Origin of the sequence: Streptomyces sp. NPDC056734 (assembly GCF_042790455.1) — a bacterium.
Lineage (GTDB): Bacteria > Actinomycetota > Actinomycetes > Streptomycetales > Streptomycetaceae > Streptomyces.
Genome location: NZ_JBHTZD010000019.1, coordinates 112,431 through 166,716, shown reverse-complemented (window position 1 = coordinate 166,716; position 54,286 = coordinate 112,431). Strand labels below are relative to the sequence as shown.

Genomic DNA, 54,286 nt, shown 5'->3' with positions numbered 1-54,286 from the left:
GGGGGCGCCGCCCGGCAGGGGCGACGTACGGTTCGGGGCCGGACCCGGCCCTTCGTCGCGGTTGCCCGCTGGTCCGTGTCGGTCAGCGCTTCTTGTACGTGGCGGTGACCTCGACCTCCACTATCCAGCCGGTGACGGCCAGCGACGCGACCTCCATCGTGGCGCGTGCGGGACGGGCCTTGTTGGCGACCGTCGGGGCCTTGGGGGCGGAGGTGCCCATCGGGACCGGGACGACCTGGTTCGAGGTGAGGTCGATGTTGGCGAAGTACTGGCGGTACGCGCGGTTCCATCCCGCGTAGTCGGCGCTCGGGGCGCCGGGCGGTCTCATGAGGTAACACTTCATGGTGATGACGTCGGCCAGGGTCAGGCCCGCCGCTTCGAGGTTGGTCTTGATGTTGCGCAGGACGACGAGTGACTGTGCCTCGGTGACCGTGACACCCGTGGCGCCCTGGGTGAGGGACGGATCGGTGTACAGCTCGGGTGAGCCGGCCGGTGCGGACGGGTTGAGCGCGGTCGGGCCGAGGCCGCTGCTCTGGTAGATGGCCACCTCGGCGCCGGTCGCCACTCCGGTGGCGATGGACGGGTTGGACTGGCCCTCGGGCAGCATGACCCGGACCTCTTTGGTGCCGGGCGACCAGCTCTTGCCCCCGGCGAGTGCGGTGCCGCCGGTGAGGAGCGAGGCGGCCAGGGCCGTACCGATCACAACTTTCGTACGTCGCTTCATGCGGAAAGCACCCTCTCGTGGATGTCGGTCACGACCTTGCGGGCCGAGGTGAACGCGCCGTGCTGCCAGGCGATGGTGTGGCTGAGCCAGTCACCGGCGAAGTAGACGTGCCCGGCGGGCTGGTTGAGCAGCTTGTACTCGGCACCGGTCTGCGAGGGCCAGCTCACCCAGCCGGCCTCGATGTCGGGCGTGCGGTGCCAGGCCACGCTGAAGGAGTGATCGAGTTCGGTGCGGTACTTGTCTCCGTGGATCTTCACGCCCTGGCTCACCGCCCGCGCAAGGCGCTCGGTGTGCGGCAGAGCGCTGTACGCGAGGGCGTTGGCACCGAAGTTGTAGTAGCCGACGAGGGTGCCTCGGCGGCCCTGGTAGCCGTACGAGGGGTACCAGATGGTGGCCAGGTCCATGTCGGTCGGTGTGATGCCGCCGTAGATCTGCTCGTCCGTCTCCCACCACCGGCTGCGATATTCGAGCCCGATCTTGCCGACGGGGGTCGGGACGGCGTACTTCAGCGCCGCGGTGATGTCGGTCCCGAGGTTGTGCTTGAGGCGGGCCATGATCATCGGTGGTACGGCCGACACGACGAAGTCGGCGCGCTGGGTGCGGGTACGGCCGGCGGCGTCCTTGTAGGTGACCTCGGCACCGTCCGCCAGGTCCTTGACCTCCAGCGCCTTGGCGCCGTAGGTGATACGGCTCTGGCCGATCGCCTTGGCCAGGGCGTTCGGGATCGCGTCCATGCCGCCCACCGGCTGGAACATCATCATGGCCTGGTCGTAGCCGAGTTCGAAGGAGAAGCGCTGTCCCACGCCGCTGGCGATGACGTCCGACAGTGTCGGCACCGGGCCGAGGACGGTGCCGTCCTCGAAGGCCGCGCCCGGCTCGACGGAGTAGCCTCGCCGGTTGGTACCGGCGTAGGCGTAGCCGTCGGCCTTGCCCTTGATGGCGCCGAAGCTCTGGAGGAACGGGATCAGGCGTTCCTTGTCCTGCGCGGTGAGCCGGGTGTCCAGGGCGCCTTGGTCGGTGGCCTTGGCGAGCAGTTCGGAGACATAGCCGTAGACGTCGGCCTTCGCCGTGCGCCAGCGCATGGGTTCGTTCGCGAGGGCGGCGCTGTTCTCCTGGTAGATGTACGCGTTGGCGTTCTGGTTGGTGAAAACCTGGAGTTCGACGCCGAGTTCGCGGCAGTAGTCGAGCGTGACATGGGACTGCGGCAGCCGGGCCGGGCCCGCGTTGATGTACTGGCCCTTGGTGAAGGACGCCGTCTGTCTGCGCCCGTCGAGGTCGGTGAGCGTGGTGCCGCCGCGGACCGTCCAGTTACGGCCCCCGGGGCGGTCCTTCGCCTCCAGGATCCGGCAGTCGTAACCCGCTTTGCCCAGCTCGTACGCCGTCGCCAGCCCGGCTATGCCGCCGCCGAGCACGAGCACCGTCTTGCCGCCACCGCGCCCGGTGAGCGTGAAGTCGCTCTGCTGGGGCGCCCGGTACGCGTCCGCCCGAACTTCCGGAACCGGGGCGAGCCCGAGCGCGCCCATCGCGGAGTACATCACTCCGGCGCCACCCGCGACGCCGACGGATTTCAGGAAGTTACGGCGGGATGCCGGGGATTGCTCTGCAACCATCATTTCCTCCTCATCCGCTCCCCGGGGCATGTGCCACCCAGGGAACGGTCGTTCGATGAACCCGGTCACGTGGGGGGTACGTGTCTGAGGAGACCGGAGGTGCGCCATGAGTCTTCGTCAGGACTGTTACAGCGCTATGGCATGGGCGTAACCGGTGCGAGCGGCGCAAACCAGGAGGAAGGAGCTTGCGCCGTCCCGACATGGGCCGGCCCACCCGCCCCGGCGACGGTGGATCAGCGGCCGGTCGTGCCGTCGATGAGTTCGCGGAGGATGTCCGCGTGGCCCGCGTGCCGCGGGAGCGGTCCGGCCTCGCCGGGGAACCGGTGCGGCCTGGAACGTCGCCTGCCCGTCGGCGACATCGTCCCCGGGGAACAGTGAGCGCTCGACGAGGGTCAGATGGGTGAGCAGACCGAGCAGGTTCGTGCCCGACCGCACGGCGGCCGTCCGCACCTGCGGTTCGGGGGCGCCGACCGCCGTGGCAGGTGGTGTGGCGGACGCGATCGGCGGGCTCTGCCGTGCGCCCGTGGAGGCGCTCTGTGACGGTGTGCGCTCAGTGTGGCCAGGCGGCCCACGACGCGGCACGCAATGTTGCCGTTCCGGCAAGATGGCCTGGTGGGACGCGGGGCCGGAGACCGGCCGGGATCACAGCCGGCGCCACCGTTCCGGATCCGTTCGGCTCAGACGTTCGGGACCTCGTCACCGGCTGATCCCCTGCATTGTTGTAGGTACCGCTTTCCGCCCCCCTGGGCCACCGTCGAGCAGACATGTGCGCGCCGCGAGAAGCGGCAGGCTCGCCGTCGGTAGCCGCTGGGTGGCAGCGACGCCAGCCTGGGCGCCCGGCAGGGACAGAGGAAGGTCGGCATCGGGGGATGGCCATGGAACACACAGGGTTGCGGCTGAGACTGCTCGGGCCGGTCGAACTGCTCGGCGCGAAGGGGACCGTGCCGCTGGGCACGCCGAAGCAGCGGTGCCTGCTCGCCGCGCTGGCGCTGGCTCCCGGCAAGCCGGTGCCGATGGACACGCTGGTCACACGGCTGTGGGGCGAGTCCGCGCCGGTCAACGCCCGGAGCATCGTCTATACCTATGTGTCCCGGCTCAGGCACCCGTTGCGGCAGGCGGGCGGGGGTGCCGTGATCCAGCGCGGCGCGGACGGCTACCGGCTCGACATCCCCGCGTACACGATCGACCTGCACCAGATGCGCCGCCTCGGAGATCTGGCCAGGCGGTCCACCAGCCCGGAGACCGCCGCCCGTCTCCTCGGCGAGGCCGAAGCGCTGTGGTGGGGGCCGCCACTGACCGGGCTGCGCGGGCCGTGGGCGGACAGTGTCCGGCAGGGGCTGCGCCGCGAGCGGCGGGAGCTACGGCGGGAACGCTTCGCCATCGAGGTGCGGCGCGGACGCCACGAGGAGGTGATCCGCCCGCTGTCCGGCGCGGTCGCGGACAATCCGCTGGACGGACCGCTGGTCGGCCTGCTGATGCTGGCCCTCTACCGCTCGGGCAGCCAGGTGGACGCCCTGGAACTGCACCGCCGGACCTACGAGCGGTATCGGGATGACCTGGGCATGAACCTCGACAGCGCGCTCCAGCGGCTGCACCGACTGATCCTCACGCAGGACCAGGTGCTGGAGCGCCGCGAGTTCCTGCCACACGAGTGACGCGTCTTCGGCCCGTCTGCGAGGGAGGTGACGACGGGACAGGAGCCTGTCACGGGAACGGATGCGGATGGGGGTTGACTGCGGCCGGGGGCAGCTCGTCGGCCCGGTGGCCGAGGAGGCGCGGCACCGTCCGTAGACGCGGCAGGCCCTCGACGCGGCGGTGACGGTGGCCGAACGTCATGGGCAGCGTCCCCGGGATGAGGACCTTGACGCAGGCCAGGCCGCCGGCCTCGTGTTCCGGCGTGGTCTGGTCGACGACGATGACGTCCAGCCCCGCGTCGAGAAAGCGGCCGACGGCCTCCAGCGCGTGGTCCCGCAGGTCGTCACCGGCGAACGCCCCCGGCATGCCCATGGCGTCCAGTTCGCGTTCGTACGGGGAGTCGATGAGGAAGGCGAGCCGCTGGGCGGCGAGCGGATCGGCGTACAGCAGGGCGTGGTCGTCCATCTCCATCACCAGCTCGGGATCGTGGACCATCGTCCGGGCCCGGTCGGCGTTTCGCGGGTAGCGCTCGATGAGGTCGCCGAGGAGGGGCACGAGTTCCGCCAGGGCTCCGCGGGCGGCGCCCTCGGGGGTCGGGTGCGAGGCCGCGGCACAGACCGTCGCGGGCCGGCCGTCGTGCCCTGCGGCCGGGTTGACCGCCATCGCCCAGACACAGGGCAGCCGCTGCTCGGTGCTGATGTCGAACAGCAGCAGTCGGTAGCCGGTCTCCACTTCGGCGGCGGCCAGTTCGGCGGCCAGACGCGGGGTGGTGTCGCCCACCTGAAGGCGGGGGGCGGGCAGTTGCGCGTACCAGGTCATCAGGAAGGCGTCACGTTCGGCCACTTCCAGCACGCCGTACAGGATGGCCTCCTCCAGCGAGCCGCCCAGGGCGCAGCCGCTGGAGATCTCGTAGACGAAGGCGGGGTGGGTCCGGCCCGAAACGGAGCTGCTGTTGTAGAAGGCGCAGGAGACGGGGACCAGGATGGGTTCGGCGCGGGCGAAGGAGTGGCCCCAGACCCAGGTGTACGGCGTGTGCTCGTCGAAGGGCGGGTACGTGAAGTGCGGCTTCCGGTGCTGCTCCGGGGGGTGGAGACCGAGGTCACGGGGGTTCAGCGCACGGTCCTTGATGTCGGCGTAGGCCGCGGTGACCACGGCGTCCCCGCGCGCGCCGGGTGCTCGGGGCACGCTGCCGTACCGCTCCAGGGCCTCCAGCAGGGCGCTCCGGCGGCTCGCCGGGAAACTGGCGCTGTGGCCGTAGCCGGCCTCGTACGTGCCGCCGACGAGGCCGACCGGTGCGGCGGTGACGACCAGGCCGGCCGCGTACGAGCGTGTGACCGGTGTGCGGATGAGTCCGGCCTCGTCGTCCACGTACAGCGCTTCGAGCCGGTTCAGTTCGGCGTCGATGTCCCGGGTCCGGTAGCTGCCGGGGGCGTGGGCGGGCCGGGAGACCAGGGTGAGTGGCTCGGGAACGCCCGCGGTGGCGGGTGGCTCCCCGCACACCGCGCACAGCGGATCGGGGAGGAACGGATGGCGGCCCAGGGACAGGGTCTCCAGGTCGAGCCGCAGCAGCGCTCCCCGGGTGCGGGCGGCGGCGCCGTTGGGCAGTGCCTCGATCTCCTCCGCCACCAGTTCGGCGGCCACGTCGGCGGCCAGCGAGGTCAGCCAGGCCGAGGGCGTGTCCCGCAGCCGTTCACGGTGGGCGCGCAGCACGGCACGCCGGGCGGGGTCGTCCGGGTCGATGCGGCGGCGGCGTGACTCCGCGCAGCGGACACAGCCGGGTCGGCCCGGGATCTCCAGCGGGCCGATCACGATGCTGTCGAGTTCGGTACGGATACGCAGCCACGGGATGCCGAGGCGGGCGGCGGTGGCGCGGGCGTGCTGGGAGCGACCTGGATTCCAGCCGTCGTCGGCGGTGATGAGGCCGCGTGGGGTGGCCGGCGGCTGGTCCGGTCGGGGCGGCGGCTGATCTGGCCCGGTCGGCGGCTGATCCGACCCGGATGGCGGCTCGGCGGATACGGCCGTGGCTCGTCTCGCCAGCGCCGTGGTGATCGCCTGGGCGAGCAGGCCGGTGCCGTGCAGGAGGACCACCGGGGCGGGGGTGGGAGTGAGGGTGGGAGTGGGGTCAGGCATTGAGCAGCACCACCGTGACCAGGTAGGGAAGGACCGCCACGACCGCGGGATCGTGGTCGAGGGGGACGGCGACCGCCACCGTGCCGCGCTGCCGCAATCGGGCGGCGACGGTCCGGGGGTCGACCGGGGCGGGTGCGGCGGCGACGGTCCAGGGGTCCGCCGGGGCGGGTGCGGCTGTCGGCAGGGCTTGTGGGCGGTGCGCCGCGCCGCTCCCCCGGCGGACGGCGGGCAGCCTGGGAAGCCGTGCGGGGTCAGGGCTTGAGCGGCCCTCGGCGCGGAGTTGCCGCCGGAGCAGGACACGCAGCAGGCCGGTGCCGAGGGCCGTGCCGACATCGGGGCCCGCCGCGTGGGCGACCGTCTCGGTGCCCTCGCAGAACGCCAGCACGGTCAGCCCCATGTCGCCGTTCAGGTCGTACACCTCGGGCAGGCCGGTGCGGCGGGCGAGGTGCTCCCGGCAGGCGGCGCCCGCCGGGTCCAGATCGATCGACTCCGGGTCGATGCGGTCGAAGGGGCCCGCGTCGAAGGGGCCCGCGTCGGAGTGGGTCGTGGCGGCGGCGGTGGCCCGGTGGCAGGCGTGGACGGCGAGAGCGGTGCCGAGCGCCTCGGCCCAGTCGTAACCGGCCGCGCGGGCGGGCGCGCTGTGCACGGTGGCGGCGGGGACCAGGCGGTGGCGGTCCGGGGCGTCCAGTTCGTAGCCGCGCAGGTTTCCGGCGCTCAGGGCCGCTGCCGCGCGCCGCGGGTCGGCGTCCAGGGCATCGTCCGGGCGCAGCAAGGGGGTGCCGTCGGCGGCGAGCAGCCTGCGTGGGTCCAGGGTGTGGGCGGCGTGGTCGGCCAGCGCGGCGAGGGCGGCGGCGCACCGGGCCCGTTCGAGGCCGAAGCCCGCCCCGAGCCGTCGGTACGGTTCGGCGGCGACGGCCGGCGGCCCGGGGGCCCGGCGTGCCTGGGCCCGGCAGACGTTGAGCGGCATCTGGCCCAGGTCGGCCTCGTCGAGTGCGAGGGGTCCGAACCAGGGATCGATGAGGGGTGCGGCACGCCGCGAGAAGGCGGCGTCGTCGAGGCGCTCGCCGTGGGTGAGTTGGGCGAGACGGTTCCGGAAGGAGGCTTCCGTCTCCGGGGCGGACGGCCGGGTGAAGGGGTGCGGCAGGCAGCGGGCCGGATGTGAGGCGAGGGTGGCGCGGTCGATCCGGATCGCGTCGTGGGTGACGGTGCCGGGAGTGGCTCCGGTCAGCGCGCGGAAGGCGCTGTGGACCAGCTTCGACGCCAGCAGGGTGGCGGTCGCCGTGTCGCCGGGGGCATCGGGGCGCTGCCCGGCGCTCGGGGTGACGGGCTCGACCAAGGGAACCGGGGCGGTGGGCGGGGGCGTCGCCGCCAGACGGCGCCGGAGGTCGCGCCAGCCCGGTGCGTCGGTGTCAGCCGGGCTCGGGGGCAGTAGCCAGGCGTGGGTGTCGTCGAGAACGAGCAGTGCCAGTGGGGTGCCGGCCGCCCGGCAGGCGAACTCCAGTTGGCCGGCGCGGGCCGGGTCGTCGGCGAGGGCCAGGACGGCACCGGCGGCGCCGGCGAGCGCGGTGAGGTCGGTGGCGATGGGCGGGCCGTCGTACGGATGCAGCCGCTGGGCCGGGTCGCGGCGCCAGCTGTGCCAGCCGTGCCAGTCGGGGCCGGTGAGTTCCGGTGGCGGGCCGTCACCGGTCAGCGCCACGGCGGTCACGTCGCGCAGCCCGGAGCGCAGCGCCGCGCGCACGAGGGCCGGCAGCAGTTCGGCGGGGGCGACGGCGTGGACTGCGGTGTTCCGGTAGGCGGTGAATGCTCCGTGCGGGAGGCCACCGGCGTGCGTGAGGAATTGCGTCTCCGGGCCGTATTCCGGGCCGCACTCCGGACCACAGTCCGGGCCGTACTCCCGTCCGGAGTAAGGCCCGGCGCCGGGTCCTTGGACCGTATCGTCGTCCGCTCCGGCGCCCCGGCCCGGTAGCTCGGTGACCGCGCCGTGGTCCCGGAGGGCGGCGATGATCCGTGTCACCGCCTGGCGCCGGTCCGGTGGGACGGCGGCGGTGAGATCGGCCTCGGTGCGGGTGCCGTCCAGGTGCGGCAGCAGACGTGCCGTCCACGCGGCGGACGCGCCACTGAGGCTCAGCAGCCCGCGGTGGGTGAGCAACGACAGCCCGTCGTCGGTGGCCACGTGATAGGCGTCGTCGCGCAGTCGCAGTCCATAGCGCCGGGTCACGCGGGCACCGCCGGGTTCCGGGCGGGTCGGCCCAGGGCGAACTCACCGACACTGCCCTCGGCCAGGGGGTCGCGGCCTGTGATCCGTTCGAACTGCGCGGTGTCGCCGACGCCCAGGGCACAGGCGGCCAGGCCCATGGCGACGGCCACGCTGTGCATCGTCTGGTAGAGGGCGCCGAGGTTCTTGAGGATCAGCGCGTAGCACAGGTTCTCGTAGCGCCACATGACCCGTCCGAAGCGGGCGGCGATGACGAACAGCACCTGCGGTTCGCTCGTGGATCCGGCCATCGCCCAGGCCGCGCCGCGGATCAGGCGGCGGACCGCCGGTGTGTAGGGGCTGACCAGCACCAGGCGGTGGTCCACGGGGTCGTAGTGGTACATCCCCGGATCAGCTCCGCGCAGGTGCCGGACGACCGGGTACAGCTCCAGGTCGCCGCCGCCGCTGCCGCCCGTGATGGAGGGGCGCCGCACCCTCTCCACGTCGCCCGAGGTCTCCGTCGCCACGGTCCGCGCGGACCGGTAGAGGAACTCCCCGAGCGTGCGCAGGTCGAGGGGGTTGGCGTCGTCGTGCTCGCGGATCGCTCGCCGATGCTCGATCACCCAGGTCAGGGTGCGGTCTTCGGTGAGGAGTTCTCGCAGGTCGGGGCGGAACAGCTCGACGCCTGGGCCCGGGTACGGTTCGGGGCGGGCCGGAACCGGGGCGAAGCGGGCGCGGCCCCACTCGCTCCGGCCCATCTTCTGGCCCGGTCGGACGAGCCATCGGGTGCTGGTGTGGAACCACAGATCGTGGGCGGACCACTGCGCCCCGGCGAGTTCGGCGTCCTCCTCCGGCCCGGCGAGCAGCCCGGCGTGACGGAGGTCGTGCCGAAGGCGTTCCGCCGCCTCCCGCTCCGCCGCGTCGTCCGGTTCGCGGAGTCGGCCGTCCGGATCGGCCAGGTGGCGCAGCATGGCCGGGTCCTTGATGTCGATGCGGGCTCGCCCCTGGGGTGACTCCGCGACCAGTTCCGCGCCGCGCCGCTGGATGACGGTGAACCGGGACAGCTTTGCCGGTCCCTCCGGGGGTGTGGGCGGCGGGGAGCCGGTGATCCGCGTCGGCACCACCGCGTACAGCTCGCGGTCACCGCGGCAGACGGTGACCACCAGCCAGCCGCGGTTCCGGAGCCGGTCCAGCAGCTCGTGGCGGGCCGCCGCTGAGGCATCGGCGGACTCGATGGCTTCGGCGGCATCGGTGGCATCGGCGGCATCCGTGGTATCCGTGGTATCCGTGGTATCCGTGGTATCGGCGGCATCCGTGGCGTCGGCGGCTTCGGCGGGGAGGTCGTCCGTGGTGCCCTCGGTGGACGGCACCTGCTCTGCCGCCAGTCGGCGGAGCAGCGCGTACTGGGCCGGGGTGATGCGGCCGAGCGGTTCGTGGTCCAGCCCGCACACCAGGTGGAGGTGGCCGTCGCCGTCCTTGACGCTGGTCACGCCCGGCCGCAGCCGCAGGACCTCCCGGAGCGGTTCGGCGACGACTCCGGCGCTAAGGGCGGCAGTCATACGACCCCCTCGGCCATGGTCTCCGGCAGCCGCTCCCGCGCCTGACGTCCGCGTGCGATGTCGAAGGCGGAGATTCCGTAGGCGTCCTCGATCGCGTTGGCCGCCAGGTGGCAGAGCAGGAAGCGGTCGGCCGGGCCGACCCCGAGCCGGGTCGTCTGGAGGTAGAGGTAGTTGAGGGCGAGCCGCCACGCGGACAGCCACGGCGAGTCCATGATGCGCTGCCAGTCCGGGTTCGCCCACACCACCCGGTGGTAGGGGCTGACATCGACGAGCCTCAGCCCGTCGGTGGCGTTCTGTCCGTCCTCCGCCGGGGTGGGCATGGTCATCTGTCCTGCCCGGATCAGCCCCAGGCCGTGGATCTGGGAGGTGCCGAGGAGGGTGACCCACGGCGCGACGAAGGGGATCTCGGGCACACCGGGCATGGGCTGGTCAAGACAACGCGTCACCAGATGGACCCGTTGGCTGAGGGCCTGGGCGTGCCGGGTGTGGTACCGGTCCCAGGCCGCGCGCCGGCCCTGGCCCTCCGGCCACCGGCACAGGAACGCCTCGGCGTGGGAGCGGAAGGAGCTGAGCCCGGTGATGACACCGCCGCCACTCATCCGGTGGGCGGTGGCGATCATCAGGTCGAAGGCGATCGCCAGCCGCCGGGTGCCCCCGTTCAGGACCCGCTCGGTCATGTCGAACAGCAGGGGCGTGGTGGCGCTCAGGAACTCGGCGCGGTGCTCCGCGGCGGCCACCGTCCGTACGGCCGTCAGCCGGTCGTCGTAGGGGGCGATGAGCAGCGTGTTGTCGGGCTGCCACGGTACGAGCGGGCCCTCCTCGCGCTCCAGTTCGGCGAGGCGCCGGTGGGTGTCGGCGGACGACGACGCGTCGATTCCGCCGGCGGAGGGGTGGGCGGCCAGGAAGCTGCCGAGGGTCTGCTCGGCGGCGGTCAGCACGGTTTCGCGGAAGGCGCGCTGGGTGGCCCGCACGTTCAGCCGCAGATGGGGGCCGCGCAGCCAGTGGCGGACGACATAGGCGGCGGCCACGCCGTCGACGCCCGCGATCCGCTCGGTGAAGGGGCGGACACCCTCGACGATCAGCCGGTCGAGATTCGCCTCGTGATAGTGCACGTGAATGCTGTGCCATTGCATGGTCAGTTACTCCGATCCGACGAGACCGACGAGGCCGACAGGCCGACGACCCCCGTCATCGCTGTGGCGCTCAGATGCTGTTCGAGGCGGGTGTCCACGCCGAGGCGGTTGCACGCCAGGTGGGCGCAGGCGTGGATGATGCCCAGGGCGTCGGGATCGCCGGACAGTTCGGCGGCGAGGAGGCGGGTCTCCCGAGCCCAGGCCAGCAGGGTGCCGGTCCCGTCGAGATGCGGGGCGCGCTCGGCCAGGGTCCGCATCTGAGCGGTGGTGCGGGTGAGTTCCCGGTTCGCCGGGGGCAGCCCGTCCGTACGGCGGATCGGCCCGCCGCCCCGCTGCCCGGTGCGCTGCCCTGCCCGCCGGACCGACCTGGCCAGCCGCCGTGGGTTCGGTTCCTGGCTGAACCAGGCGAGCTGGTAGAACGCCAGCGCGGCCCGCAGCCGGACGGCCATCGGAACGGCGTCGCTGATGACGGGCAGGACGATCCGGCTGGACCGGTCGAAGTGCTGTTCCACGACATGGATCGGCGTGTGGCGTGCGTACCGGTCCAGCTCCGGCCGGTAGGGGAGGTAGGCCAGCGAGTTGTTCGGCCGGAGCGCCGGGAAGGCCGGTGCGGTCCCCTCGTCACGGGCGAGGTCGGCGGCGAGCGACGCGTAGTCGGCGTCGCTCATGACATCGGGCGCCGGATGGACGGCGAAGAAGCGTTCGGCCGCCGCGTCCAGGCGGCCGGACACCTCGGGATGCCACTTCGGCTCGCACCTGATACGCAGCCGGAGGTGCGGGCCGCCGTCCCAGTAGCGCAGGAAGAAGTACTCGTACCCGAAGTCCGCCATGTCCAGCTCATGGATCAGCGGGGCGACGAGGTGGGTGAGAGGGAGGTCGAGACTGCCCTGGTAGAAGATGTGCGCGCTGAGCCACGCCGGGTCAGCCATGGCTCGACCCGCTCAGGAGGGGACCGGTCGGCTCCCCGCCCACGACGGGATCGGTCGGGTCCCCGCTCACCACGGAATCGGATACTTCGCCGTCCGGCACCGCGAGTTCCAGCAGATACTCGGTGACATGGGTGAAGCCGAGCGCGGCGCCGTCCAGGGGGTCCGGGAGCGCCTCCTCGAAGACGATCGTGTGCGGCTCGCGGCGGGTCATGGCCTCCAGGGCATCGACCAGATACACGTTGCTGAAATCGACGTAGAGCGGCTTCATGGTGCGCTTTCCGGCGAGTTCGTCGAGCGTGTTCCGCCGCCGCTTCCACTCCCAGGCAGGGATCGGCCTGGCGAAGCACCGCGCGGGCACGCCCAGCTGGTCGCGCCACTCGGCGAGCCGAAGGAGGAAACCGGCGTCGGACTCGCCGCGAGCGCGGCGCGGTACCTCCGAGTGGGCCATGGCCCACTGCTCGCGGCTCAGCACCACCCGGCCCGTCTGGAGCCGTGGCCAGTGTTCGACCGGGTTTCGGCGGAGGTAGAGCCGGCCGTTCCAGGGCAGGTCGGGGGGACGTTCACCGAACGCGGTGAGCAGCAGCCGGGCGGCCGGCGGGAGCATCGTCTCGGCCATCATGCCCAGGTGTACGGGTGTGATGTCGACGCCGAGGCGTGCGGAGGTCAGGCACAACCGCTGCGAGTCAGGGTCGTGGCGTACCGTCAGGTCACCCAGCGGCAGGCTCCGCGCGGGAGGCGGCGGCGCGGGCTGGAACGGGTAGTCGATCTCGTGGGCCACACTGGGCAGCCGGTCGTTGAGCGAGAGGCCCTGGCTGGTGGCGAGCGCCACAGGTACCGGCGGGGCACCGGCCGCCAGGGGCACGCCGTCGGTCCAGGTGCGGGGCGCGCTGTCCGGGCCGCTTCTCAGATACGTGACGCGGCTTCGGCCACGGCCGAAGCCGGTGTCGAGACGGTTCAGCACCAGGGTGGTGTCCTCCGCTCCGGGCCGGGAGACCCGCTGCGCGTAGACGCCGAGGGAGCGCAGTGGGTCCAGCCATCGGGGGGTGGCGGCGGCGAAGGCGGCCAGTTCACCCGGGTCGATCCGCACGACGCCGTCGGGGCCGACCGGCCGGTTCAGACAGGCGTGCGCCGATCGCCACAGTGCCACGGCCTCGGCGGCGGCGCCGAGGCCGCCGGACAAGCCGTCGCGCGTGCTGTCGGGCGGGCCGTCCGGGACCGCGGGCAGCGCCTGCCACAGCGTCCGCAGTTCGGCCCCGCCCGGGGTCCCTGCCTCGATCTCCGCCATCAGTTCCTGGTGGACGACGAGGAACGGCACCGCGTCGCCTTCCGCGAAGCGACGGCACCACCAGGCGTGCAGGGACCGGCGGAAGCCCCACTCGGGCACCAGCGCCGCCAGCCAGCGGCCGACGGTCCGCAGCTCGGCCAGGGCGGACTGCCAGGCGCGCGGGTCGTGCCGTGCCAAGGGGAAGTCCGTGACGGCGGTGTCGGCGACCACCACCCGGCGGGCGCCGGCCGCCGTCTGCCAACGGCCACTGTCCCCGCCTTCGGCCTCGGCCATGCCGACGGCGAGGCGGGCCGTCTCCGTGGCCAGCCGGGCCTGTTGCCGCCGGTGCCCGGCGACGTCGTCGAGGGCCGCTGGGCTGCGCAGCTCACTCGCGAGGACATCGAGTCGCGCCAGCACGTCGCGGCCGATCTCGGGCACGCCGCTCAGCCAGCGGGCCAGCGCCTCGGGAGAGGTCGGCCTGATACCGTCCGGTGGCACCGTCTCCAGCAGCCCGATGTCCCGCAACCGGTCCACGAACCTCCCGGCCTCGGCGTCGCTCGCCGATCCGGCGGCCACCGCCAGGCGTTCGCACAGCTCACGCAGGCTCATCAAGGGGTGCTCGCGGAGCAGTTGCAGGCATGTGGTGACGGCGGGCGCGGTCTCGATGGTCACCACCTGCTCGGTGGGCGGCGGGCCGAGGAAACGCAGCCGCTGCCCCACCGTCGTCAGGCTGGGATTGACGCGCACCGCCATGCTGTCGGCGACACCGGGGATACGCACCACGGCGTCGAACCAGGGGCGTACGACGGCCTCGTACAGCTCGGACACACCCCGCGCCGGGTGCCCCTGGGGACCGGCCGGCAGGCGCGGTGACTCACTGGCGGCTCCGGCCGCCCACTCCCCGGCTCCCGCGGCCCATTCCCCTGGGCCCGCCACCATGAAGCCGCTGTAGGGGCTCGTCTTGGCGGCTGCCCTGGTGGCATAGCGGGTCAGCCGGGACAGCGTCTTGCGGCGGGGGCGGCGGGTCGGGTCGGCGAGCCATCGGTCCAGGGCGTCGCTGAGCACCGGGTCGGAGTGGTACAGGCCGCGCCGGAACCATGGATCGCTCAGTAGGGCGCGGTATCGGTCACCGGCCGTAGTCAGTTCGGTGGCGAGTGTCCCGGGGAGCGCGTCGCGTTCGCCTTGCCAGGTGTCGCGCTGTTCGGCCCAGGCGTACACCCGCCCGGCGAGTTCGCCGGGTACCAGTGCGGCCAGGGCGGGGTCCCAGGCGCGGCGGGCCGGTCGGCGCAGCCCGTGCAGGGCTCGGCGCAGCGCGACCAGCCAGGACTTCGCGGGCGATCCCGGGGGCAGGGCGCCGATGACAGCGTGGAGTTCCGCGCCGAGCGCGGTCGCCTCGGCCGTCAGCCGTCTGTGCAGCTCGACCACCCGCCGCAGGTGTTCGGCTGTGTCGTCGAAGGCGAGTTCCGCGAGAGTGGCGGCGGGCAGGCCGGCCATCCGGACGACCATCGGGGGCATGGCCGGATCGCTGGTCCGATTCAGTTCGGTCACAATGCGTGCTTCCTCGGGCGGGCCGCCGACCGGCGCCGTCGGGATGGGACGACGGCACCGGCCGGCACGCGGCGATCCGGACGGGTGTTACTCCAGGTCGTCGGTGTCGTCCGTGTACGGAAGCGGGTCGGCACAGTTGCCGCAGCAGCAGGAGGAGTTCCAGCTGCACGGCATCGATCCGGTCGACGCGGCGTGCTCCTGCATGCCGTGACCGGTGGTCAGGGTCTCGATCTCCAGCCCGGTGCCGCTGAGATCGAAGACGTCCATGGGCAGATCCTGGACGTCGAGGTCGAGTCGATCACTCATCGTGGTCCCCTTGTCGATTGCTTCGCATGACTGCCTGGGTCATGCGACCAATCTCGCGGCCGGACCTTTCCGGCGACCTTGAGGAAACCTTGATGAGTGTCGGGCGGCGGGCACTTCTGTCCGTGCGGTGGCTCCCGCTTCGTCCAGGACGACAGCAGCCGTTGAAGTCCGGCTACTGCCGCCTGTGCTGCCGGTGCGAGGCTCACCGGAACATCCGCCCCGCCACCTTGCCGAGGGGCGGTCAACGCCCTCTCGGGTCAGGTCACCGGACCCTGGGCGGCGTCCCTCGCCCTATCCGCACGGCCTGTCCGACCTGCTCGGTGGCACGCTGGTTGTCGATGTCGGTGAGATAGGGGGCGGCGAAGCCGTGGTAGTCCGCTTTACGCGCGGCGGGGAGATTCTTCCAGCCGGTGATGCGGTCCCGGCAGCCCGGCGCACCGCACTGGCAGTGGGCCGCGAAGTGTTCGACCGAGTAGTTCCGCATCGCGTAGTCGAACGTGATCTCCTGACCTGCGGGGATGGACTGGCGGGCGACGAAGTTGTGAGCGCCGCCAGTGCGTGACACCTCCCGACGCTACGGTGCTCCTGAGTCCCAGCCCATCGCCGAAGACCGAATCGAGCCCGCATCCGCCGTTCATCGACCCGTTCCCCACGTGTCCGCCGGAGCCGGTGGTGGCGGAGGGTCAGGTCGCGAAGTAGTGGCCGTCGGCAAGGTCCGTGAGCAGGTCCGGGTGGCTGGGGTGCCAGTCCAGCAGCGTGCGGGTGCGGGTGCTCGACGCGGGGGCGTCCATCCCGGCGAGCACGCCGAGCCAGCCGAAGTGGTCGTGCGCCCTTTCGCCCGTTACGGAGATGGCGGGCAGCCCCAGCCCTTGGCTGATCGCCTCCGCGAGGACCCGGAAGGGCACGCCTTCCTCGTCGACGCCGTGCAGGCGGGCACCCGCGGGGGCGTTCTCCAGGGCCAGGCGGAACAGTCGTGCCGCGTCGAGCCGGTGGACGGCGGGCCAGCGGTTGGCGCCGTCGTCGATGTACCCGGCGACGCCCTTGTCGATGGCGGTGGCGATGAGAACCGGGACGAGTCCGTGGTCGCCCCGGCCGTGCACCGAGGGCGGCAGGCGTACGACGCAGGCGCGCACCCCGCGCTCGGCGAGTGCCAGGGCGCCTTGTTCGGAGGGGGCCCTGAGGGCGCCCGGCACGGTGGGGTCGGCGATGTCGTCCTCCGTGACGGTCCGGCCCAGTGCCGGGCCCGCGCTGCCGGAGGCGGCCACGAGGGGCCGGTCCGATCCCGCGAGCGCGTCGCCCATGGCCTCGACGGCACGCCGGTCGATCTGGACGGAGGTGGTGTAGGTGGCGAAGTCGTGGATGAAGGCGGTGTGGATCACGCCGTCCGCCGCGTCCGCCGCGCGCCGCAGCCCGTCGAGGTCCTCCAGCGTGCCCGGGTACGGTTCGGCGCCGGCGGCGGCCACCGCCGCGGCGGCCCGCTGCGAGCGGGCGAGCGCGACGACCGTGTGCCCCGCGGCCAGCAGTTCGGGGAGGACTGCGCTGCCGATGAATCCGGTCGCGCCGGTGAGGAAGACACGCACGGATGTTTCTCCCTGGGGGTTGGGTGACTTGCGCGGGTCGGGGATCTGCGGTGGCCCACGACCCCCGGCACGGGGCGTTTGCCCACGTCCGAGGGCCGAAGCCCGTTCAGCATTAGGCCATACGGCGACGGGCCGCACCCTGGCCCGCAGGCGATTCCACCCGATCGGGTACGGCGCTCCGAGCCGACGACCTGCCCGGCCTTCACGGCCTTCGAGGAACCGCGCGCACGCCGCCTGCGGTCGTCCTCGGTGACCGCGTTGCGGGCGATCAGGAGAAGGTGGTCGGTCTGCGGGGCGGTGGGACGGCCCGGAGCAGCTCCCACAAGGGGCGTGAGCCGGAGGCCCATACGGCGAGGGTGTGGCGGTCGACGACATGCAGGCGCTGCTGCTTCGCGAAGTCCACGGCGGGCGCGGTGACGCGGCCGTTGGTCACGATGACGGCGATGTCGGCGCCGTGGACCTGGCGGGCGGTGCCGTTGAGGATCTGGAGGTCCGGGGTACCGACCGCGGAGCCGGCGAGACCGTTGCGCCGGTGTTTGCACTGGATCACCCAACGGCGTCCGTAGGGGTCGGTGGCCTTCACGTCGGCGCCCAGGTCCCCGCCGCCCCCGACCCGGACCGCGTCCGGGCAGCCGTCACGGCGCATCAGGTCCCGTACCGCGTCCTCGAACCGGGTGTGGTGCAGGGCGTCGAGCTGGTCCAGCCCGTAGCGCAGGCCCCGGGCCCGGACCGCCGCCCATCGCGCCCGTTGCTGCCTCTGGTGGAGCCACACACCGGCCGCCACCGCCACGAGCGCGCCGGTGGCGGCCATGACCCACCAGTGGGCCAGCAGCCAGTCGACGACGGCCACCGCCAGGGCGACGGCGACGGCCGCAGCCATGAGGAGGCCGGTCAGCCGGTCGTCCGTGCGCTGCCGCCGCCTGCCGGGCCTGCGGGTGCGCCGCCGCGCCGACGGGCGCCTGGTCGTGGCCGTCCGGACCGTCCGGCTCCGGCGCGGTGCGCGGGGGCTCATCGGCCGGCCTGCGTGACGCCGCCCGCGAGCTGCCCGAGGAAGCTCAGGATTCCCTGGCCCGCCGGGGTGGGTGCGATCAGGACTCCCAGTGCCAGGACGATGACCACGGTCAGTTTCTCGTCGGAGCGGCTACGGGACTGTGTACGCCGCCGCAGCCTCAGGACCACGATGACCGCGAGCAGCACCGCCACGTTGATGGACAGCAACCGTCCAGACCTCCCCCGTCGACCGGCCGTCACCACACGGAGACACCAGCACTCCGTCCCCGACTCCTTGTTGTAGCGGGGCCCCGGTGACGTAGGAGGCGGGTTTGACGGCGAATGGCACAAACCCGTCGGACCTGGCCGGATACCGAACGGCGGGGTGTACCCGGGGCGACGGCCGGCCACGTGTCCCCGTTCGAGTGAAGAACATCCTGCCGGAACACCACGACACAGTGATCACGCCTGTGTGGGTCTGCTCGGCGTCCCGGTCGGTGGCGTCGCGTGGGGTACGTCCAGTCACCGCCGCTCGCCCGTGTTCCCTCCGAGTCCCGAGATGAGCTGCACGATCACCGACTTGATCGCCTCGGGTGACTCCCGGCCCGTCGCCAGGTGCTGTGACGCCTCGTCCAGGGCGCCGACGAGGACGACGGCCAGGGGGCGGGTCGCCTGCGGAGGGATGCGGCCCGCGGCCATCGCGCCGGCGAGCCGGTCCTCCATCAGCCCGATGGTGTGGCGGGATTCGATCTCCCGCCACCGCTCCCAGCCGAGTACGGCGGGGGCGTCGAGGAGCGCGATGCGCTGGACGCCGGGCTCGGCGGAGGCTTCCAGCCAGGCGAGGCAGCCCACGATGAGGCTTTCGATCGGGTCGGCCAGTCCCGCCTCGGCGACGGCGGAGCCGATGCTCCGCACCAGATCCCGCTCGACGTCCTCAAGGACCGCTTCGAAGAGCGCGCGCTTGTCGGCGAACTGGTGGTACATCGCGCCCCGGCTGACCCCGGCCGCCTTTACGATCGCCACCGTGCTGACATCGGCATAGCCGATCTCGCCGAACAATGTGCGGCCCGCTTCCAGGAGGGCTTTGCGGGTTGCCGCGGAACGCGCGGCTTGGGTTCGGCGGTCGTCGCTCATCGATCCCGAGTTCACTAGGGCGGGTAGGCGCAGGCCAGTATAGGCCAGCGCTTTCGTCGCCCACCCGGACAATCGCCTACCCGGACATCGGAGTCGCGTACAAAGCCTCGATGGCCTTCGCGTGGTTGGCGAGGACGGGCGCGCGTCTCACCTTGAAGCTCACTGTCAGCTCACCCGCTTCGACCGTGAGATCCCTCGGGAGAACCGCGAATCGTTTGATCTGCTCGACCCGGCCCACCTGTGCGTTCACCCTGTCGACCTCGTGCTGCACAATTGCGGTTATTCTCGGTGATTTCATTGCTTCACCGGGTGTCATGCCGTTCGCGGCGGCGAAGGATGTCAGTTTCTCCTGATCCAGGGTGATCAGGGCCACCAGATAGGGCCGAAGGTCGCCGACGAGAACGGCCTGCGATATCCAGGCGCTTTCCTTGAGCGCGTTTTCCGCCCGCGCCGGCGCGATGTTCTTCCCGCCGGCCGTGATGATGATGTCCTTCTGCCGGCCGGTGATGAAGACGTACCCGTCCTCGTCGATCGAGGCCAGGTCACCGGTGCGGAACCAGCCGTCGGCGTCGAGGACCTGCTCGGTGGACCGTTCGTCCACGTGGTAGCCCTGGAACACATTCCCGCCGCGGAGCAGCAGTTCACCGTCGTCGGCGATCCTGGCCTCGACCCCGGGCAGCGGCTTCCCCACCGAGCGGAACCGGAATTCCCGGAGCGAGTTGACCGTCGACACGGTGGCGGTCTCGGTCAGACCGTACGCCTCCAGCACCGGCACGCCACAGGCGTGGAAGAACTCCAGTATGTCCTGCGCGATGGGCGCGGCTCCCGAGGTGCACAGCCGGATCTCGCCGCCGAACAGGCCCCGGACTTTCGTGTAGAGCGCCTCTTCGAACTCCTCGAACGCATCCCGCAGTTCCTCGGGAATCGCCTCCCCCGCCGCGGTCAGTTCCCGCACCCGCGCCCCTGTCTCGACGGCCTTCCGCAGCCGTGCGGGGTCCTCCACCAGAGCCGTCGCCCGTGCGTAGACCTTCTCGAAAATCCTCGGGACGGAAGGGAAATAGGTGGGCCGCACTTCCATGAGGTTGGGGATGATTTTGTCGGGATCCTTCTCCCAGAAGGCGATCGAGGCTCCCAGATCGAGCGACAGGAACTGGACCACGGCGGCGAAAGCATGGGCCAGCGGAAGAAACAGATAGACCCGGTCCCCGGGCACGATCGTGCCGGTCGCCGCGATCATGTCGACCACTTCGCGGTAGTTGCCGTGGGTGAGAACACAGCCCTTGGGTACGCCGGTCGTCCCTGACGTATACATGATGAGGCAGGGTTGCTCCGGCCCGATCGCGGCGATACCGGCCTCGAAAGCCGCCGGATCCGCCTCCCTCCCCCGGCGGCGGACCTCCTCCAGCGGCACGGCCCCGGGGGCCTGCGGCACCGGGTCGAAAGTGATGACCTCCCGCAGCAGCGGCAGCCGCGCCCGCACCGCCGCGACCTTCTCCCACTGCTCCGCGTCCTCGACGAAGACGAACTCGGCGCCGGAGTGCCCCAGCACGTACTGGCACTCCTCGGCCGAGTTGGTCTGGTACACCGACACCGAGACCCCACCGGCGGCGAGGATCCCGAAGTGGGCGTACGTCCACTCCGGCCTGGAGTTGGCCAGGATCGCCACTTTGGCCCCCGGCCGCAGCCCCAGGGCGAGGAGACCCCGCCCGACCTCGGACACGGCCTCCCACAGCTCCGCGTAGCTCACGGGTCTCCAGACCCCGCCCTCCTTGAACTGGAGCGCGAAGCTCGGGCCGTACCGCCGCGCGGCGCACGGGACCAGGTCCGCCATCGTGCGCGATCCCGTCCCCACCGCCGCACGCGCCTGTGCGGGACTGCTGCCGGTCATGGGTGCCACCTCTCGGATACCGAAGGAGTTCGCCGTTGAAGATACATACCGCCTGCCTGTTTGTCAGTGCTCCCGACGCCCCAGCCCGCCCCCCACTCACGCGAAAGCGACGAAGGGCTTGACGCTCGAATGAATGCTAAGTTTACATACAGGCTGACTGTTTTTAGCCATCGGGAGGCATGGCATGACCACCGAAACCCGCAGGTTCTTCGACCGCTACCACGCCCAGTGGGAGGCCCGGGACCCCGACCGGATCGCCGCCCTGCACACCGAGGACTCGCTCTTCCATCTGCACCTGGACCAGCCTCCGGCACGCGGTCGCGCGGCGATCCGCGCGGCGGCGGCGGACACCTTCGCGCTCATTCCGGACCTCACGTTCACGCTGATCTCGCTGCGCACCGGGGCCGATTTCTGGGTCACCCAGTTCAAGCTCACGGGGACGGCGGTGGCCACGGGCGCCCTGATGGACGTCGACCTCGCGGACTTCGTCCTCGTCCAGGACGGGGCGGTGCAGGAGAAGCACTCCTACGTCGACGGACTCGCGATGCTCGCGGCGCTGCCCGTCCCAGCGGCGGCGCCGGTCGACGGGCCCGTGTCGTGACCCCCGCCGCGGCGGTCGACGGCGCGCGGGACGACTCCGCGGCGCCCACCCCACCCACACCGGCACCCACACCGCCACTCGCCCCGCGGCTGGTGGCCGCACTGGTCGCCCTGGTGGCGCCCGGCGGCGACGAGCGGACGGTCGTACGCTCCCCGCTCACCGGCGAGGAACTGGCCCGTGTGCCGCGGACGACCACAGCGGGTGTCGAGGAGGCGTTCGCCCGGGCGCGCGCGGCTCAGCGTCGGTGGTCCCGTCTCCCCGCGCGCGCCCGCTTTCGCGTGCTGCTCCGTTTCCATGACCTGGTCGTGGCCCGGCAGAGCACGATCATGGAGGTCGTGGTGGCGGAGACGGGCAAGGCCCGTCGTCACGCGTTCGACGAAATGCTGCACCTGGGCCTCACCGCGCGCTACTACGCGCGAACGGGCGCGCGGCATGTGCGCAGCCATGGCGCCAAAGGTGCCATGCCGGGTCTCACTCGCGTGCGGGTGCATCACATCCCGAAGGGCGTCATCGGGATCATCTCGCCGTGGAACTACCCCTTCACCCTGGCCTCGTGCGACGGTCTGGCGGCCGTCATGGCGGGGAACGCGGTGGTCCTGAAGCCCGATGAACGCACCATGCTCTCGGCACTGATCGGGAAACAACTGCTGGTCGAGGCGGGTATGCCCGAGGATCTCTGGCAGATCGTGGCCGGTCCCGGCCCGTCCGTGGGCCGTGATGTCATCGCCCACGCCGACTATGTGTGCTTCACCGGCTCGGTGGCGACGGGGCGGGTGGTGGCCCGGCAGTGCGCGGAGCGGCTCATCGGCTGCTCACTGGAGCTGGGCGGCAAGAACGCGTTCGTGGTGCTGCGCGACGCCGACATCGACAAGGCGGCCGAGGGCGCGGTCCGTGCGGCCTTCCCCAACGCCGGCCAGCTGTGTGTCTCCAGCGAGCGCTTCTATGTCGACCGGGCCGTCCACGACGCTTTCGTGGACCGTTTCGTCGCCCGGACGAGGGCGATGGTGTTCACCGCGGACGCGTCCTGGGAGAACGCCATGGGCTCGCTCATCTCCCGGGAGCAGTTGGAGAAGGTGACCGCGCATGTGGAGGACGCGGTCATGAAGGGCGCGACCGTGCTCGCGGGCGGCTCCGCGCGCCCCGAGCACGGCCCGTGCTTCTTCGAGCCGACGATCCTGGCCGATGTCACCCCCGGCATGGACTGCCACCTCCAGGAGACATTCGGTCCGGTGGCCGCCGTCTACCCGTTCGAGGACGAGAGCGCGGTCCTCGACCAGGTCAACGCGGGCCATATGGGTCTCAACGCGTCGGTCTTCGGCGGACGCCGGGCGCGTGACTTCGCACGGGGCTGTGTGGCGGGCACGGTCAACATCAACGAGGGTTACGCCGCCTCCTTCGCCAGCATCGACTCCCCCATGGGCGGCATGCGCCAGTCCGGCCTGGGCCGCCGCCAGGGCCGCGAGGGAATCCTGCGCTTCACCGAACCGCAGTCGGTGGCCCGCCAGCACCTGACACGCTTCGGCCCCACGGACGGCATGAGCATGGAGACGTACGCCAGGCTCATGACGCTCTCGCTGAGGCTGATGCGTCGCCTGCCACGGGCCTGAGCCGAGGGCCCATGTCCGGCACCTGCCCGACCCATGTCCCAGCGAACCTGTGCGGTCACGCGGCAACGGACGGTGATCCATTCCGTACTAGACGGTGATCCATTCCGTGGAGGTGGTCACTTCGGCGAGTACGTCCGGTAGGGGTTCCACGCCGGTGCCGGGTCCGGTGGGTACCGCGAGGTGGCCGTTGTCGAGTGCGAAGGGGGTGGTGATGTCCGTGGCGTAGTAGCGGCTGGAGGCGGACGTGTCGCCGGGGAGGGTGAAGCCCGGGAGGGCCGCGAGGGCGACGTTGGCGGCGCGGCCGATTCCGGTTTCGATCATTCCGCCGCACCACACGGCGATTCCGTGGGCCCGGCACAGGTCGTGGATGCGGCGGGCTTCGAGATAGCCGCCGACGCGGCCGGGTTTGATGTTGACGACGGAGCAGGCGCCCAGGGAGATGGCCGCGGCGGCGTGCGCGGCGGATTCGATCGACTCGTCCAGGCATACGGGGGTGGCGAGGCGTCGGGCGAGGTGGGCGTGCTGGACGAGGTCGTCGTCGGCGAGGGGTTGCTCGATGAGGAGGAGTCCGAAGGAGTCGAGCTGTTCGAGGTGGCGTGCGTCGGCGAGGGTGTAGGCCGCGTTGGCGTCGGCCTGGAGGAGCAGGTCGTCGCCGAAGCGTTCCCGTACGGCGGCGACCGGTGTGATGTCCCAGCCGGGTGCGATCTTCAGTTTGATCCGGAGGTAGCCCTCGTCGACGAAGCCCTCCACCGCGTCGAGCAGTTCGGGGATGGAGTCCATGATGCCGACGGAGACTCCGCTGGGCACCCGGTCGCGGACGGCGCCGAGATAGGAGGCGAAGGATTCGCCGCCCGCGCGTAGTTGGGCGTCCAGCAGGGCGCTTTCGAGGGCGGCTTTTGCCATCCGGTGCCCTTTGAAGGGTTCGAGTGCGGTGGCGACGGTGCCGGCGGTGATGTGGTCGGGGAGGGCCGGGATCAGGAAGCGGCGGAGGACTTCGGCCGCGCCGTCCAGGTACTCGCAGTTGTAGCGGGGTTCGGACATGGCGACACATTCGCCCCAGCCTTCGCCGTCGGGGGTCTCCACCCGCAGCAGCAGGATGTCGCGGGCGTACTCGACGCCGAAGGAGGTGCGGAAGGGGGCCTTGAGGGGCATGGCGATACGGCGGAGTTCAATTCCCTTGACCTTCATCGGTTCGGTGACTCCAGGGTGTGGCCCGGTCGGGCGGATGTTCCGGGGGTGAGGGGACGACGGTCGGTGAGGGGGCGGCGGTCGAGGACATACCCGGAGCGGCCGTGGAACCCGGTGACGCGGGCGCCCGCGGCCAGCAGCCCGCCGAGTGCGTCACGTACGGCGAGGCGCCAGGCGGTGGCGGCGGCCGGATCGGTGCGGCGCAGGCCCTCGATGTCGGGCGGCAGGTCGATCCGTACGAACCGGGCTCCGGCCGTCGGCCGGGAGGGCAGCGGCAGGGGGTGGCCGTCGTCCGCCATGGTGAGCACCGGCAGCGCCGGGAGGGTACTCTCGGCGTGGTGTTCCGGTGTCGCCGGGGTGTCGAGTTGCCAGTGGACGACTGCTCGGTCGGAGTCGTCGGTGCCATTGCGGGAGTCGGGCAGGGGGCCGTAGAAGTCCTGGTGGTAGGAGGCCAGGGTGGCGCCGAGTTTGACCAGGTTGAAGTAGGCGTTCCGGCGGACCAGGGGGTCGAAGGTCCAGGAGATGCGGGTCAGTCCGTGGCCGAGTGCCCAGGTGCGCTGGTGCAGTTTGAGCGCGAGGCCGATTCCGCGTCCGCCGCGCACGCCGGTGATGTGGGAGTGCAGTGCCTGACCCGGCGGGGCCGCCAGAAACGCGACGGACGCGCCGACCAGCCGGGAGCCCTGGTAGGCGCCGGCCACATAGTTCCCGGAGTGGGCCAGCGCGAGGATCAGTTCGACGCTGAGCGGGCTCAGGTCCTGCTCGAAGTGCCAGATGTCCTGGAAGAGTCGATGGAGGTCCCGGCACTCTTCGAGGCCGTGGAGTTCGCGGACGACAAGCCCGTCACCGCTCCTGTCCCCCGTCCCGGCCCCGGCCTCATCGCATGTCCCGGCACAGGCACCGACCTCACCACACGTCCCGCCCCCGGCTCCGTTCAGCGCTGTGGCGTTCTCTTTCATGTTCATGTGCGTACTGCCTTGATCAGTTCGGCGAGGAGGGCGGCTCGTTGTGGCATGTGGGATACGACGATGTGTTCGTCATCGGCGTGGGCGCCGCCGCCGACGGCTCCGAGGCCGTCCAGGGTCGGGCAGCCCACCCCGGCGGTGAGGTTGCCGTCGGAGACTCCGCCGACCGCCACGCCCCGCAGCGGTTCCATGCCGAGGCGGGCCGCCGCCTGCTGCGCGAGCGCGAACAGGGCCGCGGACGATGTGGCCTCCAGCGGTGGCCGCTCGGGGCCGCCGAGGATGTCGAGCCGGGTGCCCGGGGTACGGGTGGGCAGGGCGCGGATCAGTTCATCGACCCGTTGCTGGGCCTCGGTGCTCGGCACCCGTACGTCCACGCGGACGGTGGCCCGGGCCGGCACGGTGTTCTCCGTGGTGCCCGCCGACACGAGGGTGGGGGTGACGGTGGTGGCGCGCGGGCCGTGGGCTTCGGAGGGGTTCATCAGTGGGCCGAGCGCGTTGACGGCGAGGATCTGATGAGCCGCCTCGACGGCGGCGTTGGCCCCCTTCTCGGGTTCGAGGCCCGCGTGCGCGGCCTTGCCGCTGACGACGATCTCGTACCGGGAAGCCCCCTTGCGCGCGGTCTTGAGCGCGCCGCCGTCGGCCGAGGCTTCCAGCACGAACGCGGCGGCGCAGCCGCGCGCGGACTCCTCGATCAGCGTGCTGGAAGTGGCCGAACCCAGTTCCTCGTCCCCGGTGATCAGCACGCAGACACCGTCGGGAGCGGGCAGCGACGCCACGGCGTGGAACAGTTGCACCAGTCCGGCCTTCATGTCGAAGACTCCCGGTCCCCGCGCGATCCCGTCCGTGACCGACCAGGGGTGGGTGGCGAGCGAGCCGATCGGCCACACCGTGTCGTGGTGCCCCACCAGCAGCACCCTGGGTGTGCCGAACGTCCAGCGCAGATGGGTGACTCCGTCGACGACCAGAGTCTTCGGCGCGGCCCCGAGGAGCCGGGAACCCACCTCCGCCACGACCACCGCGCTGCGGGCGACCGCCTCCAGGTCGGCTGAGTACGACTCGCACCGGACGAGTTGTTCGAGATCGGCCAGCATCAGGGCCACTCGCCCGCTGTTTTCCATGGTCGGGGTCGTCCGCGCGCTCACCGGGGCCGCCCCAGTTCCGCGCGCAGGAGGCGGTGCACATTGCCCCCCATGATCTTGCCGATGTCGGTCTCGTCGCGGCCCCGGCGGATGAGTTCCGCCGTCACGAGGGGCAGTCCGGAGGGGCCTTCGAGGCCCGGCAGGACGGCGAGCGGGTCGATGTCCCCGTAGGCGAGGTCCTCGCAGCAGGGCGGGGTGACCTCGGTGATGACCTCGTACACGAAGTCGGGTCCGATGCCGACGTGGTCGATGCCCGCGACGGCGGCCACGTGCTCGATGTGGTCCCCCAGCCGCTCCACTGTCCGTGCCGCGGGGTCGGCGTCGAGGAAGGCGGGCAGGAAGTTGACGCAGACGATTCCGCCGGTGGCGGCGATGCCCCGGATCTGGTCGTCGGTGAGGTTGCGGTGGTGGTCGCGCAGGGCGCGGGCGGAGGAGTGGGAGGCGATGAGGGGGCGGGTGGCGAGTTCGAGGACATGTCCCACTCCGGCGGCGCCGAGGTGGGACACGTCGAAGATCATGCCGAGGCGTTCCATCTCCGCCAGGGCCCGCACCCCCGCCGCCGTCAGCCTGGAGCCGGTGGCGTCCTCGCCGCTGCCGTCCGCGAGCGGAGTACGTCCCCAGTGGGCGAGGGACGCCATGCGCACGTCCAGGCGGTGGAGGGTGTGGAACAGCTCGATGTCCGCGTCGATGCCGGGTGCGCTCTCCAGGGCCAGGACGAGCGCGATCTTCGACTCCGCGAGCGCCGCGTCGATCTCGTCGCCGTCGCGGCACAGTGTCACGGTGTCCGCGTTGCCCTCGGCCAGCACATGGGCGGCCTCGATCATGCGCAGGGTGCGGCGCAAGGCGCCTTCGGGGCGGTACGGGTCGTCGATGAAGACGGGCAGCACCTGGATGTCGACCCCGCCGGTTTGGAGCTGGGGCAGCCAGCGCTCGCGGAAGAACTCCGCCCAGCGGGCCGGAGGCCGGGCGGTCACCGCTTCCAGCAGGTCGTTGTGGGTGTCGGCGACAACGGCTCGGTGGTGGAGGTCGGCGGTCACTTCACAGCCTTCCGGTGTGTGGTGGCTTGGCACCCGGGGTCAGAGACGGGGCCCGGCGGTACCGGGGTCCTTCGCGGCCCGGTCGCCCAGGAGATAGCGCAGGCCATTGGCGAAGGCGCGTCGCCAGCCGGCGTGTTCATGGGCGCCGGGGAACTCGTCGTACGCGACGTCGTAGCCCTTGGCGGTCAGCACGCTGCGCAGATGGCGGTTGGCTGCCAGCAGGGTGATGCCGAAGGGCAGTGGCTGGTTCTCCAGTGTTCCGGCGCTCACCCAGTAGCGGGTGGGGGTCACGGGGTCGGCGGCGATCTGCCGGGTGAGCCACTCGGGTTCAGCGTCGCGGCCCATGGAGTGCGTGCTTTCGTCGCCGCCGAAGCCGTCCTTCTGGCCCCACCAATGGGAGCCGGAGAGGGAGAGCACCCTGCCGATGGCATCGGGCCTGCTGTGAGCGAGCCAGACGGAGCCGAGGCCGCCGTAGCTGGCGCCGGTGGCGACCGTACGGGACGGGTCCTCGCCGGCGCCGTACTCGGCGCGCAGCCAGGGCAGGAGTTCATCGGCGTACTGGGTCACGAGATCGGGGTTGCAGCACATCTCCACCATGCGTGACATGGGGTTCTTGTTGTGGACGAAGGCGGCGACGGTCGGCGGGATCGCTCCGGCCTCGATGAGGTTGTCGAGGATGACCGGGTAGTTCTCCACCTGGTACTCGCCGTCGAGGAGGAACACCAAGGGGTACTCGCCCCGGCCGCGCTCGTATCCGGCGGGGGTGTAGACGGTGATGATCCGCTCGTTGCCGAACACCTCGGAACGTACCCGGTGTTCGGTGAGGGTGCCGGGGGTGCGGCTGGGGCCGAACCAGGTCTCGGTGTCCGCGCCGGGCAGGGTGAGCACGGAGTCCTTGGCGTTCTGATCGAACTCGGGGCCCAGGTGGATGATGTCGGCGGTGACGCGGTCGGGGTTGAACGGGTCGTGGTGCGAACAACGGGCACGCTGGAGGGCGAATTCATGCAGCGTGTTCTCCTCCTGGACGAGTTTCATCATGTCGTCCGTCGACACCCTGGTGCTCGGGTCGTTGACGGCGAAGGTGTACAGGACCGACAGGCGGTCGTCGGTGACCGGGAGCGACAGGTACCAGACGTCGGTGCCCGCGACCCTCTCCATCTGCGCCACCCGGCCCTCGTCGTCCATGGTGAGCTGAGAGGCGACGGCGATGTGCTCGGCCGGGCCGATCCAGACGAAGGTGACGAGATGGCCGCCGTCGGGGAGCGCGTCGAGCAGCGGCCCGCCCGCCTTGGTCAGGGCGTCGGTGAGTGCGTCGAGGGCTCCGTCCTGGCCGGCCGCGACAGCGCTCAGGAGTTGGGGGGCGAGTGCGGATGCGGGTACGGACGTGGGTGTGGGTGCGGGTGTGGTCACGTTTAGCTCCTCGTGCGGTGATCGGGAGTCGGTTCACCGGAGAACCGGGAGAGGACGGTGGCCCGGTCCAGGGTGGGACAGGTGCGATGTGTGTGATTCCGGGTGCGGGGCCGGGTCAGGCGTGGATGGTGGGGGCTGGTTCGGTGGTGGGCCGGGGCGAGGTGGCCGTCCCTCGTCCGGGGACCCGCCAGGCGAGCAGGATGGCGAGCGCGGTGATGGCTCCCCCGGCCAGGAAGGTGTTGGTGTAGCTGGCGTCCGTGGGGACCGGGATCGGCGACCCTTCGGCGTAGCGGGAGATGATCGCCGCGGCGATCTGCACGCCGAGGAGTATGCCGACGGACCGGGCGATGAAGTTGATGCCGGTGGCCGCGCCGGTGTCCTTGGGCTCCACGGATTCCACCGTTCCGTTGTAGAGGGCGGTGCCGCTCATGGCCGCGCCGACGCCGAGCAGGACGACGAGCAGGATCAGGTGCCATGGCTCGCTGTGCCGGTAGGCGGCGAACACCAGGGCGGCCGTGGCGATCACGAGTCCGGCGGTGAGGACCGTACGGGAGCCCAGGCGGCGGCAGAGCAGGCCGGCCAGTGGCCCGACCAGCACGGAGACCAGAGCGGCGGGAAGCATGTACAGGCCGGTGTCGGTGATCGTCCCGCCGAGCCCGTAGCCGGACTGCTCGGGGGCGAGCACGATCTGCGGGATGGACAGCACCGACACCGCGTAGCCCAGGCCGAGCACCAGAGCGGCCAGCGTGCCGCTGAGCACCGCGGGACGCCGGAGGAACCGCACATTGACGATCGGGTTCTCGACACGGAGTTCGACCCGCACCCAGAGCGCCCCGAGGGCCGGGAACGCGGCGAACAGCCCGAGGACGAGCGGGGACGACCAGCCCCAGTCGGACACTTTCGACAGGGCGAACGTGAGACAGAACAGGGTGGCCGCGAGCAGTGCGGCGCCGGTCCAGTCGATACTGTCGGCGCTGGTGTCCGGGGACTTGCCCGCGGTGCCGTCCAGGGCCGCGCCACCCGGCGAAGGGGCGGTACGGGGCATGATCCAGTAGGCGATCAGGGTGGCCGTGCCGATGACGATGGCGGGCAGGCCGAAGATCCACCGCCAGGACAGGTTCTCGGCGATGGGCCCGGCGAGCACCACGCCTACGCCGCCGCCGAAGGAGAACAGCCCGACCAGCAGCCCGATACCGAACGAACGTTTCTGCTCGGGGAAGTTCTCCCGCACGATGACAAAGCCCAGCGGCAGGACGGCGGTACCGATGCCCTGGATCGCCAGTGCGGCGATCAGCAGCGGGAAGGACTGGGTGAGCGCGGACAGCGACGCCCCGGCCACCCCCGCGCAGCCCACGGCGAGCAGCATGCGGCGGCCGCCGTAGCGGTCGGCCAGGGAACCCACGAGCGGGACCGCCAGCGACGCGGTGATGGCGATCGAACTGAGCAGCAGGGCGCCTTCAGCCGTGGTGAGCGTCAGAGCGGCCTGGATGACGGGCAGCGCGGGAAGCAGCATGGAGTCCAGCAGCCCGGTGACGACGACGAACACGGCCGTCAGGGCGAGGACAGAGGTGCCGGACTGTGGTGACGCGACGCTGGGTGGTGTGAGTGTCTCGGACATGAGTGCTCCGGGTCTCCGAGGATGGGTGAGGGCGAGCGGCGGCGACGGTCCTGGGTGGTGCCGGTTGAGGAGCCCCGTACGAGGGTGGAGGCGGAGAAGGCCATCCGGTCGGTGATCGGCCTCGGGCCGTGGTGATCCGGTCGGTGATCAGCCCCGCGCGATGGTGATCCGGTCGGTGTGATCGGCCACGGGCTGTGGTGATCCGGTCGGTGATCAGTCGCGGGTGGCGTTGATCCAGTAGGTGATGAGGGGCGGCTGTGGTGGTCCGGTCAGCGATCAGCCCGGACCGTGGTGATCCAGTCGGTGACGAGGTCGTCGAGCACACCGAGCGGCACGGCGCCATGGCCGATGACCTCGTGGTGGAAGTCCTTGATGGCGAAGCGGTCACCGAGGGCGTGGCGGGCGCGTTCACGGTGGGCGAGGATCTCGCGGCGGCCGATCATGTAGGCGGTGGCCTGGCCGGGCCAGGCGATGTAGCGGTCGATCTCGTTGCGGACATTGGCCTTGGTGGTGGCCGTGTTGTCCCGCATGTAGGCGACGGCCTGCTTGCGGGACCAGCCGAAGTGGTGCATCCCGGTGTCCACGACCAGCCGGCAGGCGCGGACCGCGTCCAGCGACAGCATCCCGAACCGGGTGAGGTACGAGCTGTAGAGGCCCATCTCGTCGGCGAGGCGCTCGGTGTACAGGCCCCAGCCCTCCAGGTGCGCGGTCATCTGGCCGGCCGTCTTCCGGCGGAACTCGGGCAGCTGACGCAGGGTCTGGGCGACGGCGAGCTGGAGGTGATGGCCGGGGATGCTCTCGTGGAAGGCGAGCGCCTCGTACTCGTACCGGAACTTCGTCTCGGGACGGATCGTGTTGATCCAGTGGGTGCCCGGCAGCCCCGGCCCGCCGGGCGGCTGGTAGTACGCCAGCGGCGCGGTCTCGGCCGAGAGCGGGTCGACCTCGCGGGTCACGCAGTCGCCGATGTCATACGTGCGGAACCAGGCGGGCACGGCGCCCCGGGCGCGCTCCAGCGCCTCTTCGACCAGCGCGACGATCTCCTGCGCACGCGAGAACCGCAGTGACGGGTCCTCCCGCAGGGCGGCCAGCGTCTCCTCGGCGGTCCGGGTCTTCAGCACCTTGGCGCCCAGTTCGGCGAACTCCTCGCGCAGCGCGGCCACGGTCTCCAGCCCGATCCGGTGCACCTCCTCCGGGCTCAGGCCGGGCCGGGTGTGCCGGCCGACGGCATCCGCGTACGCCTCGGTCCCACCGGGGACATGGCACACTCCCGCCTCGGAGTCCGGCCGGGCGACATCGGCGAGCCTGGCCAGGCCCTCGCGGTACCGCAGGATGGACGGCCGCACCACGTCCCGGACGAGTGCGCGGCCCTTCTCCCCTTCCGGCATGTCCTGCACCGTGCGCACCATGGCGTCATCGTCGAGATCGATGGCGAGGTGGCCGTCCAGTTGGGCCAGCGCGCTGTCCACACCGCTGCGCAGGGGGCGGCGGCCCTGCGCTGCCGCCTCCTGGTGGCACCGGAGCGTGCCGTCGAAGAATCCGGGGAGCGCGGCGAGCCGCTCCAGGTAGTCCGGCGCGCCCGCGTCGTCCACGGGGGTCATGGCGAGCGACTGGAAGACAAGATTCTGGGGGGCCGTGACACTGGCGGAGACCGCGAAGTCGGTGAGCCCGTGCTCGATCTCGCTCGCACCGCAGTCGATCAGACTGCGCAGTACGCCGTAGGTGACCCGGTCCTCACCTGTCAGGTCCTCCCAGGGCACGGCGGTCAGCCGCTTCCCCAGATCGATCAGACCGGACCGATGCCTTTCGGCAGCCTCCGGCGACGGGTCGGGCACCTCATGGCTGTGACCGGCGACCCCCATGAGGGGTGCGGCGAACGGGTCGAACGCCATCTCGGCGGCGAAGTACTCGGCGGCCAGATCGGAGAGTTCCGCCTGAGGGTCCTGCTCGGCCATGTGTTGCTCCCTGTGTCGGCAGTGCGACGGCAGTGTGATGTCGGGATTGCGATGTCGGGATTGCGATGCAGCGAGTATTCGATCCCACTCGCTGCAGTGTCAATACACTGCGCCATTCAGTTCTGGATGAATGACGGCTAGGGGATACACTTCCGACATGACTCGGGACCAACAGGCGCAGCTGCGGTTCGCCGACGTGGTGGCCACACTGCTCGGAGCCGACGTGCCGCCCATGGCGGGCAGGATGGTCGGAATACTCCTCATCGCGGAGGAGCCCCGGCTGGCCACCAAACAGCTCGCGGCGCGCATGGAAGCCAGCCCGGTGACCGTCTCCAGCATGGGAAGACTGCTGCGCCGGCTGAACATGGTCGAACGGACGGTGTCCCCCGAGACCCGGCAGGACGAGTTCAGCCTGCGCTCGGCCCACTGGCCCGACGTCTACCAGGAAAACGCACGCGAGGTGGCCCGGCTGGTGGCGATCCTCGACGAGCAACTCGCCGACGCCGGACTCCCCGACGCACCCAGGGTCCGCATTCTCGAAATGCGCAACTTCCACGCCTTTCTCCTGGCCAACATCCCCGAACTGCTCGACCGGTTCGCCCGGTGGCGTGCCGAGCACGGCCCGCTCGCCGTGTTCCCCGCGACCGACGACACCCCCTCGGCGGCAGAGCCTCAAAGCGGACAGGACGCCGGGCGCCCCCGCCCCGAGCGATGACGGAGAGCGAAGATCCGCAGCAGGTGGGTCCCGACCACGCCTCCGCGATGACCGAGGCGGTCTGGCGCGGCGGATGGTACCGACAGTACCGTGGGTACCATGACCAAAGCCATGAACCTGCGCTTCCCTGACCCGGCTCAGCGTGCCGCGATCGAGTCCGCCGCGAGGCAGGAGGGTGTCAGCCTCCAGGAGTACATCCTCTCCGCGGCCTACGACCGTGCGACGGCCGTGGAGAAGCACTTCCTCGACGCGTTCCGGGAGTCGATGGACCGCAGCGGTGACGCTTTCGACGAGGACATCCGCCCGGCCGGGTCCGGCGCGGCGCAACGCGCCGACGACCTGGAAGCGCGTCTTGAGCTTGAGGCGCTCCAGGAGCGGGGCCACGCCGCGTGACCGAGAACAATCCCGCCCACCCCCTTGACGTGGCATTTCTTCTGCATGCCGCCGAGTTGCTGCCGGGTGATCCCCAAGTGGACGACTACGGTCCGCTGTATGCGGCGGTCGCGCGGGTGAACGCCCGCGCGATGGAGCGTGAGGTGTACGGTTCCGTCTTCCTCAGGGCAGCGGCGCTCCTCGAAACGCTGGCGCGGCTGCCGTGCCTGGAGCATTCCAACGAGCGGTTCGCATGGCACTCCACGGAGGCGTACCTGGTGTTGAACGGGTACCGACTCGACTACCCACCGAAGGAGGCGGTCGCGCTGGTACGTGACACCGCGTCCGGCGCGAAGGGCGTCGGGCTGATCGGCCGTCAACTGCGGGCATGGAGGATCACCTGAGTCGCGTAGCCCGGCAGCCGGTCGGTTCGGGTCAGCCGGTCTCGGCCTTCGCCTGAGGGCGAGAGGGGGCGGCGGTGAAGCTGGCGCCTCTTCATCGGCGAAACGACCGTCAAGACCCACCTCGGCCGCGTCCTGACCGAACTCGGCCTGAGGGACCGTATCCGCGCGGTGATCTTCGCCTACGAAAGCGGCCTGGTGAGGGCCGGTGACTGAGCGGCGACAGCAAGGGAACCTGTGGCCCCGGCCTTGGGTGAGATGCCCGCCGGGCGGGACTGGGAGGTGCTCACCCGGCGTCTGGACGCCCTGGACCTCTGCTCCCTGATCCGCGAGCGCGGCTGGGGATGGCACAGCCACCCCTATCGGCTCCGCCGCACACCGCTCCCCGGGGCGTGGAGTGTGCAGCCGATCTGGGCTGCACACTCCACGCCCCCAAGGACTCAAGCGGGCCGTGCCGTCTCCGCGACTACACGCTGGTCGGCTCCCAGACCGGCAGCCACAGGTCGTTGTCCTCGCCCTGGCTGGAACAGGTGTACTGGATCAGCGGGTTGCCCTCGCCCGTGCCGCCCTTGACGTTGAGGCACTTGCCGCTGTGGCGGGCCACGAGCTGATAGCCGTTCCCCTTCGCGACGAACCGCCACTGCTGGTGTTGGCCGGTGTCACAGGTCCACTGGATGATCTCGGTCTCGTCGGCGGTGTCACCGTTCTTCACGTCCAAGCACTTGCCGCTGTGCACGGACGCGAAGCGCACATAGCCGCCGCCCAGGTCCTCGGCGGTCCAGCGGGCGCTGCCGCCGAAGGAGAAGGCCCCCTGGACGACCGCGGCACCGTCCTCGACGGAAGCCCCCTGCACCTCGGCGAGCTGCTCGGCGTCGGAGGCCAGCCGCAGGGTCAGCTGCCGCAGCGGGGGCGGTGCCGCCTGCTGGGACGCCGCGGCACCGGCCGGGGCGGCCGGAACCGCCAGGAGGGCCGCCGTCGCCACGGACACACCTGCACCGGCCAGCCATTTGCGAGGAACGGACATACTTGACTCCTATCGGGTGAAAGGGCACACAAAGCACCGATTTCTCATCGGCCAGTGGGACCCTAGAGCCAAGCTCACCACCCAGCCATCCCCCTCAGGAGCTACGTGCCGCTCACGCCATTGACACCTGGCAGGTGGCAGGCCCGGCGGCGGCGACGCTTGTCGCGCCTTTCACGATTCCCCTCGCGCAGGCGTACGGGATTTCATGAGCGGCTGAATTCGGGTGCCGAAGTTCTCCACACCTTCAAGGAATTCATCGAAGACCAGAATGATCCCCTTGACACCGTGGACCTCGCTGATCTGGTCGAGCATCCTCGCGACGGTCTCGTACGATCCGACGAGCGTGCCCATATTGAGGTTCACGGCCCCCTCGGGCAGCGCCACGGTTTTCGCCGTCGAGGAATCGTCGGCGTCCTTGTCCCGGGCCGTCTGATCGGTCAGATACCCCAGTGCCGCGAGGTCGGCGTGGTCGTGGTAGTCCTTCCACTTCGCCTGCGCGGCGCTGTCGGTCTCCTCCGCGATGATCATGAACAGCGCGAAGGCGCCGACGTCCCGGCCGGCCGTACGCGCTTGTTCGGCGAGCGTGGCCGTGGCCGCGGAGAGGGCGAGCGGGGTGTTGACCCCGCTGCCCAGAATGAAGTTCCCGTCGGCGTACTCGGCGGCGAACCTCATCCCCGTACCGCTCTGCCCCGCGGCGAGGATGTCGATGTGCCCGTCCGCCGGGCGCGGCGACAGGACGCAGCCGTCCATCCGGTAGTACTCGCCCTGGAAATCACTGGTGCCCTCGCTCCACAACTGCCGCAGCACAGTGACGTATTCGGCGGCACGCGCGTAACGGGTGGCGAAGTGTTCGTCTCCGGGCCACAGGCCCATCTGGGCGTACTCGGCGGGCGCCCAGCCGCTGACAATGTTGACGCCGGCCCGGCCGGGGGCGACCGAGTCGATGGTCACCGCCATCCGCGCGGCCATCGCCGGGGGCAGGGCGAGGATGGGGGCGGAGGCGTACAGCCTGATCCGGTCCGTCACGGCGGCCAGCGCCGCCGTCAGGGTGAACGACTCAAGACAGTGGTCCCAGAATTCCGTCTCGCCACCGAAACCCTTGAGTTTGATCATCGATAACGCGAAGTCCAGGCCATGCTTCTCGGCCCGCTGCACGATGGCCCTGTTCAGTTCGAAGGTCGGCATGTACTGCGGAGAACTCTTCGAAATGAGCCAGCCGTTGTTCCCGATGGGGAGGAAGACCCCGATGTCCATGTCACTCCTCGGTCACCGGGGCGGGCGACGCACAGACCGTTTCCCGCCCCTGTGGCGTGTGGTCGGGAGGGTCACCGTCGTCGTACGGCCCACAGCCGGTCGCCCTCGCTGCGGGTCACCTTACTGCGGGTGTCCCCGTCGCCGGACGGGCCGTGTCAGTCGGCCATGTCGAACCGGGGCTCGCCGCTCCGGGTGCGCTTGACCTCGTAGAAGCCGGGAACCGTGGCCATGAGGTGGAAGCCGTCCCACAGCCGGCCCGCCATCTCCCCGGTGGGAGCCGGCGACACGACCGGCCCGAAGAAGCCGACCCGCTCGCCGTCGGGCGCGGCGAGCGACATCACGGGGGTGCCGATGTCGCCGCCGGCCAGGGCGACGGCCTGGGCGTGCGAGGAGCGGATCGCGTCGTCGTGGGCGGTTGACTCGGCGGCCTGGGCCAGTTCCTCGGGGAGCCCGGCATCCGCCAGGGCGGCCGTGAGGTTCCCCCAGTCGCCCTGGAGGTGGAAGCGGGTGCCCATCGCGGTGAAGAGGTCACCCAGCGCCCGCTGCCCGAACCGCTCCGCCACGGCGGCGCAGACGCGTACCGGCGCCCACATGTAGTCCTCCCACTCACCCTCGGGGTTGTCGTCCCGGTGCTCGTTGAGCACCGAGAGACTCATCACCCGCCAGTGGACGGTCACCGGACGCACCTTGGTGACCTCCACCAGCCACCGCGAGGTGATCCAGGTGTACGGGCACACGGGGTCGAACCAGAAGTCCACGCTTCGCCGTTCAGTCATGCGACCGACCCTCACACAGTGTCCGGTCCGAAGGCTAGCGCGGGGTGCGGCCCGCCGTGGGACGCCTCAGATGTGGCGCACGGCCTCGTCGTAGCTCAGGCGTGGCAGCCGGTCGAACCACGGGTCGCTGCCGGGATGGCCGATGTTGACGACGAGGAACGAGTGCCAGTCGGCCTCGGGGAAGAACTCCGCGTCGATTCCGTCGGCGTCGAACCCGCCCAGTGGCCCGGCGGCCAGGCCGACCGCCCGGACGGCGAAGAGGAAGTAGGCGGCCTGGAGCCATCCGCTTCCCGTGCCGATCCGCCCGTGCAGCTCGGGGTCGTTCTCCAGGGCGTCGCGCAGTTCCGGGCGGAAGGGCAGCAGGCGGGGAATGTGGTGGTGGTAGGTGTTGTCGACGGCAAGGACGGCGTTGACCGGGGCGGATTTCGCCTTGGTGGTGTTTCCGGGGTCCAGGTGCGGCAGCAGCCGGTCCTTGCCGTCGGGGGTGGTGAGGTAGAGGACGCGCAGGGGCAGGGTGTTGGCCCAGGTCGGTCCCCATTTCATCAGCTCGTAGATCTCCTTGAGCTGGTGCTGGGACACGGGACGCTCGCTGAAGTTGTTGACGGTGCGTGCGTGGGTGAAGAGGGTGGCGCGGCCGTTCTCGTCGAGCCTGGAGAGAGTGATCTCTCCGTCTTCGGGCGTGGGGTTGTCGGACATGGTGATGGGGCTCCCTTTCGGAGTTCTCGGTGCCGGTCGGCTATCGCTGGATCGCCTTCACTTCCAGGAATTCCTCCAGGCCGTAGCGGCCGAGTTCACGGCCGTTGCCGGACTGCTTGTAGCCGCCGAACGGTGCCAGAGGGTTGAACGCGCCGCCGTTCACGTCCACCTGGCCGGTGCGCAGGCGCCGGGCCACCGCCAGGGCGTGCTCCGGCTCGCCGAACACCGCGCCGGCCAGACCGTAGATCGAGTCGTTGGCGATCCGTACCGCCTGCTCCTCGTCGGCGTACGGGATCACCGAGAGCACCGGGCCGAAGATCTCCTCCTGGGCGATCACCGCGTCCGGGGCGACGTGGCCGAACACGGTGGGGTGCACATAGGCGCCGTCCGCCATGTCCTGCACCGGGCCCGGCCCACCGAAGACCAGAGTGGCTCCGTCCGCCACACCACGCTCGATGTAGCCGTTCACCCTGCTCTGGTGGGCCGCCGAGGACATGGGGCCGACGCGGGTGCTCTCCTGGGCCGGGTCACCCAGGGTGTGCTTGGCGGCGGCCGCGGCCAGAGCCTCCACGATCTCGTCGTGCCGGGCGGCGGGCACCAGCATCCGTGTCCAGGCGGTGCACGTCTGGCCGCCGTTGGCAAAGGCGTTGGCCAGTCCCAGCTTCACGGCCTGGGCCAGATCGGCGTCGTCCAGGATGACGTTCGCGGACTTGCCGCCCAGTTCCAGCGCCACCCGTTTCACGTTCTGCGCCGCGACCACGGACACCCGCTTGCCGGCCCCGGTCGACCCGGTGAAGGACACCATGTCCACGTCCGGGTGGGCCGCGAGGGCCTCGCCGGCCACCGGACCGGTGCCGTGCACGAGGTTGAACGCCCCGGCGGGCAGTCCGGCCGCCTCGGCGATCTCGCCCAGGACGACGGCGGTCAGCGGGGCGATCTCGGACGGCTTGAGCACCACGGTGTTGCCGCCGAGCAGCGCCGGCGCGACCTTGGAGACGATCTGGTGCAGCGGGTAGTTCCAGGGGGTGATCGCCCCGACCACGCCGATCGGCTCGCGCACCACCAGGGAGTTGCCGATCTCCTCGGTCCACGGGAAGTCGGTGGCCACCGCGGCGACCCCGGCGGAGGTGGCGGCGGGTACCCCCGCCTGCACCGCGCGCGAGAAGCGGATCGGCGAGCCCATCTCGGCCGTGATGCTGGCGGCGATCTCGTCGCGGCGTGTGGTGATGCCGTCGGCGATGCGCCGCACCACGGCGATCCGTTCTTCGAGCGCCGTGGCGGACCAGCCCGCAAGTGCCGCGCGGGCCGCGGCCACCGCGGTGTCCACGTCGGCGGCCGTGCCCGCGGGTACGGTGGCGATCGCCTTGCCGGTGGCCGGGTTCACCACGTCGATGTGCTCGCCGTGGCCGTGCACCCGGCGGCCGTTGATCCAGTGCGGGGAACGCTCAGCCATGGACCCGCTCCCCCCTCTTGAGGATCGGGCCGGTGCTGACGGAGCGGCGCGACGGGCGCCGGCCGGGCGCGAGCCCGGCCGGACCGGCGCCGATGATGCCGGGAGCGGTACGCGGGGTGGTGCGCATCGTGGGGCGGTGTCCTTCCTGGAGATGATTCCCGAACACGGTCCTGAGGTCGGACCCTGAGCGGTTCTTCGGTAGGGGGTGGCCGACCGGGCAGGGGCCGTGCCGTGCGTCGGGCTACTTGCCCTCGAAGCGAGGCGTACGGCGCTCGATGAACGAGGCCGCTGCTTCGGCCGCGTCCGCCGTGGCGACGGTGAATGCCTGGCGGCCGCTTTCCACTTCGAGGTAGGTGGCGATGTCCATCGATTCGGCGTCGATCAGATTCTGTTTCATGGCGGACAGCGCGAGCGGTGCCCGCGAGGCCAGGCCCTCGGCCACCGAGCGCACTTCGGGCAGCAGCTCCGCGCCGGGATGAATGCCGGTGACCAGCCCCACCCGTTGGGCGTCGGCGGCGTCGAATCGCTCCGACAGCAGGAACAGGGACCGGGTCAGCTGCGCACCCAGGGTCCGGGTGGCGAACCAGATGCCACCGAAGTCACCCGACACGCCCGCGCCGAGGAACGCGGTGCTGAAGCGCGCCGAATCTGCCGCGTACCGAAGGTCGCAGGCGAGCGCGAGCGACAACCCGGCCCCGGCACAGGCGCCGTTGATGGCGGCGATCGTGACCTGCGGCATCGTGTACAGCAGCTGACTTGCCCGTACGAAGGTCCGCAGCCTGCGGTGCTGGCTGGTCAGGGGCGGTGCGCCATTGATCTCGTCGAGCCCGGCGGACAGGTCACCGCCGGCACAGAACGCCTTGCCGTTGCCCGTCAGGAGCACGACCCGCACCTCACGGTCGGCCGCTATGTCTTCGAGGGCGGTCAGCAGTCCATCCAGCAGCCCGGACGTCATGCTGTTCATCCGTGCCGGGCGATTCAACCGGACCGTCGCGATCGCCCCCTCCCGGCTCACCTGGACCGCGTCATTCACCACAGCCGACATCGGGACTCCGTTCGCATGCATCGATTTCAGCCGGCCGGTCATGGGTGCACCGCGTTCCCTCCGGGAGCACCTGGTGGTTCTCCGGGGGTTCCTGGCGGGTCATGTCGGCCGGGTGGCCATGATGGGCGGCGATCACAGTCCGGCGCTTGGTCGCGATGCCCAAGACCGCGGGGACGCTTTGCACGGATCGCCCAAGCCGCGTCTTCGTCACGGTGGCGCGTCACACGGGCTCGAACCACGGCTGAGCGCAGCACGCTGACAAGCGCATCACGGTGACACACGAATCGCCGTTTCGCGTAGAGCGGTGACACGAATCGGAGTCGTCTGAACCACGATTGCACGAATCGCGCAAAGATCGCCCGCAGCGCTGTCCAGGATTGTGCAAGGAGGCCAAGCCCATGCGGTCTGGCCTGTGGTGATGATACCGGAATACGAGGAGCCGACACCGAGGGAATGACCCGGGTGGGGAAACCTGGCAGCTGCCGAAAAGGATCCGGTATTCCTGGTTCGCAGGTCACTCTCTCAGAATGACGTCGTGTCTTCCATCGCATCCATAGGCGAAAGTGGTGACTCATGGCAACGATGCCCTGGGACGAGCTGGTTCAATTCTGTCGGCAGCTCGGTCAAAACCTCATAGGCAAAGAGTTGTACGTCGTGTTCTCCGACCCGGTCGATGGTCTGGACCCGGTGCTGAAGAACCTCGAACCCCATCTGGCGTATCAGATCAAGTTGCAGGACGATGGCGTGATGTTCGCCGCGGGGCCGCTCTCCAGCGAGGGGGGCACGGAGTACAACGGGCACGGCGTTTTCGTCTATCACGCGGAGTCGATCGACGACGCCACCCGGATCGCCGCGTCGGACCCGATGCACCAGGCGGGTGCCCGGACGTTCCGCGTGCTGCCCTGGCTGCTCAACGAAGGCACGCTGCGGGCGTGAGTGCGAGCCAGGACCCGAGCCGTAGCTCGCGGGTTCACTGGCTCGCGGGTTCACTGACGATCGGCCGCAGCGGCTGGTGAGGACGCCACCGTCGCCACATGGCGCCGGCCGGCCCGTCGGCCCACCCCGACCGACTCACCAGCTCACCAGCGCCAGGCGCACGACGTGGGGACCTCATGTCGGCGCGCCGCCGCTGGACGCCGGGACGCCGAGCCAGTACCGCTGCGCCCTCGGACCGATTCCCGGCGGGACCGGCCCCCGCCACCACACCTGGGTGGACCGGGCCGCCGTACGGCCGTACCCGCGAGCGCCGCCGGAACCCGGGCGCATCCCGCCCCGCACGGCGACATGCCGAGGTGTCGGCGGTGAGCGGACGTCCGCCTCTTCGTTCACGCGGACCGGCGCGGTACCGTCGGTGCCCGCCGCTTTGCCACCACCCATCACGCGCGATCACCCGCGCCGCTCCCTCGCGTCCGGCTCATCGTCGGCCCGGCCTCCTCCCGCCGACGAGCCGACCGCGATCCCCCGCGGTTTCAGCCGACAGGAGACCCATCATGTCCCAAGCCATGCCAGCCCCCGCGAGAAGCAGACCCAAGGCCGAGACACCCGCGCCTGACCTCCCCATGCGCACGATCGTGACCGGCTCACTGATCCTCCTCTTCTCCTACCTGCTCAACGCCATGGACCGGCAGGTCTTCGGCCCGCTCCTGCCCGGCATCCGCGAGGAGTACGGCTTCTCACTCGCCCAGGGCGGCACGCTCGCCACCGTCTTCACCCTGGGGATGGCCGTCGCCGGGATCCCCACCGGCTATCTCCTGGACCGCTTCAGCCGTAAGACGGTCATCCTCGTCAGCATCGTCATCTACTCGCTCGGCACCCTGGCCACGCCCCTGGCCACCGGCTTCGCCGACATGACCGTGTACCGGATCGTGTCCGGGTTCGGCGAGGGCATGCAGACGGCGGCGCTGTTCGCGGCCATCGGCGCGTTCTTCTCCCACAACCGCACCTTCGCCCTCGGCTGCGCGGGTACCGCCTACGGGCTGGGGACCTTCATCGGACCGCTCGCCGGGGTCCAGATGCAGACCTCGCTCGGTTCCTGGCGTCTCCCCTTCGTGGTACTGGGGGCGGCCGGCCTCGTCATCACGGCGATCGCCCTCTTCGCCGTCAACCGCGGCCTCACCGAGCGCGCCGACGAGCGCCCGGCCTCCATCGCGGGCCACACCCATCTGCCCGCCTCCCCCTACAACCGCGACAGCCTGGCCCTGGCACTCAGCGCCGCCATCAGCGGGGTGGCCGTCTACGGCTTCCTCGGGCTGTACCCGACGTATCTGATCAGTCATCTGGACTACACGGCCACCCAGGCGGCACTGGCCATGAGCTTCGTGGGCTTCGGTGCCCTGCTGGCGCCGCTGGCCGGATGGCTGGGCGACCGGGTCGACCAGCGCAAAGTCCTGATCTTCGCCTACGCCGCGCTCTCGGTGACCAGCCTGTTCGTCTACCAGACGGAGGTCACCCCGGGCTGGCAGTGTCTGTTCGCGTTCTTCATGGGCGTCTTCGGCCTCGGCACGCTCTACACCAATCACAACAGCGCGATCCAGCGGGCGGTACGGCCCGACCAGGTGGGGCGCAGTACGGGACTGTTCGTCACCAGCTTCTATCTCTGCGCGGCCTTCTCCGGGCTGCTGTTCGCCTCGCTCGTGGAGGCGTCCGGCTGGGGCGCGGCCGGGCTGTGGCAGGTCACCCTGCTCCCGCTGGTGGCCATCTGTGTGGTGGCCTGTGTGCGCCGGGCCGGCTTCGGGGCGAAGGCGGCGGCCGACCGGCCCACCGACTGACGAACGTCCCTCGACCGGACGCCCCTCTCCTGGGACGCCTTCACTCCCCGTGATGCCTCCCCGCGTCACTCCCCCGGCGCCTCCCCGCGTCACCCCCGGGACGACAGCCTCGCGTCATTCCCTGGACAACACCTCGCGTCGCCACCGTCGACGCCTGCCCCTATCACTCCCCGGTGGGCGGGAGCCGATTCCCCGCCCGCCGGGGTCCAGCCGTGCTCCGGAATCCCGGCGCGACGGCGCCACAGCCCTGCCGAAAGGAAGCTCACGCAGCATGAGCAGCACCGTGCATCGCCCGCGTCCCCGCCGCTCCTGCCTCGCCGTCCCGGGCAGCAATCCCCGCTTCCTGGAGAAGGCCCAGACCCTCGCCGCGGACCAGGTGTTCCTGGACCTTGAGGACGCCTGCGCCCCGGCGGTCAAGGAGAAGGCGCGGCACCTGATCGTGGACGCCCTCAACACCGGTGACTGGACCGGCAGGACGCGGGTGCTCCGGGTCAATGACTGGACCACGCACTGGACCTACCGCGATGTCGTCACCGTGGTCGAGGGCGCGGGGCAGCACCTCGACTGTGTCATGCTGCCCAAGGTCCGGGACGCCGCCCAGGTCAAGGCGCTCGATCTGCTCCTCACCCAGATCGAGCGGACCATGGGCTTCGAGCCCGGGCGGATCGGTATCGAGGTACAGATCGAGAGCGCCGAGGGCCTGGTCGCCGTGGAGGACATCGCGGCTGCCTCGCACCGCCTTGAGACCCTCGTCTTCGGCCCCGCCGACTTCATGGCCTCCATCGGCATGAGGTCACTCGTCGTGGGCGAGCAGCCGCCCGGCTACCCGGCGGACGCCTACCACCACATCCTGATGCGCATCCTGATGGCCGCGCGCGCCCACGGCCTCCAGGCCATCGACGGGCCGTACCTCCAGATCCGCGACCCGGCCGGGTTCGCCGAGGTCGCCGGCCGCTCGGCGGCCCTGGGATTCGACGGCAAGTGGGTGCTGCACCCGGACCAGATCGCCGCCGCGAACGAGATCTACTCGCCCTCGCAGGAGGATTACGACCACGCCGAGATGATTCTCGACGCATACGCCTGGCACACCTCGGGAGCCGGCGGGTTCAAGGGTTCCGCGATGCTGGGCGCCGAGATGATCGACGAGGCCAGCCGCAAGATGGCCCTCGTCGTCGTCGGCCAGGGCCGCGCGGCCGGCCTGCGGCGCACCACCGCCTTCACGCCCCCGGAGGCGTAGGAGCGCGGCGGATGGAGCGCTCGAACCACACCGTCTTCCCATGACCGCTCGGCGCGGTGCCCCAGTCGGCGGCCAGCGCGTCGACGATGATCAGCCCGCGGCCGTGCTCCCACTCCGAGCCCGGCTGGTTGGAGAGGACGATCGGCTCCGGCACGGGGGGCGTCGGGTCGGAGTCACGGACCTCGACCCTGAGGTGTTTCCCGTGCACCCGCATCCGGATGTCGACGCCGCTGTCGGCGTGCACCAGCGCGTTGGTGACCACCTCGGACGTCATCAGCGCCACGTCCTCCGTGTGCTCATCGAGGTGCCACGCGTGGAGGAGGTCCCGTACGAAGGTACGTGACGCCCTGACCGCCTGGAGATCGTGGCGCTGGACGCTCAGCCTGCCGGTGTGCCGGCCGCTGCCGGTCGGTCCGCCCTCGTACCGGGCCATCAGCAGTGCGACATCGTCGCGGCGGGCCCGGTCCTGCGGTCCCGCCGCGAGCACCAGATCGACCAGGCGTTCCGGCCGGGTGTCCCCGTGCGCGCCGAGCGACGCGAGCAGCGACTCCGGGGTGGCCGCGTCCGCGGCGGACGTCCAGCTGAGGCCGTTGGTGTGCAGCATGAGCAGGGTGGCGGGCGGCAGCGACAGCTCGGCCGACGCGTAGACGGTGTGCGGGTCGACACCCAGCGGCGGGCCGGTACGCAGGTCCGGTACCGTCACCGATCCGTCCGGGTGCCGGACCACGGGGGCCGGATGTCCTGCCGAAGCGGCGTCGAGCGTCCCGTCGCCCAGGTCCAGGGCGGCGACACAGCAGGTCGCCAGCAGGTCGGTGTCCAGCTGGGACAGCAGGCGGTCGGTCCGCCGGAGCACGGTGGCCGGGGGGTGACCCTCCATGAAGTAGGCCCGTACGGCGGTGCGCAGTTGCGCCATGACCACGGAGCTGTCGATCGAGTGACCTTCGACGTCACCGACGACCAGCCCGACCGTCGACTCGTCCCGGAGCATCACGTCGTACCAGTCTCCGCCCAGGGCGGACGCGCCCGACGGGACGTAGCGGGCGGCCAGGGCGAGGCCGGGGATGTCCCAGGCCGTCTCGGGCAGCAGCTTGTTCTGCACCCGTTCGGCCAGGCTCCGGCCGGACTGGCTCAGCCGGGCCCTGACGAGGGTGGGCCCGAGCAGATTGGCCATCATCAGCAGGACGATCTGCTCCTGGGCGGTGGGGTTGACCGGACCCTCGAACCCCAGCGCGCAGGCCCCCACGGCGAGGGAGCCGACCATGATCGGAAGATAGACCCAGCCGCCCTGCACACCGTCCTCCACGCGCCGGCCGTCCTCGGTGCCGGGGTAGGCGTTCACCAGCGCCGCCCGGTCCCGGTAGCACAGGGGCACATGCGAGCGCATCACCTCTCTGAGCGGGTCCCCGTCGTGGTGCGCGCTCGATCCGTGCAGTCGTTTGACGGCCTCCTGCGGGCAGTTGCCGTACCCGGCCACCCATACCTTTCCGTACTCCACCGAGGTCACCAGGAACGCCGCTGCGCCGAACGGCTCCATGATCCGCTCCTGCACCACCTCCATGACCTCCGTGAAACCGCCCGCCTCGTTGAGCATCGCGGCCAGTTGGTGGATGTGGTACATGAACGTCACCTCGGTGGAACCCGGGATCTCGGGCATCCCCCACCGGCTCGCCCCGGTGCCGCCGGCCGCCCGGTCGGCGGCCGTGCGGGCCGGGTGCAGGACCGGCACGATGACCGGTTTGGTCCCCGGGGACATCGGCACGCCCTGGCCGGCCATCGTCGCCAGCCGCCCGGACAGATCACGGGCGATGGCTTCCAGGCGCTCTGCGCGGCTCTCCGGCGTGGCGGCGGAGTCCTGCGTCCAGATCCCGGTGAGAGCGCCGAGACGCCGGCCGTCGTGCGTGAGCGGGGCGGCGACGACGAGGGCCAGGATGGGTACCACACCCGGGAGCTGTGCCGCACCGGCGGTCGGTCTCTGCTGGGGGGCCATCACGGGGGTGCCGCTGCGGAGGGCATTCGCCGTGGGATGGGCGTCGGTGGCCGCGATGCGCTCGGGCATGACAACGATGGCGGGCGGGAGCCCGCCCGCCATCGTCAACCGCAGTGTCTCGCCGCCCGCTTCGAGGAGATGGACGAAGACGGCCTCGGCGGCGAGTTCCCGCACGGCCGCACCGAGTGCCGTGACAAGGAACGTGTCCCGCTCGTGGACACCGCGTGCCGCGGCGGTCCACCGCCGGCCCGGCCGTCTCGGGCCAGGTCCGTCGTCAAGGTGCTGTGCCATGAGAAGCGACACCTCGCTTCGCAGCTCCGCCGTGTCCGGGCCGACCACTGACCAGTATCGCCCCTGCCCCTCTGATCAGGCAGCCCTCGCGGCGGCGAGCCACGCCGGGCATCCGTCCGGCGGGGAGGTCCACGCCTTTGACCTGCGATGTCGAGGGCGGTCCGGAGCCGCGCCCTGTGTTACCCGCGGTAAGCGGCAACCTGGCCGGCTCTTCGGTCAGGTGGCCCGTACGGCCCTCGGTCAGGCGATCCTGTCCAGCCCTCGGTCAGCCGGTCCGGTACGGCCGTCGGTCAGCCGGTCCCGTACGGCCGTCGGTCAGCCGGTCCCGTACGGCCCTCAGGCGGTCCGGAACGGCGGCGGCTCCTGGCCGGCCGCCCACTGCTCGGCGCCGACCGCGTCCCGGATGTGGTCACGGGACGCCTCGGCGAGCCGGGTGGCCCGCTTCAGATCGGGGGCGATCAGCGCACCGCCGTACTTGAGCACCCGCCCGTTGACCAGGACCGTGTCCACCTCGGCGCGGCTCGCCTGGTAGACGATCTGGTGAACGGCGTTGGTGAGCGGGACCATCGACGGGGTGTCGGCGCGCAGCATCACCAGGTCGGCCAGCTTGCCCGGGGTGATCGACCCCAGCTTCGAGCCCAGGCCGAGCGCGTCGGCACCCCCCTGGGTGGCGAAGCGGAGGACGTCCTCGGTGCGCAGATCGTTGTTGATGACGGTCTTGCCCTGGGCGTGGGCCTCCTGGTGGTCCAGGCCCCGGTCGGCGTTGAGGGTGGCGCGCATGGCGGAGAACATGTCGGCGCTCCACCAGATGCTGGTGTCGTTCGACAGCGACACCGGGATGCCGTACTCGCGCACCTTGCCGGTGGGCGGGTAGCCCTGGCCCGCGTTCAGCTCGCTCTCGGCGGAGATCGAGACGTTGCCGCCGCTGTCGGCGATCATCTGGTAGTCGCTCTCCGTGAGCGACGAGGCGTGCACATAGGTGTTGGTGGGGAGCAGGAAGCCGTTGTCCCGCAGGATCCTGATCCCGTCCTTGCCGGAGAAGTTCCAGACTCCCGCGTGCTGGGTGACCATCAGGTCGTGGTCGCGGGCGAACTCCCAGGCCGGGCGCTCCGGGAAGGCCGGGTCGTTCGGCGTCTCCCAGGCGAGTTGCAGGGTGACCAGCTGGTTGCTGGAGGAGAAGCGGGCGCGCTGGAGCCGGTCCACGTCGCCGTCGACGGCCCACTTCTGCGGGCCCGCGCTGATGTCGCCGAATGCCAGCCGGGCCCGGCCACGGGAGTCGAACAGGGCGTCGGCGGCGGCCTCGGCGTGCTCGTAGGTGTACAGCCCGTGTGACCAGTCCAGGGTGGTGGTGACCCCGCTGTTGATGGCCTCCACCATGGAGAGGTAGTTCCCGGCGTAGATGTCCTCGGGGCGCCAGAGCTGCCCCCATCCGCCTTCGAACACGAACTGGAAGTAGTTCGCGATCGTCCATTCGGCGGCGACCCCGCGCAGCACGGTCTGCCACATGTGCCGGTGGGTGTCGATCATGCCGGGCATGAGGATGCGGTTGCGGCCGTCGACGATCACGGCGTTCGAGGGCGCGGCGAGGTTCGGGCCGACCGCCTTGATGGTCGCCCCGGTGACCAGCACATCGGCGTTCTGCTGGGTGCCGAGGGCGGGGTCGCCGGTGACGACGGTCGCGCCGCGGAACAGGATCGGGCGGCCGGGGGTGAAGGTGGGGACCGGTGCGGGCGCCTCGGGCCGGGCGGTGGCGGTCGCGGCGGCACCGAGCCCCAGACCGGCCGCGCCGACACCGGCGCCGGCGGCGAGGAAGGACCGGCGGCGCAGCGGGCTTCTGGAACCGTCCGCCTGTGGTGATGCGGCGTCACTGTTCATAGCCAACTCCAAGTATTCATGGGTCACTTGAGGGGTTGTGGAAGGCTCAGGAAGTGGCGGCGGGGGGTTGATCGCCGGCGTCAGGCGTAGTGCCGGTAGATCGCCTCGGCCACGCAGGCCGGCTTGTCACTTCCGTCGACCTCCACGGTGAAGGTGAGGTGCAGCTGAACGGCGTTCCCCTTGACCTCCTCGACCGAGGCGACCGTGCCATGCAGGCGGATCTTGGCGCCGACCGGCACGGGGCTGGGGAAACGTACTTTGTCCAGGCCGTAGTTGACGCTCATCGACGTACCGCTGACCTTCAGCAGTTCCTCGAAGAGCGGGATGATCAGGGACAGCGTGAGGTAGCCGTGGGCGATGGTGCGGCCGAAGGGACCGTCCTTGGCCTTGTCCGGGTCGGTGTGGATCCACTGGTGGTCGCCGGTGGCGTCGGCGAAGGTGTTCACCCGCTCCTGGGTGATCTCCATCCAGCCGGTGCGGCCCAGGTCGGTTCCGGCGAGTGCCTTGAGGCCGTCGATGGTGTGGGCAAGGGTGGGCACGGTTGGTCCGTCCTTCTCTGGAGGGGTGAACGGGCGGGGCGGCGGCGGGGCGTCCGGGACCGGATACGGCTCGCTCGCCCCGTTGGCGGGTAGGGGGTGGAACCCGGGCCGGGCACCCGCTGTTCGCCGGTGCCCAGCCCGTCGGCGGTTCAGGCGGCGTACTCCGGGGTGATCCGGTAGATCTGCCCGGTGCGCGCGAGCGCCTCCGCGTCCCACTCTCCGCCGACGCCGTCCACCAGCCACAGCGCGATGGTCCACAGGTCGGCCAGGGCGAGCTGTTCGTCCAGCGGTTCCAGTCCGGGGACGAGTGCGGCGATGCGTACGGCGGCGGGGAAGGGGAGGCCGGAGCTGCCGACGAACACCAGCTCGTAGTGGCGGCCCGCCAGGCTGAGCAGGCCGGGCGCCCCGAACGGATCGGCCGCCAGGCCGAAGGTGGCGGACAGGAACTCCCGGAACTCCGGGTAGTGGCCGAGCTGGTGTTCCTCCAGCAGCGGCACCGACCGGTGGCCGTCCGGACGCCGCTCGACGATGAGTACCTCGGGTGCTTCAGCCATTGCCCTGCCCTTCGTTCACCCGGCCGGCGAAGTCGGCCAGGAGCTTTCCGATCTCCGCACCGGAGTCCTCCTGGAGGAAGTGCCGCCCGGTCACCAGGTGCGGACCCTCGGCGTGCGGCCAGACGTCCTTCCAGTAGCGGGTGAACTCATCGGTGGTGAATACGTCGTCCTCGCGCCCCCAGATCACCGTCGCCGGCACTCGCAGGGCACGCATCTGTGCCTCCAGCCAGCGGAACCGCTCTCTGGCGATGTCGGTGTCCCGGCCCAGCGGGATGGAGCGGGGCCAGGTCCAGGTCAGGGCGCGCTCGTCGGGATCCGCGGTCACCTCGGTGTAGCCGTCGCGGCCTTCGGCGGCGAACCGCTCCCGGTCGACCACGGACAGATACATGCCGCGTCCCGGCATCGCCCCGAGCTTGCCCATCACCAGGGGGCCCACCACCGGGGCGTGCATGAGCCGCCACGGCAGCACCCGCGAATGGAACGCCGACCAGGGCTGCACCCACGCCCAGGTGGATATCACCGCCACCGACGAGACGGCCTGGGGGCGCACGGCGAGCGCGGACAGTCCGGTGGGGCCGCCCCAGTCATGACAGACGAAGGTGGCGCCACGCAGTTCCAGCGCGTCCAGCAGCGCGACCAGATTGGCCGCGTGGTTGTCCAGGGTGTGGACGGTGTGGTCGTGCGGCTTCTCGGACAGTCCGAAGCCGATCTGGTCGGGCACCACCACACGCAGTCCGGCCGCCAGCAGCGGCGGCACCACGTCCCGCCACAGATAGCCCCACGCCGGATTGCCGTGCAGCAGCAGCACGGGAGGCGCGTCGCGCGGCCCCTCGTCGATGTAGTGCATGCGCCGCCCGTTCACCCGCACGAACCGTGACTGGAATGGGTAGCGGCTCCGAATGTCCTCGGGGAGTTCCGCGATCGTTCTTGGCATTCTCAACCTTCCGTTGTACGGCCTACCGTGTGCGGCCTGTGTCCGTTACCGACGTCAGCTGTCACGACCCACCTGCTCATCCCATCGGGCGGTCACGTACTTGGGCTGGGTGTAGAAGCGCCAGGCGGCGTTCGACAGTCCCGTGTCGCCGAAGACGGAGTCGTTCCACCCGCCGGCGCCGAAGGGCGCCACGGGCACCGGAATGGGCACGTTGACGCCGACCATTCCGGCCTGCGCGTCGCGCTGGAAGCGGCGGGCCGCCGTACCGCTCGCGGTGAAGATCGCCGCGCCGTTCCCGTACCTGTTGGTGCGGATGAGTTCGAGCGCCTCGTCCAGGGTGTTCACCCGGAGCACGATGAGCACCGGGCCGAACACTTCCTGGAGATAGATCTCGGAGGTGGGGGTGACATGGTCGAGCAGGGTGGGACCGACGAAGAAGCCGCCCTCGTGGCCGGGGACGACCTCGGTGCTGCGGTCGACCACCGGCTTCGCGCCCGCGTCGATCGCCCTGGCGACCATCGACTGGACGCGTTCCTTGGCCGCCGCGCTGATCAGCGGCCCGACCTGGGTGGCCGGATCGGAGCCCGCCCCCAGGATCATCCCTTCGGCCCGCAGGCGTACGGCCTCGACGACCTCGTCCGCTCCGTCGCCGACCAGCACGGCGGTGGTCACCGCCATGCACCGCTGTCCGGCGGCGCCGAAGGCCCCGGCGGCCAGGGCATCGGCCGTGAAGCCGACATTGGCGTCCGGCATCACCACGAGGTGATTCTTCGCCCCGCCCAGCGCCTGCACGCGAATGCCCGCCGCCGCGCCACGCCGGTAGATGCTGTGCGCGACCGGGGTCGATCCCACGAAGGAAACGGCAGTGGTGTCCGGGTGGTCGATCAGGGCCTCGACCACATCCTGTCCTCCGTGCACCACGGAGAAGACGCCGTCGGGCAGCCCTGCCGCCTTGGCCAGTTCGGCGAGGCGTACGGCCGCACCCGGGTCCTGCTCGCTCGGCTTCAGGATGAAGGTGTTGCCGGCGGCGACCGCGACCGCCATCTTCATCAGCGGAATCATCACGGGGAAGTTGAAGGGTGTGACACCGACGCAGACCCCGAGCGGCTGCAACATCGAGAAGGTGTCCAGATTGGTCGCGGTCTGCTCGCCGAACTCGCCCTTCAGCAGTCCGGGGACCCCGCACGCCAGCTCGACGACCTCGATCCCCCGGGCCATCTCCCCCCGCGCGTCGTCCACGGTCTTGCCGTGCTCGGCGCTGATCAGTTCCGCCAGCTCGTCCACATGCGCCCGCAGCTGGTCGCGGAACGCGTAGAGGACCTGTGCGCGACGCGAGACGGGGGTGTTGCGCCACTTCGGGAACGCCGCCTGCGCGGAGGCGACCGCGCGCTCGACGACCTCCGCGTCGCCCAGGAGAACTTCGCCCAGCTGGGCCCCCGTGGCCGGGTTGACCACCGGCACGGGTTTGCCGCCGGAGTACGGCTGTCCATCGATCCAATGGTGCGTCAGCAGTTCATTCATCATTGATCCTCGCTGTCGGATGCGGGCCGGCTCACGCCCGCGAGCGGAAGGGTCGGTCAGCCGGCGGTCGCACGGTCAGGTGCGAGAACCTCGTCAGCTGTGCTCTCCCGCCCCGCGGGGAAGGCGTCCCCGCGGGGCGGGAATTCCCGGGGCCCAGCTCTCTGGGCGGCGGCTGGGTACGGGTCTCAGTGACTGCCCGGCTTGGTGATGGTGTTGCGTACGACGCCGAGCTTCTCCACCTCGACCTCGACCACGTCACCCGGGCCCATCAGACGCGGCGGCTTCATCGACGCGCCGATCCCCTCGGGGGTGCCGGTGGCGATCACATCGCCCGGCAGCAGGGTGACACTCCGTGAGATATGGCTGATCACGCGGGGGAGCTTGAACACCATGTCCCGCGTGTTGCCCTGCTGGACGATCTCCCCGTTCACCCGTGTCATGAGCCTCAGGTCATGGGGGTCCAGCGTCGGATCGATCACGAGGGGGCCGAGCGGACCGCTGCTGTCCGCGTTCTTCCCCAGAGTGAACTGCGGGGTCTCCAGCTGGACCTGGCGCGCGGAGATGTCATTGAAGACCGCGTATCCCAGGACCGACTCCATGGCGGTCGCCTCGTCGACATCGTAGGTCGGCCGTCCGATGACCGCGGCCAGCTCGACCTCCCAGTCGAGCCCCTCCTCGCGAGGAGGGACGGGGATGGACGCTCCGTCGACGACCAGCGTGCTCGCCCAGCGCCCGAAGATCATGGGCACCAGCGGGCGGGCGATTCCGACCTCTTCCGCCTCCGCCGCGTGCCCCAGGTAGTTGATCGCGACGCAGAAGACGCGCGCGGTCTCGGGGACGGCCGGGAGCAGGGTGACGCCGGAGCGCTTGATCGGCTCCCCGGCCGGCGCGGCGCGCTCGGCGATCCGGAAGCCGTCCCGGTAGAACTCCCGCATGGTCGACAGCGGCACGATCGTTTCGGCGTCACCGAGCGAGCCGATCGCGCTTTCGCCCTGGCCATTCACATACCCAACGAGCTTCACTGGTTCTCCTTTTCCGGCGACAGCACTCGTCGTGTGTTCACCGACCGGCTCTCAGTTGTAGTAGGTCCAGACGGTCCCCTCGGGGAACACATCGTTGTCCTCCGGGCTGCCGGCCTTCCGGAACATCTCGTACGCGATTTCCTTGATGATCTTTCCGTCACGCATCTCGAAGAGATGCGCCACGCGCACCGACATGATGGTGCCGACCGGGTACGGCAGATTCGGCATGAAGTCGCCGACGACCTCGGCTTCCACGACCTCGTCGTGGAACACGAACTGCTCGGTCGCGAACTCCCGCAGCACCGCGGACTTGTTGAACTTCACCGTCCGGAAGATGTCCATGTAGGCGGAGCGCACCACACCGTGTTCGGTGAGGCCGACGCCTCGGCTGGGCCCCTCCCACGAGATCTCGTTCTCGTCGTACAGGGCGATGGCCTTGTCGATGGTCTCGGGAGCCTCGTTGTGGAAGTGCGCCTGAACCGCGGCCAGATTTGCCGCGATGATGTCGTCACGGCTGGCAGTGGTTTCACCCATTGCTTTTTCCTCTCCATGGCATCGGGTCCCGGTCGTGCCGAGGCACGCCGGTTCACCGACCTTTGATGGCTCACTGAAGGAATTGCGGATTCGTCCGGCTGCGTTCACGTGGCCGGTCATGTGTCCATACTCCGGATCCCCGCGGTGTCGCGCTTGGTCCCGATGCCCAAGGCAGCGGTGACGCTTTGCACGGATCGCCCAAGCGGGCCGCGCGGTGCCCGGACGGGGTCCTACGGCCGTGGCGCGGTGCTCGTACGGGGTCCTACGGCCATGGCGCGGTGCTCGGGCGGCGCCCTGCGGCCGTCCCGGGCCGGGGACGCGAAACAGCCCGTCCACCTGGGTGTTCCTGGGGACGGGCAGCTCGATGCACGCTGGTCGGCGCTCGGAAGTTCAGCTGGAGATGGCCGCGCAGTCTCTCAGCAGCAGCGCCAGCCGCAGCTCCGTCTGGCGCTCCGTGACCGGACGCTGGAGGAGTTCCTCGATGCGCCGGAGCCGATAGGCCACCGTGTTACGCGCGATGTACATGCGGTTCGCGGTCGCCTGCGGGCTGTGGTTGTCCAGATAGATGCCCAGAGTGGCACGCAGTTCGGCGGTCGAGGTGCCCGCTTCGGCGAGATCACGAAGCTCACTCTGCACAAAGCTGTCGATCTTCTGCTGATCCGGACCGAGCAGAGTCAGCAGATGCAGATCGGAGAAGTAGTGCGGCACATGGGACCGTATCCCGAAAAAATCCACGATGCGCTGCGCCGCCAACGCGTCCTTGTGTGTCTGGCGGAACCCCGTCACGTTCTTGGCGGGCGTGCCCACCACGACCCCGATACCCGGGGTCTCCGTCAGCGCGCCCCGCACCGCGAGAGGCGACCGGCTGTTCCCCCAGCCCCAGAGCACGGAGTGGCCGTCGGGCACGAGCAGCATCTGCTCGGCATGACAGGCTCGCAGCAGTCTCCGGGCGGCGCTGTGCAGTGAATCGTCGTCGAACCGCGACTCGAACCGGGTCAGGACGACGGCGACATGATGCCGTCCGCTCAGTTCATAGCGCAGTCGGCTGGAGGCGACGTCGACGTCTTCGGGATCCGACGCGAGAACGGACCGTAGGGCCTCGTCCCGATGCGCGAGAGGCGATTTGTTGTACCGCTCGTACTCCGCCTGA

General features: G+C 70.7%; 47 protein-coding genes and 2 pseudogenes (1 of these 49 running past the window's edge). 10 read left to right on the top strand and 39 right to left on the bottom strand.

Going from position 1 to position 54,286, the window contains the following annotated elements; genetic code table 11:
• Window positions 1-82: 82 nt before the first annotated feature.
• The 3 genes and pseudogenes from ACFRFC_RS28000 to ACFRFC_RS27990 all read right to left on the bottom strand — a co-directional run bounded on the left by ACFRFC_RS28000 (window position 83) and on the right by ACFRFC_RS27990 (window position 2,916).
• On the bottom strand, window positions 83-724 hold the full coding sequence (locus ACFRFC_RS28000; RefSeq protein ID WP_382693202.1) for a Rid family hydrolase: 642 nt from the start codon (window positions 722-724) through the stop codon (window positions 83-85).
• Window positions 721-2,337, bottom strand: coding sequence for a flavin monoamine oxidase family protein (locus ACFRFC_RS27995; protein ID WP_383112660.1), 1,617 nt, complete (start codon window positions 2,335-2,337; stop codon window positions 721-723). The genes ACFRFC_RS28000 and ACFRFC_RS27995 overlap by 4 nt, the downstream gene beginning before the upstream one ends.
• Window positions 2,338-2,567: 230 nt before the next feature.
• Window positions 2,568-2,916: pseudogene (locus ACFRFC_RS27990) on the bottom strand (hypothetical protein).
• 293 nt (window positions 2,917-3,209) lie between these two features.
• Here ACFRFC_RS27990 and ACFRFC_RS27985 point away from each other — a divergent pair.
• Entirely contained in the window at window positions 3,210-3,989 is a 780-nt protein-coding gene (locus ACFRFC_RS27985) for a BTAD domain-containing putative transcriptional regulator (RefSeq protein ID WP_382693198.1), read from the top strand.
• A 49-nt stretch (window positions 3,990-4,038) separates the two neighbouring features.
• Here the strand turns inward: ACFRFC_RS27985 and ACFRFC_RS27980 are convergent, their stop codons facing one another.
• The 13 genes from ACFRFC_RS27980 to ACFRFC_RS27920 all read right to left on the bottom strand — a co-directional run bounded on the left by ACFRFC_RS27980 (window position 4,039) and on the right by ACFRFC_RS27920 (window position 20,624).
• Window positions 4,039-6,099: a TOMM precursor leader peptide-binding protein gene (locus ACFRFC_RS27980; RefSeq protein ID WP_382693196.1), complete on the bottom strand. Its 2,061-nt coding sequence runs from the start codon at window positions 6,097-6,099 to the stop codon at window positions 4,039-4,041.
• Window positions 6,092-8,317, bottom strand: coding sequence for a hypothetical protein (locus ACFRFC_RS27975; protein WP_382693194.1), 2,226 nt, complete (start codon window positions 8,315-8,317; stop codon window positions 6,092-6,094). Before ACFRFC_RS27975 ends, ACFRFC_RS27980 begins: the two co-directional genes overlap by 8 nt.
• Window positions 8,314-9,852: a SagB family peptide dehydrogenase gene (locus tag ACFRFC_RS27970; RefSeq protein ID WP_382693191.1), complete on the bottom strand. Its 1,539-nt coding sequence runs from the start codon at window positions 9,850-9,852 to the stop codon at window positions 8,314-8,316. The genes ACFRFC_RS27975 and ACFRFC_RS27970 overlap by 4 nt, the downstream gene beginning before the upstream one ends.
• On the bottom strand, window positions 9,849-10,985 hold the full coding sequence (locus ACFRFC_RS27965) for a thiopeptide maturation pyridine synthase (protein ID WP_382693190.1): 1,137 nt from the start codon (window positions 10,983-10,985) through the stop codon (window positions 9,849-9,851). The genes ACFRFC_RS27970 and ACFRFC_RS27965 overlap by 4 nt, the downstream gene beginning before the upstream one ends.
• Before the next feature lie 2 nt (window positions 10,986-10,987).
• A complete protein-coding gene (locus ACFRFC_RS27960; protein WP_382693188.1) occupies window positions 10,988-11,914 on the bottom strand; it encodes a lantibiotic dehydratase C-terminal domain-containing protein in 927 nt (308 codons plus the stop codon).
• On the bottom strand, window positions 11,907-14,726 hold the full coding sequence (locus ACFRFC_RS27955; protein ID WP_382693187.1) for a lantibiotic dehydratase: 2,820 nt from the start codon (window positions 14,724-14,726) through the stop codon (window positions 11,907-11,909). The genes ACFRFC_RS27960 and ACFRFC_RS27955 overlap by 8 nt, the downstream gene beginning before the upstream one ends.
• 87 nt (window positions 14,727-14,813) lie before the next feature.
• Window positions 14,814-15,032 carry a thiomuracin/GE37468 family thiazolyl RiPP peptide gene (locus tag ACFRFC_RS27950; RefSeq protein WP_382693185.1) on the bottom strand — a complete coding sequence of 73 codons (219 nt, stop codon included), beginning with the start codon at window positions 15,030-15,032 and terminating at the stop codon, window positions 14,814-14,816.
• 262 nt (window positions 15,033-15,294) lie between these two features.
• Window positions 15,295-15,597, bottom strand: a complete 303-nt coding sequence (locus ACFRFC_RS27945) for a hypothetical protein (RefSeq protein ID WP_382693182.1) — start codon at window positions 15,595-15,597, stop codon at window positions 15,295-15,297.
• A 118-nt stretch (window positions 15,598-15,715) separates the two neighbouring features.
• Window positions 15,716-16,612, bottom strand: coding sequence for an SDR family oxidoreductase (locus ACFRFC_RS27940; RefSeq protein WP_382693180.1), 897 nt, complete (start codon window positions 16,610-16,612; stop codon window positions 15,716-15,718).
• Window positions 16,613-16,880: 268 nt separating this feature from the next.
• Window positions 16,881-17,624 carry a restriction endonuclease gene (locus tag ACFRFC_RS27935; protein WP_382693178.1) on the bottom strand — a complete coding sequence of 248 codons (744 nt, stop codon included), beginning with the start codon at window positions 17,622-17,624 and terminating at the stop codon, window positions 16,881-16,883.
• Complete coding sequence (locus ACFRFC_RS27930) at window positions 17,621-17,830, bottom strand: hypothetical protein (protein ID WP_382693176.1); 210 nt, start codon at window positions 17,828-17,830, stop codon at window positions 17,621-17,623. The genes ACFRFC_RS27935 and ACFRFC_RS27930 overlap by 4 nt, the downstream gene beginning before the upstream one ends.
• Before the next feature lie 294 nt (window positions 17,831-18,124).
• The gene (locus tag ACFRFC_RS27925; protein WP_382693174.1) at window positions 18,125-18,736 is read right to left on the bottom strand and encodes a TetR/AcrR family transcriptional regulator; all 612 of its coding nucleotides are present in this window, start codon (window positions 18,734-18,736) and stop codon (window positions 18,125-18,127) included.
• Window positions 18,737-18,812: 76 nt separating this feature from the next.
• Entirely contained in the window at window positions 18,813-20,624 is a 1,812-nt protein-coding gene (locus tag ACFRFC_RS27920; RefSeq protein ID WP_382693172.1) for an AMP-dependent synthetase/ligase, read from the bottom strand.
• 184 nt (window positions 20,625-20,808) lie between these two features.
• On the opposite strand from ACFRFC_RS27920, the gene ACFRFC_RS27915 reads away from it, so the two are divergent.
• Together ACFRFC_RS27915 and ACFRFC_RS27910 are read left to right on the top strand one after the other, a co-directional pair.
• Window positions 20,809-21,225 (top strand): nuclear transport factor 2 family protein, encoded by a 417-nt coding sequence (locus ACFRFC_RS27915; protein WP_382693169.1) that lies wholly within the window; start codon window positions 20,809-20,811, stop codon window positions 21,223-21,225.
• Window positions 21,222-22,832 carry a succinic semialdehyde dehydrogenase gene (locus tag ACFRFC_RS27910; RefSeq protein ID WP_382693167.1) on the top strand — a complete coding sequence of 537 codons (1,611 nt, stop codon included), beginning with the start codon at window positions 21,222-21,224 and terminating at the stop codon, window positions 22,830-22,832. The genes ACFRFC_RS27915 and ACFRFC_RS27910 overlap by 4 nt, the downstream gene beginning before the upstream one ends.
• 87 nt (window positions 22,833-22,919) lie before the next feature.
• Here the strand turns inward: ACFRFC_RS27910 and menC are convergent, their stop codons facing one another.
• From menC to ACFRFC_RS27875, 7 genes are all read right to left on the bottom strand, one after another.
• Entirely contained in the window at window positions 22,920-24,020 is a 1,101-nt protein-coding gene (menC, locus tag ACFRFC_RS27905; protein WP_382693165.1) for an o-succinylbenzoate synthase, read from the bottom strand.
• A complete protein-coding gene (locus tag ACFRFC_RS27900) occupies window positions 24,017-24,976 on the bottom strand; it encodes a GNAT family N-acetyltransferase (protein WP_382693162.1) in 960 nt (319 codons plus the stop codon). The genes menC and ACFRFC_RS27900 overlap by 4 nt, the downstream gene beginning before the upstream one ends.
• 2 nt (window positions 24,977-24,978) lie before the next feature.
• Window positions 24,979-26,073, bottom strand: coding sequence for a M20/M25/M40 family metallo-hydrolase (locus tag ACFRFC_RS27895; RefSeq protein ID WP_382693221.1), 1,095 nt, complete (start codon window positions 26,071-26,073; stop codon window positions 24,979-24,981).
• A gap of 47 nt (window positions 26,074-26,120) precedes the next feature.
• Window positions 26,121-27,158 carry a dipeptidase gene (locus ACFRFC_RS27890; RefSeq protein ID WP_382693159.1) on the bottom strand — a complete coding sequence of 346 codons (1,038 nt, stop codon included), beginning with the start codon at window positions 27,156-27,158 and terminating at the stop codon, window positions 26,121-26,123.
• A 39-nt stretch (window positions 27,159-27,197) separates the two neighbouring features.
• Window positions 27,198-28,568: an alpha/beta hydrolase gene (locus ACFRFC_RS27885; protein WP_382693156.1), complete on the bottom strand. Its 1,371-nt coding sequence runs from the start codon at window positions 28,566-28,568 to the stop codon at window positions 27,198-27,200.
• A gap of 115 nt (window positions 28,569-28,683) precedes the next feature.
• Window positions 28,684-30,186: an MFS transporter gene (locus tag ACFRFC_RS27880; protein ID WP_382693154.1), complete on the bottom strand. Its 1,503-nt coding sequence runs from the start codon at window positions 30,184-30,186 to the stop codon at window positions 28,684-28,686.
• 269 nt (window positions 30,187-30,455) lie between these two features.
• Window positions 30,456-32,138, bottom strand: a complete 1,683-nt coding sequence (locus tag ACFRFC_RS27875; protein WP_382693152.1) for a DUF885 domain-containing protein — start codon at window positions 32,136-32,138, stop codon at window positions 30,456-30,458.
• A gap of 157 nt (window positions 32,139-32,295) precedes the next feature.
• On the opposite strand from ACFRFC_RS27875, the gene ACFRFC_RS27870 reads away from it, so the two are divergent.
• The 4 genes and pseudogenes from ACFRFC_RS27870 to ACFRFC_RS27855 form a co-directional block, all read left to right on the top strand.
• Window positions 32,296-32,853, top strand: coding sequence for a GbsR/MarR family transcriptional regulator (locus ACFRFC_RS27870; protein ID WP_382693151.1), 558 nt, complete (start codon window positions 32,296-32,298; stop codon window positions 32,851-32,853).
• Window positions 32,854-32,952: 99 nt separating this feature from the next.
• Complete coding sequence (locus ACFRFC_RS27865) at window positions 32,953-33,246, top strand: DUF1778 domain-containing protein (RefSeq protein ID WP_382693150.1); 294 nt, start codon at window positions 32,953-32,955, stop codon at window positions 33,244-33,246.
• Window positions 33,243-33,629, top strand: a complete 387-nt coding sequence (locus ACFRFC_RS27860; RefSeq protein WP_382693149.1) for a fic family toxin-antitoxin system, toxin component — start codon at window positions 33,243-33,245, stop codon at window positions 33,627-33,629. The genes ACFRFC_RS27865 and ACFRFC_RS27860 overlap by 4 nt, the downstream gene beginning before the upstream one ends.
• Window positions 33,630-33,716: 87 nt before the next feature.
• A pseudogene (locus ACFRFC_RS27855) lies at window positions 33,717-33,842 on the top strand (DNA-binding response regulator); the annotation flags it as partial.
• Between the two features lie 250 nt (window positions 33,843-34,092).
• On the opposite strand, the gene ACFRFC_RS27850 reads toward ACFRFC_RS27855, so the two are convergent.
• The 7 genes from ACFRFC_RS27850 to ACFRFC_RS27820 all read right to left on the bottom strand — a co-directional run bounded on the left by ACFRFC_RS27850 (window position 34,093) and on the right by ACFRFC_RS27820 (window position 39,874).
• Window positions 34,093-34,650, bottom strand: a complete 558-nt coding sequence (locus tag ACFRFC_RS27850; RefSeq protein ID WP_382689303.1) for an RICIN domain-containing protein — start codon at window positions 34,648-34,650, stop codon at window positions 34,093-34,095.
• A 171-nt stretch (window positions 34,651-34,821) separates the two neighbouring features.
• Window positions 34,822-35,904: a pyrimidine utilization protein A gene (gene rutA / locus ACFRFC_RS27845; RefSeq protein ID WP_382689305.1), complete on the bottom strand. Its 1,083-nt coding sequence runs from the start codon at window positions 35,902-35,904 to the stop codon at window positions 34,822-34,824.
• A gap of 155 nt (window positions 35,905-36,059) precedes the next feature.
• Window positions 36,060-36,680: a disulfide bond formation protein DsbA gene (locus ACFRFC_RS27840; protein WP_382689307.1), complete on the bottom strand. Its 621-nt coding sequence runs from the start codon at window positions 36,678-36,680 to the stop codon at window positions 36,060-36,062.
• A 66-nt stretch (window positions 36,681-36,746) separates the two neighbouring features.
• Entirely contained in the window at window positions 36,747-37,376 is a 630-nt protein-coding gene (locus ACFRFC_RS27835) for a malonic semialdehyde reductase (RefSeq protein WP_382689309.1), read from the bottom strand.
• Window positions 37,377-37,416: 40 nt separating this feature from the next.
• Complete coding sequence (locus ACFRFC_RS27830; protein WP_382689311.1) at window positions 37,417-38,829, bottom strand: aldehyde dehydrogenase family protein; 1,413 nt, start codon at window positions 38,827-38,829, stop codon at window positions 37,417-37,419.
• Window positions 38,822-38,956 (bottom strand): hypothetical protein, encoded by a 135-nt coding sequence (locus tag ACFRFC_RS27825; RefSeq protein WP_382689312.1) that lies wholly within the window; start codon window positions 38,954-38,956, stop codon window positions 38,822-38,824. Before ACFRFC_RS27825 ends, ACFRFC_RS27830 begins: the two co-directional genes overlap by 8 nt.
• Window positions 38,957-39,070: 114 nt before the next feature.
• Window positions 39,071-39,874 carry an enoyl-CoA hydratase-related protein gene (locus ACFRFC_RS27820; protein WP_382689314.1) on the bottom strand — a complete coding sequence of 268 codons (804 nt, stop codon included), beginning with the start codon at window positions 39,872-39,874 and terminating at the stop codon, window positions 39,071-39,073.
• Between the two features lie 573 nt (window positions 39,875-40,447).
• Between ACFRFC_RS27820 and ACFRFC_RS27815 the strand changes: the two genes are divergently transcribed.
• From ACFRFC_RS27815 to ACFRFC_RS27805, 3 genes are all read left to right on the top strand, one after another.
• Window positions 40,448-40,810 carry a YciI family protein gene (locus ACFRFC_RS27815; RefSeq protein WP_382689316.1) on the top strand — a complete coding sequence of 121 codons (363 nt, stop codon included), beginning with the start codon at window positions 40,448-40,450 and terminating at the stop codon, window positions 40,808-40,810.
• A 623-nt stretch (window positions 40,811-41,433) separates the two neighbouring features.
• A complete protein-coding gene (locus ACFRFC_RS27810; RefSeq protein WP_382689317.1) occupies window positions 41,434-42,642 on the top strand; it encodes an MFS transporter in 1,209 nt (402 codons plus the stop codon).
• A 271-nt stretch (window positions 42,643-42,913) separates the two neighbouring features.
• Window positions 42,914-43,879: an HpcH/HpaI aldolase/citrate lyase family protein gene (locus tag ACFRFC_RS27805; RefSeq protein ID WP_382689319.1), complete on the top strand. Its 966-nt coding sequence runs from the start codon at window positions 42,914-42,916 to the stop codon at window positions 43,877-43,879.
• Here ACFRFC_RS27805 and ACFRFC_RS27800 read toward each other — a convergent pair.
• The 9 genes from ACFRFC_RS27800 to ACFRFC_RS27760 all read right to left on the bottom strand — a co-directional run.
• Window positions 43,860-46,157, bottom strand: a complete 2,298-nt coding sequence (locus tag ACFRFC_RS27800) for a SpoIIE family protein phosphatase (RefSeq protein ID WP_382689321.1) — start codon at window positions 46,155-46,157, stop codon at window positions 43,860-43,862. The two genes, ACFRFC_RS27805 and ACFRFC_RS27800, sit on opposite strands and share 20 nt — an antisense overlap.
• Before the next feature lie 336 nt (window positions 46,158-46,493).
• On the bottom strand, window positions 46,494-48,032 hold the full coding sequence (locus ACFRFC_RS27795; protein ID WP_382689323.1) for an amidohydrolase family protein: 1,539 nt from the start codon (window positions 48,030-48,032) through the stop codon (window positions 46,494-46,496).
• A gap of 80 nt (window positions 48,033-48,112) precedes the next feature.
• Entirely contained in the window at window positions 48,113-48,571 is a 459-nt protein-coding gene (locus ACFRFC_RS27790; protein ID WP_382689324.1) for a MaoC family dehydratase, read from the bottom strand.
• 149 nt (window positions 48,572-48,720) lie between these two features.
• On the bottom strand, window positions 48,721-49,125 hold the full coding sequence (locus tag ACFRFC_RS27785) for a hypothetical protein (RefSeq protein ID WP_382689326.1): 405 nt from the start codon (window positions 49,123-49,125) through the stop codon (window positions 48,721-48,723).
• The gene (locus ACFRFC_RS27780) at window positions 49,118-50,059 is read right to left on the bottom strand and encodes an alpha/beta fold hydrolase (RefSeq protein WP_382689328.1); all 942 of its coding nucleotides are present in this window, start codon (window positions 50,057-50,059) and stop codon (window positions 49,118-49,120) included. Before ACFRFC_RS27780 ends, ACFRFC_RS27785 begins: the two co-directional genes overlap by 8 nt.
• A 54-nt stretch (window positions 50,060-50,113) precedes the next feature.
• A complete protein-coding gene (locus ACFRFC_RS27775) occupies window positions 50,114-51,583 on the bottom strand; it encodes a CoA-acylating methylmalonate-semialdehyde dehydrogenase (RefSeq protein WP_382689330.1) in 1,470 nt (489 codons plus the stop codon).
• Window positions 51,584-51,765: 182 nt separating this feature from the next.
• Window positions 51,766-52,602 carry a fumarylacetoacetate hydrolase family protein gene (locus tag ACFRFC_RS27770; RefSeq protein ID WP_382689332.1) on the bottom strand — a complete coding sequence of 279 codons (837 nt, stop codon included), beginning with the start codon at window positions 52,600-52,602 and terminating at the stop codon, window positions 51,766-51,768.
• 51 nt (window positions 52,603-52,653) lie between these two features.
• On the bottom strand, window positions 52,654-53,136 hold the full coding sequence (locus ACFRFC_RS27765; protein WP_382689334.1) for a nuclear transport factor 2 family protein: 483 nt from the start codon (window positions 53,134-53,136) through the stop codon (window positions 52,654-52,656).
• A 390-nt stretch (window positions 53,137-53,526) separates the two neighbouring features.
• A protein-coding gene (locus ACFRFC_RS27760; RefSeq protein WP_382689336.1) for a PucR family transcriptional regulator crosses the window boundary here: on the bottom strand, window positions 53,527-54,286 show its 3' portion. Its footprint extends 428 nt past the window's final position; the window shows 760 of its 1,188 coding nt (coding positions 429-1,188); its start codon lies beyond the right edge, outside the window — the gene reads right to left on this strand; its stop codon occupies window positions 53,527-53,529.

Excerpts from the sequence above, each read along its gene's own strand:
- ACFRFC_RS28000 (WP_382693202.1), bottom strand. The coding sequence starts at position 724 with ATGAAGCGACGTACGAAAGTTGTGATCGGTACGGCCCTGGCCGCCTCG.
- ACFRFC_RS27810 (WP_382689317.1), top strand. The coding sequence starts at position 41,434 with ATGCGCACGATCGTGACCGGCTCACTGATCCTCCTCTTCTCCTACCTG.
- ACFRFC_RS27985 (WP_382693198.1), top strand. The coding sequence starts at position 3,210 with ATGGAACACACAGGGTTGCGGCTGAGACTGCTCGGGCCGGTCGAACTG.
- ACFRFC_RS27800 (WP_382689321.1), bottom strand. The coding sequence starts at position 46,157 with ATGGCACAGCACCTTGACGACGGACCTGGCCCGAGACGGCCGGGCCGG.
- ACFRFC_RS27970 (WP_382693191.1), bottom strand. The coding sequence starts at position 9,852 with ATGACTGCCGCCCTTAGCGCCGGAGTCGTCGCCGAACCGCTCCGGGAG.
- ACFRFC_RS27830 (WP_382689311.1), bottom strand. The coding sequence starts at position 38,829 with ATGGCTGAGCGTTCCCCGCACTGGATCAACGGCCGCCGGGTGCACGGC.
- ACFRFC_RS27870 (WP_382693151.1), top strand. The coding sequence starts at position 32,296 with ATGACTCGGGACCAACAGGCGCAGCTGCGGTTCGCCGACGTGGTGGCC.
- ACFRFC_RS27920 (WP_382693172.1), bottom strand. The coding sequence starts at position 20,624 with ATGACCGGCAGCAGTCCCGCACAGGCGCGTGCGGCGGTGGGGACGGGA.
- ACFRFC_RS27935 (WP_382693178.1), bottom strand. The coding sequence starts at position 17,624 with ATGAGCCCCCGCGCACCGCGCCGGAGCCGGACGGTCCGGACGGCCACG.
- ACFRFC_RS27980 (WP_382693196.1), bottom strand. The coding sequence starts at position 6,099 with ATGCCTGACCCCACTCCCACCCTCACTCCCACCCCCGCCCCGGTGGTC.
- ACFRFC_RS27965 (WP_382693190.1), bottom strand. The coding sequence starts at position 10,985 with ATGCAATGGCACAGCATTCACGTGCACTATCACGAGGCGAATCTCGAC.
- ACFRFC_RS27995 (WP_383112660.1), bottom strand. The coding sequence starts at position 2,337 with ATGATGGTTGCAGAGCAATCCCCGGCATCCCGCCGTAACTTCCTGAAA.
- ACFRFC_RS27795 (WP_382689323.1), bottom strand. The coding sequence starts at position 48,032 with ATGAACAGTGACGCCGCATCACCACAGGCGGACGGTTCCAGAAGCCCG.
- ACFRFC_RS27900 (WP_382693162.1), bottom strand. The coding sequence starts at position 24,976 with ATGAAAGAGAACGCCACAGCGCTGAACGGAGCCGGGGGCGGGACGTGT.
- ACFRFC_RS27805 (WP_382689319.1), top strand. The coding sequence starts at position 42,914 with ATGAGCAGCACCGTGCATCGCCCGCGTCCCCGCCGCTCCTGCCTCGCC.
- ACFRFC_RS27765 (WP_382689334.1), bottom strand. The coding sequence starts at position 53,136 with ATGGGTGAAACCACTGCCAGCCGTGACGACATCATCGCGGCAAATCTG.
- ACFRFC_RS27820 (WP_382689314.1), bottom strand. The coding sequence starts at position 39,874 with ATGTCGGCTGTGGTGAATGACGCGGTCCAGGTGAGCCGGGAGGGGGCG.
- ACFRFC_RS27950 (WP_382693185.1), bottom strand. The coding sequence starts at position 15,032 with ATGAGTGATCGACTCGACCTCGACGTCCAGGATCTGCCCATGGACGTC.
- ACFRFC_RS27785 (WP_382689326.1), bottom strand. The coding sequence starts at position 49,125 with ATGGCTGAAGCACCCGAGGTACTCATCGTCGAGCGGCGTCCGGACGGC.
- ACFRFC_RS27960 (WP_382693188.1), bottom strand. The coding sequence starts at position 11,914 with ATGGCTGACCCGGCGTGGCTCAGCGCGCACATCTTCTACCAGGGCAGT.
- ACFRFC_RS27780 (WP_382689328.1), bottom strand. The coding sequence starts at position 50,059 with ATGCCAAGAACGATCGCGGAACTCCCCGAGGACATTCGGAGCCGCTAC.
- ACFRFC_RS27875 (WP_382693152.1), bottom strand. The coding sequence starts at position 32,138 with ATGGCCGAGCAGGACCCTCAGGCGGAACTCTCCGATCTGGCCGCCGAG.
- ACFRFC_RS27850 (WP_382689303.1), bottom strand. The coding sequence starts at position 34,650 with ATGTCCGTTCCTCGCAAATGGCTGGCCGGTGCAGGTGTGTCCGTGGCG.
- ACFRFC_RS27925 (WP_382693174.1), bottom strand. The coding sequence starts at position 18,736 with ATGAGCGACGACCGCCGAACCCAAGCCGCGCGTTCCGCGGCAACCCGC.
- ACFRFC_RS27840 (WP_382689307.1), bottom strand. The coding sequence starts at position 36,680 with ATGACTGAACGGCGAAGCGTGGACTTCTGGTTCGACCCCGTGTGCCCG.
- ACFRFC_RS27775 (WP_382689330.1), bottom strand. The coding sequence starts at position 51,583 with ATGATGAATGAACTGCTGACGCACCATTGGATCGATGGACAGCCGTAC.
- ACFRFC_RS27835 (WP_382689309.1), bottom strand. The coding sequence starts at position 37,376 with ATGTCCGACAACCCCACGCCCGAAGACGGAGAGATCACTCTCTCCAGG.
- ACFRFC_RS27895 (WP_382693221.1), bottom strand. The coding sequence starts at position 26,073 with ATGCTGGCCGATCTCGAACAACTCGTCCGGTGCGAGTCGTACTCAGCC.
- ACFRFC_RS27815 (WP_382689316.1), top strand. The coding sequence starts at position 40,448 with ATGGCAACGATGCCCTGGGACGAGCTGGTTCAATTCTGTCGGCAGCTC.
- ACFRFC_RS27880 (WP_382693154.1), bottom strand. The coding sequence starts at position 30,186 with ATGTCCGAGACACTCACACCACCCAGCGTCGCGTCACCACAGTCCGGC.
- menC (WP_382693165.1), bottom strand. The coding sequence starts at position 24,020 with ATGAAGGTCAAGGGAATTGAACTCCGCCGTATCGCCATGCCCCTCAAG.
- ACFRFC_RS27825 (WP_382689312.1), bottom strand. The coding sequence starts at position 38,956 with ATGCGCACCACCCCGCGTACCGCTCCCGGCATCATCGGCGCCGGTCCG.
- ACFRFC_RS27915 (WP_382693169.1), top strand. The coding sequence starts at position 20,809 with ATGACCACCGAAACCCGCAGGTTCTTCGACCGCTACCACGCCCAGTGG.
- rutA (WP_382689305.1), bottom strand. The coding sequence starts at position 35,904 with ATGGACATCGGGGTCTTCCTCCCCATCGGGAACAACGGCTGGCTCATT.
- ACFRFC_RS27865 (WP_382693150.1), top strand. The coding sequence starts at position 32,953 with ATGACCAAAGCCATGAACCTGCGCTTCCCTGACCCGGCTCAGCGTGCC.